At 40.9% G+C, this 54624-nt stretch carries 65 protein-coding genes and 1 tRNA gene (1 of these 66 only partly in view); 33 read left to right on the top strand and 33 right to left on the bottom strand.

Translation table 11 applies throughout. From position 1 onward, the window contains the following. On the bottom strand, window positions 1-908 hold the 5' portion of the coding sequence (locus V7P40_RS05730) for a peptidylprolyl isomerase (RefSeq protein WP_333785016.1). 418 nt of this gene lie to the left of the window's left edge; the window shows 908 of its 1326 coding nt (coding positions 1-908); the start codon lies at window positions 906-908; its stop codon lies beyond the left edge, outside the window. A gap of 90 nt (window positions 909-998) precedes the next feature. On the opposite strand from V7P40_RS05730, the gene V7P40_RS05725 reads away from it, so the two are divergent. Both V7P40_RS05725 and V7P40_RS05720 read left to right on the top strand, forming a co-directional pair. Continuing rightward, window positions 999-1745 carry a MotA/TolQ/ExbB proton channel family protein gene (locus tag V7P40_RS05725; protein WP_333785015.1) on the top strand — a complete coding sequence of 249 codons (747 nt, stop codon included), beginning with the start codon at window positions 999-1001 and terminating at the stop codon, window positions 1743-1745. Next, window positions 1745-2485, top strand: a complete 741-nt coding sequence (locus V7P40_RS05720) for an OmpA family protein (RefSeq protein ID WP_333785014.1) — start codon at window positions 1745-1747, stop codon at window positions 2483-2485. Before V7P40_RS05725 ends, V7P40_RS05720 begins: the two co-directional genes overlap by 1 nt. Here V7P40_RS05720 and V7P40_RS05715 read toward each other — a convergent pair. The 6 genes from V7P40_RS05715 to prfB are packed head-to-tail and all read right to left on the bottom strand — an operon-like array spanning window position 2460 to window position 7389. Further along, complete coding sequence (locus V7P40_RS05715; protein ID WP_333785013.1) at window positions 2460-3503, bottom strand: DegT/DnrJ/EryC1/StrS family aminotransferase; 1044 nt, start codon at window positions 3501-3503, stop codon at window positions 2460-2462. The two genes, V7P40_RS05720 and V7P40_RS05715, sit on opposite strands and share 26 nt — an antisense overlap. A gap of 9 nt (window positions 3504-3512) precedes the next feature. Next, on the bottom strand, window positions 3513-4406 hold the full coding sequence (fmt, locus tag V7P40_RS05710) for a methionyl-tRNA formyltransferase (RefSeq protein WP_333785012.1): 894 nt from the start codon (window positions 4404-4406) through the stop codon (window positions 3513-3515). Further along, complete coding sequence (ribD, locus tag V7P40_RS05705) at window positions 4403-5479, bottom strand: bifunctional diaminohydroxyphosphoribosylaminopyrimidine deaminase/5-amino-6-(5-phosphoribosylamino)uracil reductase RibD (protein ID WP_333785011.1); 1077 nt, start codon at window positions 5477-5479, stop codon at window positions 4403-4405. The genes fmt and ribD overlap by 4 nt, the downstream gene beginning before the upstream one ends. Next, entirely contained in the window at window positions 5479-5859 is a 381-nt protein-coding gene (locus tag V7P40_RS05700; protein WP_333785010.1) for a DUF302 domain-containing protein, read from the bottom strand. The genes ribD and V7P40_RS05700 overlap by 1 nt, the downstream gene beginning before the upstream one ends. Continuing rightward, window positions 5843-6271: a hypothetical protein gene (locus V7P40_RS05695; protein WP_333785009.1), complete on the bottom strand. Its 429-nt coding sequence runs from the start codon at window positions 6269-6271 to the stop codon at window positions 5843-5845. Before V7P40_RS05695 ends, V7P40_RS05700 begins: the two co-directional genes overlap by 17 nt. A 2-nt stretch (window positions 6272-6273) precedes the next feature. Beyond that, the gene (prfB, locus tag V7P40_RS05690) at window positions 6274-7389 is read right to left on the bottom strand and encodes a peptide chain release factor 2 (RefSeq protein ID WP_333785008.1); all 1116 of its coding nucleotides are present in this window, start codon (window positions 7387-7389) and stop codon (window positions 6274-6276) included. A gap of 55 nt (window positions 7390-7444) precedes the next feature. Between prfB and purS the strand changes: the two genes are divergently transcribed. Together purS and purQ are read left to right on the top strand one after the other, a co-directional pair. Next, on the top strand, window positions 7445-7657 hold the full coding sequence (gene purS, locus V7P40_RS05685; protein ID WP_333785007.1) for a phosphoribosylformylglycinamidine synthase subunit PurS: 213 nt from the start codon (window positions 7445-7447) through the stop codon (window positions 7655-7657). Next, entirely contained in the window at window positions 7654-8337 is a 684-nt protein-coding gene (purQ, locus tag V7P40_RS05680; RefSeq protein WP_333785006.1) for a phosphoribosylformylglycinamidine synthase I, read from the top strand. Before purS ends, purQ begins: the two co-directional genes overlap by 4 nt. On the opposite strand, the gene purH is transcribed toward purQ, so the two are convergent. Then, a complete protein-coding gene (gene purH / locus V7P40_RS05675) occupies window positions 8327-9844 on the bottom strand; it encodes a bifunctional phosphoribosylaminoimidazolecarboxamide formyltransferase/IMP cyclohydrolase (protein ID WP_333785005.1) in 1518 nt (505 codons plus the stop codon). The genes purQ and purH overlap by 11 nt on opposite strands. Before the next feature lie 428 nt (window positions 9845-10272). Between purH and V7P40_RS05670 the strand changes: the two genes are divergently transcribed. Continuing rightward, window positions 10273-11106, top strand: coding sequence for an MqnA/MqnD/SBP family protein (locus V7P40_RS05670; RefSeq protein ID WP_333785004.1), 834 nt, complete (start codon window positions 10273-10275; stop codon window positions 11104-11106). Window positions 11107-11464: 358 nt separating this feature from the next. Here V7P40_RS05670 and ccsA read toward each other — a convergent pair whose 3' ends face one another. Together ccsA and dxs are read right to left on the bottom strand one after the other, a co-directional pair. Next, window positions 11465-12220 carry a cytochrome c biogenesis protein CcsA gene (ccsA, locus tag V7P40_RS05665; protein WP_333785003.1) on the bottom strand — a complete coding sequence of 252 codons (756 nt, stop codon included), beginning with the start codon at window positions 12218-12220 and terminating at the stop codon, window positions 11465-11467. Between the two features lie 10 nt (window positions 12221-12230). Further along, entirely contained in the window at window positions 12231-14093 is a 1863-nt protein-coding gene (dxs, locus tag V7P40_RS05660; protein ID WP_333785002.1) for a 1-deoxy-D-xylulose-5-phosphate synthase, read from the bottom strand. Window positions 14094-14281: 188 nt separating this feature from the next. Between dxs and ilvE the strand changes: the two genes are divergently transcribed. Together ilvE and V7P40_RS05650 are read left to right on the top strand one after the other, a co-directional pair. Next, window positions 14282-15199: a branched-chain-amino-acid transaminase gene (gene ilvE / locus V7P40_RS05655; RefSeq protein ID WP_333785027.1), complete on the top strand. Its 918-nt coding sequence runs from the start codon at window positions 14282-14284 to the stop codon at window positions 15197-15199. Continuing rightward, window positions 15189-16262 carry a M28 family peptidase gene (locus V7P40_RS05650; protein ID WP_333785001.1) on the top strand — a complete coding sequence of 358 codons (1074 nt, stop codon included), beginning with the start codon at window positions 15189-15191 and terminating at the stop codon, window positions 16260-16262. Before ilvE ends, V7P40_RS05650 begins: the two co-directional genes overlap by 11 nt. A gap of 164 nt (window positions 16263-16426) precedes the next feature. Here the strand turns inward: V7P40_RS05650 and V7P40_RS05645 are convergent, their stop codons facing one another. The 3 genes from V7P40_RS05645 to V7P40_RS05635 all read right to left on the bottom strand — a co-directional run bounded on the left by V7P40_RS05645 (window position 16427) and on the right by V7P40_RS05635 (window position 18429). Then, window positions 16427-16621 carry a hypothetical protein gene (locus tag V7P40_RS05645; protein ID WP_333785000.1) on the bottom strand — a complete coding sequence of 65 codons (195 nt, stop codon included), beginning with the start codon at window positions 16619-16621 and terminating at the stop codon, window positions 16427-16429. A 219-nt stretch (window positions 16622-16840) separates the two neighbouring features. Continuing rightward, window positions 16841-17182, bottom strand: coding sequence for a holo-ACP synthase (gene acpS, locus V7P40_RS05640; RefSeq protein WP_333785026.1), 342 nt, complete (start codon window positions 17180-17182; stop codon window positions 16841-16843). Between the two features lie 5 nt (window positions 17183-17187). Then, the gene (locus tag V7P40_RS05635) at window positions 17188-18429 is read right to left on the bottom strand and encodes a nicotinate phosphoribosyltransferase (RefSeq protein WP_333784999.1); all 1242 of its coding nucleotides are present in this window, start codon (window positions 18427-18429) and stop codon (window positions 17188-17190) included. A 29-nt stretch (window positions 18430-18458) separates the two neighbouring features. On the opposite strand from V7P40_RS05635, the gene leuS reads away from it, so the two are divergent. The 7 genes from leuS (at window position 18459) to aroE (ending at window position 23372) form a co-directional block, all read left to right on the top strand. Next, window positions 18459-20267, top strand: coding sequence for a leucine--tRNA ligase (gene leuS, locus V7P40_RS05630; protein WP_333784998.1), 1809 nt, complete (start codon window positions 18459-18461; stop codon window positions 20265-20267). Between the two features lie 70 nt (window positions 20268-20337). Next, window positions 20338-20799, top strand: coding sequence for an iron-sulfur cluster assembly scaffold protein (locus V7P40_RS05625; RefSeq protein WP_333784997.1), 462 nt, complete (start codon window positions 20338-20340; stop codon window positions 20797-20799). Then, window positions 20796-21842, top strand: a complete 1047-nt coding sequence (locus tag V7P40_RS05620) for an asparagine synthase-related protein (protein ID WP_333784996.1) — start codon at window positions 20796-20798, stop codon at window positions 21840-21842. The genes V7P40_RS05625 and V7P40_RS05620 overlap by 4 nt, the downstream gene beginning before the upstream one ends. Beyond that, window positions 21829-22080, top strand: a complete 252-nt coding sequence (locus tag V7P40_RS05615; protein ID WP_333784995.1) for a sulfurtransferase TusA family protein — start codon at window positions 21829-21831, stop codon at window positions 22078-22080. Before V7P40_RS05620 ends, V7P40_RS05615 begins: the two co-directional genes overlap by 14 nt. Continuing rightward, entirely contained in the window at window positions 22077-22313 is a 237-nt protein-coding gene (locus V7P40_RS05610; protein WP_333784994.1) for a DUF1858 domain-containing protein, read from the top strand. The genes V7P40_RS05615 and V7P40_RS05610 overlap by 4 nt, the downstream gene beginning before the upstream one ends. 1 nt (window position 22314) lies before the next feature. Continuing rightward, the gene (locus tag V7P40_RS05605; RefSeq protein ID WP_333784993.1) at window positions 22315-22566 is read left to right on the top strand and encodes a NifU family protein; all 252 of its coding nucleotides are present in this window, start codon (window positions 22315-22317) and stop codon (window positions 22564-22566) included. Then, on the top strand, window positions 22563-23372 hold the full coding sequence (aroE, locus tag V7P40_RS05600) for a shikimate dehydrogenase (protein WP_333784992.1): 810 nt from the start codon (window positions 22563-22565) through the stop codon (window positions 23370-23372). The genes V7P40_RS05605 and aroE overlap by 4 nt, the downstream gene beginning before the upstream one ends. Here aroE and hemH read toward each other — a convergent pair. From hemH to murB, 9 genes are read right to left on the bottom strand one after another with little or no spacing between them, the layout of a single operon-like run. Then, window positions 23302-24288: a ferrochelatase gene (gene hemH / locus V7P40_RS05595; protein ID WP_333784991.1), complete on the bottom strand. Its 987-nt coding sequence runs from the start codon at window positions 24286-24288 to the stop codon at window positions 23302-23304. The genes aroE and hemH overlap by 71 nt on opposite strands. Before the next feature lie 5 nt (window positions 24289-24293). After that, window positions 24294-24998, bottom strand: coding sequence for a 1-(5-phosphoribosyl)-5-[(5-phosphoribosylamino)methylideneamino]imidazole-4-carboxamide isomerase (gene hisA / locus V7P40_RS05590; RefSeq protein WP_333784990.1), 705 nt, complete (start codon window positions 24996-24998; stop codon window positions 24294-24296). Continuing rightward, window positions 24995-26206 (bottom strand): EAL domain-containing protein, encoded by a 1212-nt coding sequence (locus tag V7P40_RS05585; RefSeq protein WP_333784989.1) that lies wholly within the window; start codon window positions 26204-26206, stop codon window positions 24995-24997. The genes hisA and V7P40_RS05585 overlap by 4 nt, the downstream gene beginning before the upstream one ends. 41 nt (window positions 26207-26247) lie before the next feature. Then, the gene (locus V7P40_RS05580) at window positions 26248-26508 is read right to left on the bottom strand and encodes a hypothetical protein (protein ID WP_333784988.1); all 261 of its coding nucleotides are present in this window, start codon (window positions 26506-26508) and stop codon (window positions 26248-26250) included. Further along, the gene (gene ftsZ, locus V7P40_RS05575) at window positions 26505-27584 is read right to left on the bottom strand and encodes a cell division protein FtsZ (protein WP_333785025.1); all 1080 of its coding nucleotides are present in this window, start codon (window positions 27582-27584) and stop codon (window positions 26505-26507) included. The genes V7P40_RS05580 and ftsZ overlap by 4 nt, the downstream gene beginning before the upstream one ends. Then, window positions 27584-28834, bottom strand: coding sequence for a cell division protein FtsA (ftsA, locus tag V7P40_RS05570; protein WP_333784987.1), 1251 nt, complete (start codon window positions 28832-28834; stop codon window positions 27584-27586). Before ftsA ends, ftsZ begins: the two co-directional genes overlap by 1 nt. 4 nt (window positions 28835-28838) lie before the next feature. Then, window positions 28839-29564: a hypothetical protein gene (locus tag V7P40_RS05565; RefSeq protein ID WP_333784986.1), complete on the bottom strand. Its 726-nt coding sequence runs from the start codon at window positions 29562-29564 to the stop codon at window positions 28839-28841. Window positions 29565-29573: 9 nt separating this feature from the next. After that, on the bottom strand, window positions 29574-30440 hold the full coding sequence (locus V7P40_RS05560; RefSeq protein WP_333784985.1) for a D-alanine--D-alanine ligase: 867 nt from the start codon (window positions 30438-30440) through the stop codon (window positions 29574-29576). Next, complete coding sequence (gene murB / locus V7P40_RS05555) at window positions 30397-31290, bottom strand: UDP-N-acetylmuramate dehydrogenase (RefSeq protein ID WP_333784984.1); 894 nt, start codon at window positions 31288-31290, stop codon at window positions 30397-30399. The genes V7P40_RS05560 and murB overlap by 44 nt, the downstream gene beginning before the upstream one ends. Window positions 31291-31307: 17 nt before the next feature. Here murB and alr point away from each other — a divergent pair, with 17 nt between their 5' ends. The 4 genes from alr to purF are packed head-to-tail and all read left to right on the top strand — an operon-like array spanning window position 31308 to window position 35688. Next, the gene (gene alr, locus V7P40_RS05550) at window positions 31308-32330 is read left to right on the top strand and encodes an alanine racemase (RefSeq protein WP_333784983.1); all 1023 of its coding nucleotides are present in this window, start codon (window positions 31308-31310) and stop codon (window positions 32328-32330) included. 8 nt (window positions 32331-32338) lie between these two features. Next, on the top strand, window positions 32339-32833 hold the full coding sequence (locus V7P40_RS05545) for a hypothetical protein (RefSeq protein ID WP_333784982.1): 495 nt from the start codon (window positions 32339-32341) through the stop codon (window positions 32831-32833). A 3-nt stretch (window positions 32834-32836) separates the two neighbouring features. Then, window positions 32837-34291: a menaquinone biosynthesis decarboxylase gene (locus tag V7P40_RS05540; protein ID WP_333784981.1), complete on the top strand. Its 1455-nt coding sequence runs from the start codon at window positions 32837-32839 to the stop codon at window positions 34289-34291. Window positions 34292-34296: 5 nt separating this feature from the next. Next, entirely contained in the window at window positions 34297-35688 is a 1392-nt protein-coding gene (gene purF, locus V7P40_RS05535) for an amidophosphoribosyltransferase (RefSeq protein WP_333784980.1), read from the top strand. On the opposite strand, the gene kdsA is transcribed toward purF, so the two are convergent. Both kdsA and V7P40_RS05525 read right to left on the bottom strand, forming a co-directional pair. Further along, entirely contained in the window at window positions 35636-36451 is an 816-nt protein-coding gene (gene kdsA / locus V7P40_RS05530; RefSeq protein ID WP_333785024.1) for a 3-deoxy-8-phosphooctulonate synthase, read from the bottom strand. The genes purF and kdsA overlap by 53 nt on opposite strands. Before the next feature lie 5 nt (window positions 36452-36456). Further along, complete coding sequence (locus V7P40_RS05525) at window positions 36457-36747, bottom strand: OsmC family protein (RefSeq protein WP_333784979.1); 291 nt, start codon at window positions 36745-36747, stop codon at window positions 36457-36459. A 20-nt stretch (window positions 36748-36767) separates the two neighbouring features. Here V7P40_RS05525 and V7P40_RS05520 point away from each other — a divergent pair, with 20 nt between their 5' ends. Then, window positions 36768-37628: an ATP-dependent Clp protease proteolytic subunit gene (locus tag V7P40_RS05520; protein WP_333784978.1), complete on the top strand. Its 861-nt coding sequence runs from the start codon at window positions 36768-36770 to the stop codon at window positions 37626-37628. Between the two features lie 9 nt (window positions 37629-37637). Here the strand turns inward: V7P40_RS05520 and V7P40_RS05515 are convergent, their stop codons facing one another. Next, window positions 37638-38615, bottom strand: coding sequence for a biotin/lipoate A/B protein ligase family protein (locus V7P40_RS05515; protein ID WP_333784977.1), 978 nt, complete (start codon window positions 38613-38615; stop codon window positions 37638-37640). A gap of 25 nt (window positions 38616-38640) precedes the next feature. Here V7P40_RS05515 and V7P40_RS05510 point away from each other — a divergent pair, with 25 nt between their 5' ends. Further along, window positions 38641-39705 carry an AI-2E family transporter gene (locus tag V7P40_RS05510; RefSeq protein ID WP_333784976.1) on the top strand — a complete coding sequence of 355 codons (1065 nt, stop codon included), beginning with the start codon at window positions 38641-38643 and terminating at the stop codon, window positions 39703-39705. Between the two features lie 3 nt (window positions 39706-39708). Here the strand turns inward: V7P40_RS05510 and V7P40_RS05505 are convergent, their stop codons facing one another. Continuing rightward, on the bottom strand, window positions 39709-39906 hold the full coding sequence (locus V7P40_RS05505) for a hypothetical protein (protein WP_333784975.1): 198 nt from the start codon (window positions 39904-39906) through the stop codon (window positions 39709-39711). Further along, window positions 39903-40490 carry a methyltransferase domain-containing protein gene (locus tag V7P40_RS05500; protein ID WP_333784974.1) on the bottom strand — a complete coding sequence of 196 codons (588 nt, stop codon included), beginning with the start codon at window positions 40488-40490 and terminating at the stop codon, window positions 39903-39905. Before V7P40_RS05500 ends, V7P40_RS05505 begins: the two co-directional genes overlap by 4 nt. A gap of 20 nt (window positions 40491-40510) precedes the next feature. On the opposite strand from V7P40_RS05500, the gene rimI reads away from it, so the two are divergent. Together rimI and V7P40_RS05490 are read left to right on the top strand one after the other, a co-directional pair. After that, on the top strand, window positions 40511-40957 hold the full coding sequence (gene rimI, locus V7P40_RS05495; RefSeq protein ID WP_333784973.1) for a ribosomal protein S18-alanine N-acetyltransferase: 447 nt from the start codon (window positions 40511-40513) through the stop codon (window positions 40955-40957). Further along, window positions 40911-41630: a ChaN family lipoprotein gene (locus tag V7P40_RS05490; protein WP_333784972.1), complete on the top strand. Its 720-nt coding sequence runs from the start codon at window positions 40911-40913 to the stop codon at window positions 41628-41630. The genes rimI and V7P40_RS05490 overlap by 47 nt, the downstream gene beginning before the upstream one ends. Here V7P40_RS05490 and recR read toward each other — a convergent pair. Further along, window positions 41617-42231 (bottom strand): recombination mediator RecR, encoded by a 615-nt coding sequence (gene recR / locus V7P40_RS05485; protein ID WP_333784971.1) that lies wholly within the window; start codon window positions 42229-42231, stop codon window positions 41617-41619. The two genes, V7P40_RS05490 and recR, sit on opposite strands and share 14 nt — an antisense overlap. A 160-nt stretch (window positions 42232-42391) precedes the next feature. Between recR and nrdD the strand changes: the two genes are divergently transcribed. The 3 genes from nrdD (at window position 42392) to V7P40_RS05470 (ending at window position 43947) form a co-directional block, all read left to right on the top strand. Next, window positions 42392-43267 (top strand): anaerobic ribonucleoside-triphosphate reductase, encoded by an 876-nt coding sequence (gene nrdD / locus V7P40_RS05480; protein ID WP_333784970.1) that lies wholly within the window; start codon window positions 42392-42394, stop codon window positions 43265-43267. 160 nt (window positions 43268-43427) lie between these two features. After that, on the top strand, window positions 43428-43739 hold the full coding sequence (locus V7P40_RS05475; RefSeq protein WP_333784969.1) for a hypothetical protein: 312 nt from the start codon (window positions 43428-43430) through the stop codon (window positions 43737-43739). Continuing rightward, entirely contained in the window at window positions 43729-43947 is a 219-nt protein-coding gene (locus V7P40_RS05470) for a hypothetical protein (protein ID WP_333784968.1), read from the top strand. Before V7P40_RS05475 ends, V7P40_RS05470 begins: the two co-directional genes overlap by 11 nt. 166 nt (window positions 43948-44113) lie before the next feature. Here the strand turns inward: V7P40_RS05470 and V7P40_RS05465 are convergent, their stop codons facing one another. Next, complete coding sequence (locus tag V7P40_RS05465; RefSeq protein WP_333784967.1) at window positions 44114-44446, bottom strand: hypothetical protein; 333 nt, start codon at window positions 44444-44446, stop codon at window positions 44114-44116. 184 nt (window positions 44447-44630) lie between these two features. On the opposite strand from V7P40_RS05465, the gene V7P40_RS05460 reads away from it, so the two are divergent. Then, entirely contained in the window at window positions 44631-45713 is a 1083-nt protein-coding gene (locus V7P40_RS05460) for a hypothetical protein (protein WP_333784966.1), read from the top strand. A gap of 25 nt (window positions 45714-45738) precedes the next feature. Here the strand turns inward: V7P40_RS05460 and tpx are convergent, their stop codons facing one another. Further along, the gene (gene tpx / locus V7P40_RS05455) at window positions 45739-46248 is read right to left on the bottom strand and encodes a thiol peroxidase (protein WP_333784965.1); all 510 of its coding nucleotides are present in this window, start codon (window positions 46246-46248) and stop codon (window positions 45739-45741) included. Between the two features lie 69 nt (window positions 46249-46317). Next, complete coding sequence (locus V7P40_RS05450) at window positions 46318-47499, bottom strand: pyridoxal phosphate-dependent aminotransferase (protein ID WP_333785023.1); 1182 nt, start codon at window positions 47497-47499, stop codon at window positions 46318-46320. A 49-nt stretch (window positions 47500-47548) separates the two neighbouring features. Between V7P40_RS05450 and V7P40_RS05445 the strand changes: the two genes are divergently transcribed. The 6 genes from V7P40_RS05445 (at window position 47549) to V7P40_RS05420 (ending at window position 53521) form a co-directional block, all read left to right on the top strand. After that, complete coding sequence (locus tag V7P40_RS05445) at window positions 47549-49129, top strand: S1 RNA-binding domain-containing protein (protein ID WP_333784964.1); 1581 nt, start codon at window positions 47549-47551, stop codon at window positions 49127-49129. A gap of 2 nt (window positions 49130-49131) precedes the next feature. Further along, the gene (locus V7P40_RS05440; RefSeq protein ID WP_333784963.1) at window positions 49132-49401 is read left to right on the top strand and encodes an HU family DNA-binding protein; all 270 of its coding nucleotides are present in this window, start codon (window positions 49132-49134) and stop codon (window positions 49399-49401) included. Then, window positions 49402-49474 (top strand) — tRNA-Pro (locus V7P40_RS05435). A gap of 18 nt (window positions 49475-49492) precedes the next feature. Further along, a complete protein-coding gene (locus tag V7P40_RS05430; RefSeq protein WP_333784962.1) occupies window positions 49493-50125 on the top strand; it encodes a bacterio-opsin activator in 633 nt (210 codons plus the stop codon). Next, window positions 50122-51093: a hypothetical protein gene (locus tag V7P40_RS05425; protein WP_333784961.1), complete on the top strand. Its 972-nt coding sequence runs from the start codon at window positions 50122-50124 to the stop codon at window positions 51091-51093. Before V7P40_RS05430 ends, V7P40_RS05425 begins: the two co-directional genes overlap by 4 nt. After that, window positions 51029-53521 (top strand): translocation/assembly module TamB domain-containing protein, encoded by a 2493-nt coding sequence (locus tag V7P40_RS05420; protein ID WP_333784960.1) that lies wholly within the window; start codon window positions 51029-51031, stop codon window positions 53519-53521. Before V7P40_RS05425 ends, V7P40_RS05420 begins: the two co-directional genes overlap by 65 nt. Here the strand turns inward: V7P40_RS05420 and V7P40_RS05415 are convergent. Further along, a complete protein-coding gene (locus V7P40_RS05415) occupies window positions 53492-54007 on the bottom strand; it encodes a CDP-alcohol phosphatidyltransferase family protein (RefSeq protein ID WP_333784959.1) in 516 nt (171 codons plus the stop codon). The genes V7P40_RS05420 and V7P40_RS05415 overlap by 30 nt on opposite strands. A gap of 43 nt (window positions 54008-54050) precedes the next feature. Here V7P40_RS05415 and V7P40_RS05410 point away from each other — a divergent pair, with 43 nt between their 5' ends. Continuing rightward, the gene (locus tag V7P40_RS05410; protein WP_333784958.1) at window positions 54051-54329 is read left to right on the top strand and encodes a MoaD/ThiS family protein; all 279 of its coding nucleotides are present in this window, start codon (window positions 54051-54053) and stop codon (window positions 54327-54329) included. Here the strand turns inward: V7P40_RS05410 and V7P40_RS05405 are convergent. Further along, window positions 54326-54529, bottom strand: a complete 204-nt coding sequence (locus V7P40_RS05405; RefSeq protein WP_333784957.1) for a MoaD/ThiS family protein — start codon at window positions 54527-54529, stop codon at window positions 54326-54328. The two genes, V7P40_RS05410 and V7P40_RS05405, sit on opposite strands and share 4 nt — an antisense overlap. Window positions 54530-54624: the final 95 nt, after the last annotated feature.

Genomic DNA, 54624 nt, shown 5'->3' with positions numbered 1-54624 from the left:
TCTAAACTCTTGTATTGTCCGCGTTCTTCTTTGGCAAGAAAGATCACCACGTAATCGTTTCCAACCTTTGTTATGCCAAGTCTGTTATTCTGGCTAAGTTTATCTATTTCCTCCCTAAGCTCTGCGGGCAGCTCTTCCCTTTTTTGAGGAAGGACAATCTCTTGGAAGTTTCCCACTTCTTTCCCATCCTTTAAGGCTTGGTAAATCTCGCTTGCCTTTTGTTTTTCCTTCTCCTTCCAAATTCTTATAACCTTACTTGGTTCCTTTTTAAACATTTCCTTATTTTTTGCATAAAAATCAAGGATTTCTTCTTGCTTAATCTCTACCTGAAGTCTGTCTGGGGTTACAAGGTAGAGCTTACCGCTTATGTTGATGCTTTGGGGCAAAAGATTTATGTCCTCTTCCTTAGGGGTTAGGTATGCACCGTTTCCTACCAAAGTTAAAAGTTTTTGTATGCTAAGCAGTTTCCTTATGTATTCTTCGTATTCCACAGGCTCTAAGCCAAGTCTGGAGAGGCTTGCCTTGTATTTTGAAGTACTAAAGACGCCATTTTCCTGAAAGCTTGGGTCAGACTTTATGACTTCTACAACCTCTTGATCGCTTGCCACAAAACCTAACTCTTTAGCCTTCTTGTAAAGAATCTCCTGAACTATCAAGCTTTCTAACACTTGGTCCTTTATGATCTTTTCCATATCCTTGTTTTGCAGAAAATCACCGTATCTTAAAAGCTCTCTTCTGTAATCCCTTAGGGTAATACAAGAACCATCTACCTCAGCCACACATCTATGACCAATTCTGAAAATGTTAGCTACGTCTCCTGTCAAGAATAACCATAACAGAAAGGCTATGGAAACTAAACCGATTACACTTGCCACAAACTTTTTGTTTTTATGGATGTAAGAATACATCTTTAAAAAGTTTAACAGAAATCAGCCTAGAATGAGTTTTTTAGTTTACTAAAAAAAGTTTGCATATTAGACGATATACTATTCTTAGTTATGGACTTACTTACTGTAGTAGGAATAGTAGGTGGTTTGGTAGCCCTTCTAACAGGTGCAGTTCTTAAGGGTGCAAGCATACTGTTTCTTATACAACCTGCTGCCTTTGTGATAGTTGTGCTAACTACCCTTTTTGCCAGTCTGGTAACAGTACCTATTTCTAAATTTTCTCTGATAATACAAGGGCTAAAGATGGCTTTTAAAGGTGGTGGTAATGAGCTTTTAGAAACTAAAAATCAACTGGTAGAGCTTGCCAATCTTGTAAGGAAGGAAGGAATGCTATCTTTAGAAACAAAAGCAGAAGAGATAACAGACCCTTTCTTAAAAAGGGCCATAGACTTGATGGTATTGGGTGTGGAAGAGGGCGTTCTTGTTGAAAGTCTGGAAGCGGAAATAGCTAAAAAAGAAGAGGATTACGAAATAGCGGTTGAGTATTGGAAAAATTCTGCAGAAAGCGCGCCTACCTTTGGCCTTGTGGGGGCAGTCTTTGGTCTTATGAAAGCTTTAAAGAGCTTAGATAACGCACAGGAGTTAGCCGTCGGTATATCTGCAGCCTTTATAGCCACTGTCTACGGTATAACTTTCTCCTATTTGATCTTTGGCCCAATCTCCAAAAAAATAAAGATCAAATCAAAAGAAGAACTAATGAGAATGTACATGATCGTTAATGCATGTAGAATGATGCTTAAAGGAGAAAACCCAAGGCTTATAGAAGAAAAGCTTAACTCCTTTGTGGAGGTTAAGTAGTGGCAAGGAAGAAAAAGTGTCCTGAAGAAGTTTCTGAAAGGTGGGCTATTCCTTACGCTGATTTTCTTACCCTTCTTTTATCTCTGTTCATAGCCTTATTTGCAGCGGCTCAAGCTGGGAAGCAAGCGGCACTAGAATATGCACAGGCTTTTGCAAGGGTCTTTGGTATGCGATTGGTCCCTTTTCAAGAAACTTTACCCAAGCAGATACTTCCCCAACCCGTGGTGCCCAGAAGCGAACCAACCGAAAAAGGTAAAAAGATACAGAGACAGATAAGAGAACTTGAGGAAATGTTAAAACGCATGGGTTTGGGGGGTAAGCTTAAGGTAGCTTACGAGGTAATAGGAATAAGGCTGATACTACAGGAGAAGATACTATTTGATTCTGGGAGTGCAGATCTAAGGCCAGAGATGTATCCCGTGCTGGATAAAATCTACGAAATAATAAAAGACCTACCAAATCCAGTGGAGGTTGAAGGTCACACAGATAGCATACATATATCTACAGAAAGATTTCCGTCCAACTGGGAGTTATCGGTTTCAAGGGCTTCTTCTATAGTTAGATACTTTATAGCCAAGGGTACAGCCCCGGAAAGGTTGAAGGCTTCTGGTTATGCGGACACAAGACCTATAGCATCAAACACCACACCGGAGGGTAGAGCTCAAAACAGGAGAGTGGAGATAGTAATTCTTAACATAAAAGGTGCGGAGCTTACTAAACAAGCACCTCAACAGCCTTAAGGCTATGGATTATTTTCTCTACCTCTTCTTCTGTTAAGTATGGATGGACTGGTATGGAAAAGACTTCTTTTTTAAACCGCTCTGCATTGGTAAGTGGAAGATGCTCCGCACCTCTTAACTCATTGAGAAGATAGCTATAATACACCCTTGCGTCTATCCCGTTTTCTTTAAGCAAAGATATTATCCTGTTTCTCTCTTTGTGCCTTAGAGTATAAAGGTGATATACATGATAGGCACCTTCCCTTTCCGATGGATGTATAAAGTTTGAGTTTATACTTTCTGAATACCTTTTGGCTATCTCCCTTCTTCTTCTGTTTCTTTCGTCTAAGTACTTGAGTTGTATGGCACCGATGGCAGCTTGAAATTCTGTTATTCTGACGTTGAAAGCGGGATGCTCGCCAAAATCTATCCACTTCTTTACTTCCTTAGCGATCTTATCATCGTCTGTTGCTATAACTCCTCCCTCTCCCATAGGGACGTTTTTTGAAGCATAGAAACTAAAGGCAGATAAATGTCCTAAGCTTCCGGTCTTTTTTCCAAAAAATTCTGCCCCATGGGCTTGAGCAGCGTCTTCAAGGACAATAAAACCATACTTTTCAGAAAGATAGTTTATGGCGTGCATGTCCGCGGGCTGGCCGTAAAGATGGACAGGTATAACTACCTTTGGGTTGTATTTTTTTGCTGCGTCCTCTAACTGATTTGGGTCCATTGTGTAATACTCGTCCACATCCACCACTACGGGAATACCGCCTGCCAAATAAACCGCGTCTATGGTCGCCATAAAGCTCATGGCTGGAACTATTACCCTTTCCCCTTCCACTTTTAAGGCTTTTAGAGCTATGAATAGAGCCACTGTGCCAGAGCAAACCGTGAAGGCATGTTTAACACCCAAATACTTGGCAAAGGACTCTTCAAAAAACTTTGTCCATTCACCTCTTGTTATCTTGTGGCTTTCAAGTATGTGGATGATTGCCTGCTTTTCTTCTTCAAAAAACCTCGGCTCTATTATGTTTATCATTAGGTTAAATTATAAGAGAAAACCCTCCCTGTAACCTCTTATAAATTCTTCTCCAGAAACCCTTTTACCTTTTTGATTTATGAGATCTAAGATTTCCACCGCACCCTCTCCACAGGCGACCACGAGTCTTTTTTTGTCTATTATTTCTCCTGCCTCTCCCACACCCTCCGCAAGTTTGGCTCTTAGGATCTTTAACCTCTCCCCCTTTGGAGTTAAACAGTAAGCTTCTGGAAAGAATGCCCTTACCCTGTTTATCACACTTTGGGCTTGTGCCTTCCAGCAAATTCTTAGCTCTTCTTTTGTTATGGGTGGTGCGTAAGTAGGATTGCCTTTCTGAGGCTTTGGCTTGATTTCTCCTTTAAACCAAAGCTTTAGAGTTTCGACTAGCAAAAAGGCTCCCATCTTAGAAAGTTTTTCCGAAAGGGTTTGATAGTTGTCCTCTTGGTTTATCTTTACTATCTGCCTTGAGAGTATGGGTCCTGTGTCCATCCCTTCGTCCATGAGCATTACAGAGTTCCCAGTAAATCTATCCCCAGCCAAAAGGCTTCTTTGGATAGGAGAGGCTCCCCTATACTTTGGAAGTAAAGACGCATGAAGGTTTATGCATCCAAACTTTGGGATGCTTAGCATATCTTTTGTTAGTATTTTTCCATAAGCTACAACTACTACGCAATCGGGCTTTAGACTTTCTAAGGTCTTATAAAGCTCCGCTTTACTTTGAGGCTGTAAGCACTCTATACCATTTTCAATGGCAAAGAGCTTTACGGGTGGTGGTGTGAGCTTTTGGCCTCTGCCAGCTGGTCTGTCTGGCTGAGTTATGATGGCTTTTACACCAAAATTTTTGATAACTTCTCTCAGGCTCGGCAGGGCAAAGGAAGGTGTGCCCATAAAGACTAAGTTCATTCTTTAACAAACTCCAAAAATAGGTCTTGTTGAAAGGTCTTTAGTTCTCTTAGCCTCAGCCTTATGCCATCCTCTACCTTTCTTATACCAAGGTCCCCTATTCTTACTCCCTCCCCAAGGATCACGGGTCCCACAAAGACGCACAACCTGTCAAAGAGTCTTTCCTTTAAAAAGCTGGTAAGCGTCTTTGCTCCCCCCTCCACCAGCAGATGCATTACTTCCTTAAAGTAAAGTTCTCTGAGAAGCTCTTTTAGGTTTAGCATACCGTTTTCGTAATCTGCCAGCAAGACCTCCACTCCTTCCTCTTCCAAGGTTTGGATCTTTTCTTTGTCTTCCACAGCAGTTATAATGATTGTCTTTGCTTCTTTGTCCTTTACAAGGTGGCAATCCATTGGGATCTTTAATTTTGGATCCAGCACTATCCTTATTGGGTTTTTCTCCCACTGGAAGGCTCTGACTGTAAGCTTTGGATTGTCCCTAAGGACTGTGTTTATACCAACAAGCACCGCCGAGGCTTCTGCTCGTAGTTTGTGGGCGTATTTCCTACTTTCTTCTGAGCTTATCCACTTGCTCTGGTAGTCCTTTGTGGCTAAGGAGCCATCCAAGCTTTGTGCAAACTTCAAAGTTATGTAAGGTCTTCTTTGGGTGATGTAGGTAAAAAAGTCTTCGTTTATCCTTTTGGCTTGTTCTTCCAAGACACCTACCTTAACCTCTATGCCCGCCTGCCTTAAGCGTTCCACTCCTTTTCCAGAAACCAGTGGGTTTGGGTCTAAGGTAGCAATGACTACTCTTTTTACTCCAGCTTTTATGATGGCCTCAGTGCAGGGGGGGGTGCGTCCGTAATGGACGCAAGGCTCTAAGGTAACATAAAGAGTAGAGCCTTTTGCAGAATCTCCTGCAATCGCAAGAGCCTTAGCCTCAGCATGGGGCATTCCAGCCTTTTCATGATTAGCTTTGGCTACTACTTGTCCATCCTTGACTATTACGCATCCAACAGTAGGGTTTGGATGAGTTAGCCCCTTTCTCTCCTGAGCCAGCCTCAGGGCCAGCTCCATAAAGTGCTTATCGTTCATTAGAGGGACTCTTCCATTATCTCCTTCATCAACCTCTCCACTTCCTCCGCCATGGGTTTTAGGTCAGGCTCTTGGAACATCTCCAGCATTTGGGTTGGTGCCATGGTGCTAACCACCGTTTTGCCTTCCTTTTGAAAGATAGCAATTCTACAGGGCATGGCGGTGGATATGAAGGCGTTCTTTGACAGCACTTGGCTTGCGTGCTTTGGAGAGCAAACCTCCACTATTACGCATTCGTAGTCTATAGGCACGCCTTTGTTTTTTAGAATGTTAGAAACTTCATGCACAGACATAACGCCAAAGCCCTTTGCCTTGGCTTTTTCTTCTAAGGCCTGTCTTACCTCTTGCACACTTTTCCCTGTTTCAAAATTTATCAGCATGCTTATACCTCCTCATAAGGTCTTCTAAAAGCTTAGGATAAATTATATTTAAAGCGTCGTCTATTGCAAAGCGCCTGCCCCGATCACCCTCCGCACCAGAGGGAAGAGAATGAGAAACTCTTAAACTGTAGTTCTTCTCTTCGTCTTTAAACCTTAGGTTGAAGGAAAGACCTAATTCATAAATGTTCGCCCTTTGGAAAGGAGAAAACCCCACTGGATTTTCCTTTAGCTCTAAAACATCCACCTCCACCTTTTGAGCGTCCTCTTTACAGCTCAGTTTGACTCCCGCCTGCAAAAAGACCCTTTCTATAGTATTTCTCAATGCGTAAGTCAAGTATGGTTCCGGAAAGGGGTTTTTTAAGCTTATGCAAACATCTGTGCCAAAACTAAAGCTTACAAGTAAAAGCTTCAATATTATTGCTTGATGGATGCGGATTGTTTTGCCCTCCACCTTAGGTATTCTTCTATGAACGGGTCTATGTCCCCGTCCATTACCCTTTGAACGTCGCCTACTTCTAAGCCCGTCCTCAGATCCTTTACCATCTGGTAAGGTTGGAACACGTAGGACCTTATCTGGTATCCCCAACCTATTTCTGTTTTTTCACCTTCCAAAGCTTTCTTCTTTTCCTCCAACTTTTGAAGTTCCAACTGATAGAGTTTAGCCTTCAAAAGCTCCAAGGCCTTCATTCTGTTTTGATACTGAGATCTTTCCTGTTGGCAGGAAACCACAATACCAGTGGGTTTGTGCCTTATTCTAACTGCTGTATCCGTCTTATTTACGTACTGGCCACCTGCTCCACTAGCTCTGAAAGTTTCCATCTCCAGATCCTCTTCCCTTATCTCTATGTTTATAGACTCATCTATCTGAGGGACTACGGACACTGAAGCAAAGGATGTGTGCCTTCTGGCGTTGGCGTCAAAGGGAGAAATGCGCACAAGTCTGTGAACTCCACTTTCTCCCTTCAAGTATCCATAAGCGTAAGGCCCCTTTATAAGCATGGTGGCACTCTTTATTCCAGCCACATCGTCAGGCTGATAGTCTATGATCTCTATATCGTATCCTTTTTTCTCTGCCCATCTTCTATACATCCTAAAGAGCATCTCTGCCCAATCGCACGCTTCCGTTCCTCCTGCACCAGCTTGCACGGTAAGGTAGGCGTTCTTTTCGTCCATCTCCCCAGAAAGGAAGACCTTAATCTCCATAGCCTCAATTAGTTTCTCCAGAGTTTGTAGCTCTTCCTTTATAACCTGCAAGCTGTCAAGCTCTTCCTCCGAAGTTATCTCTATAAACTCTTCAACGTCCCTAAGAGTTTTTTCTGTTTCCTTGAGGGTGCTTATGTTTTCTTCTAACCATTTTCTCCTTTGTGTTAGATTTTTTGCCCTTTCCGGATCACTCCAAAAGTCCGCAGAAGCCATAGCTTTGTCAATTTCTTCCAGCTCCCTTTCAAGCGTGCCTGGGTCCAAACTAAGCTTTACGTCCTCAAACCTGTGTTTTAATTCATACAGCTTTTCTTTTAACTCTAAGAGCATAAGAAATAAATATAATTCGCCCATCTCGCTTTTGTGGAGCTTATAATATCAGACTATGAGAGTTAGGGTTTTGATCGTTCCAAAGGAAGGGCTCTTGGACCCAGAAGGTAGAGCTGTAAAAGAGGTGTTGGAAGACAACGGCTATAGTGTAAAGAACGTTAGGGTTGGTAAGATAATTGAGATGGATGTGGAAGATGCTTCCCAGGTTAAAGAGATTGTGGAGAAGTTTCTCTATAATCCCCTCATAGAGGAGTACGTTATAGAATGAAGTTTGGAGTTTGTGTGTTTCCCGGTTCTAACTGCGACTACGACACCTATTACGTGCTTAGGGACGTGGTGGGGGTTGAGGTAAGATTTTTGGACTACAGAGAAACAAGAATAGAAAACTTGGATTGTGTGATTCTGCCCGGTGGCTTTTCCTTTGGCGACTACCTAAGAGCTGGTGCGCTGGCTAGCAAGACCCCTTTGGCAAAGGCTATTGTGGATTTTGCTCAAAAAGGTGGGTTCGTGGTTGGGATTTGTAATGGTTTTCAGATTTTAACCGAGCTTCATCTTTTGCCGGGAGCTCTTCTAAAAAACGAAAATTTAAGATTCGTTTGCAAAGACGTGTTTTTAAGAGTGGAAAATAATTCTACACCTTTTACTAAAAAGCTGGAAAAAGGAGAAATCATAAAACTTCCAATAGCTCACGCAGAAGGCAGGTATTACCTTCCAGAAGAAGAGCTAAGGGAAGTGGAAAAGAAAGGTCAGGTGCTCTTTAGATACTGCCAAGAAGATGGCACAGTAAGTCAAGAGGCCAATCCCAACGGTTCTGTAGGAAACATAGCAGGGGTCTGCAACAGAGAGTTTAACGTCTTTGGACTTATGCCCCATCCAGAGAGAGCCTGCGAGGATATCTTAGGATATCACGATGGGCTCTTGCTTTGGTATTCCTTGGTTAGTGCCTAAAGTGTCTTGTTCCAGTAAAAATAAGAGCTATTCCATGTCTATCACAAGCCTGTATTACTTCTTTGTCCCTTATAGAACCACCAGGTTGTATTATGGCGGATATGCCTACCTCTGCGCAGAGCTCCACGCTGTCGCTAAAAGGCAAAAAAGCTTCCGAAGCCATCACCGCACCTTTAAGGTCAAAGCCAAACCTCTTAGCCTTTTGAATGGCACACCTTAAGCTATCAACCCTTGAAGTGTTTCCCGTGCCAATGCCCAGAGTCCTGCCATCTTTTGCTATAACTATGGCGTTGGACTTTGCGTATTTACAAACCTTAAAAGCAAAAAGCATATCTTCCATTTCCTCCTGCGTTGGCTTTCTTTGACTTACCACTTCAAGCTTTTGATAATCTACGGTGTCTTCTTCCTGAAGTAAATACCCACCGCTGACCTTTTTAATATCCCAGTAGTTAGACAGGCCAAAAAATTGAATGATCCTTAGATTTTTCTTGGTTTTTAGAACTTCCAGCGCTTTTTCCTCATAATCAGTTGCAAGGACTACCTCAAGGAAAAGCTCCTTTAGCAGCTCTGCAGTTTCTAAATCTACAGGCTGGTTAAAAGCCACTATACCACCAAAGGCTGATTCTGGGTCAGTTTCTTTGGCTTTCAGAAAGGCTTCCGCTGGACTTTTGCCAAGGGCTACTCCGCAAGGATTGTTGTGCTTTACAATAACGCACGCTCGCTCCTGAAACTGGGACACGAGCTTAAGAGCGGAGTCCGCATCTAAATAGTTGTTATAGGACATCTCCTTTCCGTGAAGGATCTTGACCTTAGTTATGCCCAAACCTTCTAAGGGATTCTCCAAAAGCCAAGCCCTTTGGTGTGGATTTTCTCCATATCTTAACTCTCCAAGGGATTTAACTGGAATGGCGAACTTTGGAAATATTCTATCCACTTCAAAAAGGTCAGAGAGAGCCCTTGAGATTAAACTGTCGTAGTATGCAGTCAAAGAAAAGGCCTTTACCGCAAGGTATTTTCTATCTTCCAGAGTAAGGCTGCCTTCTTTCAACTTTTGGGCAACCCATCCGTAATCCTTCGGATCACATACCACCAAAACCCTGTAAAAATTCTTGGCAGAAGCCCTAAGAAGGGCTGGACCACCAATATCTATAAACTCCATAAGTTCCTTCTCTTCCAACCCCTCGGAAAGTTTTTCCTCAAGGGGATATAGATTTACCACTACCACATCTATAGGCTCTATTCCAAACCTTTTGGCTTCTTCTAAATCCTTTTCTACCCAATTCCTCATGAGTATGCCGCCGTGTATGGCAGGATGTAGCGTTTTTACTCTACCGTCAAAGATTTCCGGAAACTTTGTGATGTTTTCCACCTCTACAACTTCTAATCCCTTTTTTCTTAAGTAATTAGAAGTGCCTCCGGAAGATATAAGCTCATATCCAGCTTCTTTCAAGGCATAGGCTAACTCCTCTACTCCTTCTTTGTAATACACGGAAATAATAGCCTTCATAAGTAGTTATTATAAGGGTTTGCGTAATCGCCTGTATTTTCCCAACGTTTCTAAGGGCAATGCCAACCTTTGAAAGACAGGTCCATGGTTTTACAGAGGGGATCACCAAGCTTATGAGGGAAAGGCTTTCTCCTTAGGATATGGCATGGATAAATTTGGCCATACAAGCTACAAGCTCTATCTTAGTTTCCCTATCTTGGTATCTATCCAACTACACTTATCTTTTTTACTCTGGCATTGTTCAGTTTTTATCCGTGGGTGTGCTTTCTTATGGTGTCTATGATACGCTAAACCAAAGGAGGGGTCCATTAAAAGGGCTTGATGTGTCGGTTAAGTTTCTTATTTTGGGGTTGTTTTTGTGCTGGTTTTATCTTTTAATTTTGGATTGTTCATGCTTCGCTTAGAGCCAGTTAGTTTATTATATTTCCATGCTGATAAGGATAGCTCACAGTCCAGACGCAGACGATGCTTTTATGTTCTATCCATTAACCGCTGGTATTATAGACACAGAAGGTTTGCAGATAGAACACGTGCTGGCGGATATTCAGACCTTAAACGAGCATGCAATGAAAGGAACTTATGAAGTTTCTGCAGTTTCTTTCCACGTCTATCCATACATCTCCGATAAATACTTAGTCCTTCCAAGTGGAGGAAGTGTGGGAGACGGCTATGGACCTTTGGTTGTCGCAAAGGAAAAGCTACAGAGCCTGAAGGGAGAAAAAGTAGCCGTTCCTGGACTTTTAACTACAGCTTACTTAGTCTTAAAGCTTTACGAGCCAGAGATTGAACCGGTAGTCTATCCTTTTGACCAAATCCTTGATGCGGTTTTATCTGAACAAGTTAAAGCAGGGCTGGTAATACACGAAGGACAGTTAGGATACCAAGAAAGAGGACTTTTAAAAGTAGTAGATTTAGGGGAATGGTGGAAATCCCAAACTGGCCTTCCACTACCCTTGGGTTGCAATGTGGTAAGGAGAGATTTAGGGAAGGAAATTATAAGGAAGATAGAAAGACTTATGAAAAAAAGCATTGAATATGCACTCTCCCACAGAGAAGAAGCCCTCAGCTTTGCCATAAAATACGCAAGGGAAATAAAGGAAGACAAAGCAAAAGTGGATAGATTCGTAAGTATGTATGTAAATCAAAGAACTCTGGACTATGGAGAGGATGGCAGAAAGGCAGTAAGGCTACTTTTGGAGCTTGGATACAAACAAGGTATAATAAAAGTTCCACCACCTGACGTTGTATTTTCAGATAGTTGAAAATTCTCAGATATTACATTCACAATAAATCCAGATGGAATTGTAAGATAAATAAACCAAACTTTTACCAAGCTTCAATACATTAAGTTATTCAGGATGTCAACTTTTAGCGGTTATAAGCTGAACTGATCAAAACACTAAAAGCAATAGAGGAAATCCTTAACAGAGTTTTTAAGTGGCAAAGATTACAAGGTAAGCATAAAGAGAATGGTTCCATGCTGTAGGAAGAGCGCTTCAAGTGATATATACGTTTGCTTTTTGGGTTTATGTAAGAGCTATTATCTGTGGCTTGCGGTGGATGAAGAAGGCAGAATAGACTCATGGACCGCTGGTATGTAAGTGCTGTAAGCAACCTTATTTATATGCTATGCCTAACAAAAAGGAGACTAATAATAGATAAAAGAGTTCCTATCATAACCCCTTCTGAAAACCTTTTTGGCTTGATCTTTTTGAGTAAGTTCAAGTGAGAAAGTATAGCATAGTAAATCCAAAGAAGAAGGGTTATTACAAGTTTTGGGTCGTCTATCCAGTGCTTTCCAAATTGGGAGCGTGTCCAAAAACTGCCAAACACTAAGGTTATAGTAAAACCTAAAAAAGCTAAGCTTGTAAATAATCTCTCTGCTGTTATCAAGCTGTTTAAAGGAACGTAAGCTTGAAAAAGGGTATGTGTCTTTAATCCTCTCTCTATTAGCAGCTTAAGAGAAGAGGACATGCCACCCAGAAAAGCAAACAAATAGCTTAGTGATGCAGATATAAGGTGTAAACCGTAAAGAGTGCTTTTGTATGGAGAAGGAGAAGAGGGCAAAGCAAAGAGCGTGGAAAGAAACCCTATAAAAGCGGCCATATAGCTAAAGTAAAGCAGCCTGCTGTATTTGTATGATAGGAGAATAAAAGCTAAGACTAAAAGGTTGCCAAGCAGGGAAAAAAAGCCATAGATATCACCAAAGGGAAAGGTATTTTGATCTAAGTATCTAAGGGCAAAGTATATAAAATAACAAATTAAGGCTAAGCCCATAAACCCATTGGCTAAAAATCTGTGAGACTTTGAGGTTAGAAGATTGTAAATACCAAAAAAGGAGGAAACAAGGTAAAGGAATAAAGCTAAAAAGAGCATAATTAAAAGTTTAAAACACCTTCTTCAAAGCTTGCCTTATACTTCTTGCTATACCTTCCGCATCTATTCCTACTAAATTCCGGAGGAGATTCTGATTTCCGTGCTCTACAAACCTATCCGGGACTCCAAGCATGATTACTTTTTTAACGATCCCCTTTCTGGAAAGAAATTCCAAAACTCCAGAACCAAACCCCCCCACTATGGTGTTGTCCTCTACGGTTATAAACAGATCATACCTTGAGCAAAGGTCCAAAAGCATAGACTCATCCATGGGCTTTACAAACCTTGCATTTACCACTCCCATTTTTATACCTTCCTTTCTGAGTTCTTCTGCTGCTCTTAGTGCCTGATATACAGGATAGCCCACCGCAAGGATTACACCATCTTCTCCGTCTAAAAGCTCCTCCCAAGAGCCTATGGGTACGTTTTTCGGTTCTTCTACTGGCACGCCGTAAGCTGGACCTCTCGGATATCTAAGGGCAAAGGGAAGGGTTTGGTTTAGTCCAGTGTACAGCAAATCAACCAGTTCTTGCTCATCCTTTGGCGCGCAAACTATCATGTTTGGCACTATCCTAAGATAGGATAGGTCAAAAACTCCGTGATGGGTTGGCCCGTCCTCCCCCACAAGTCCCCCTCTGTCTATGGCAAAAACCACGTGTAGCTTCTGAAGGGCTATGTCGTGTATGACCTGGTCGTAGGCTCTCTGTAAGAATGTAGAGTAGTAACAGGCCACTGGCTTTAGGCCCTCCGCTGCTAGTCCTCCTGCAAAGGTGCATGCGTGCTGTTCCGCAATGCCCACGTCAAAAAACCTTTCTGGAAACCTCTTGGCAAACTCCACAAGACCTGAACCTTCCTTCATAGCCGGTGTTATAACCACTATCTTTTCATCCTTTTCTGCCATCTCCACGATAGCTTTTCCAAAAACTGAAGTCCAAGTGGGAGGAGAGGGCTTTTTTATAAACTCTCCAGATTCTCTCTTGTAGGGAGCTACCCCGTGCCAAGTAACCGGGTCGTTTTCCGCTGGCTTGTATCCTTTACCCTTTTTAGTGTATATGTGGAGAAGAACTGGACCTTCTATGTCCTTTATATTTTTCAGGGTTGTTTCTAAAGCTGGTAGGTCGTGTCCATTCACCGGACCTATGTAGTTAAAGCCCAGTTCTTCAAATATTATCCCAGGGGAGATAATACCCTTTAAGAACTCTTCTGTAAGCTTTACTAATCTTTTGGCAGGGCTTCCAAGATGTTCTGCTATACGTTTTACCTTTTGACGGGTTTCTTGCACAAAGTGCCCGCTTATGATCTTACTAAGATAGGTTGATATGGCTCCAACATTTGGAGATATGGACATCTCATTGTCATTCAGTATGACTATAAACTTGCTCGGTCTTAAATGACCTGCGTTGTTTAGGGCTTCAAAAGCCATACCGGCAGTCATGGCACCATCACCTATAACCACAACCACGTATCCATCTCTCTTGAGAAGATCCTTACCAACCCTGAAACCTAAACCCGCAGATATGGATGTGGAGCTGTGCCCTGCACCAAAGGCGTCGTAGGGACTTTCTTCCCTTCTGAGAAACCCAGATATGCCTTCATACTGCCTTAATGTAAGAAATTGATCCTTTCTATCTGTGAGGATCTTCCAAGGATAAGCCTGGTGTCCAATATCCCAAACTATAACATCCTTTGGAGGATCAAAAACCCTAAGTAAGGCTATGGTTAGCTCAACCACTCCAAGACCCGGAGCCACATGCCCACCATTTTTGGCAGTTACATCTATTATGTAGTCTCTTACCTCTTGGGCGAGTTGCTCGAGTTCTTTGTAATCCATATACCGTAAGTCTATAGGTCCCTTGTAGCCTTCCAAAAGCATAATATTTAATATATGCGATATTATAGCAAGTGCTCTGTTAGCTATGTTCTTTAAATACCATCTTTTTCCCTTTGGTTACCTTTAGAACTTGCCAAGCACTTTGAAACACCTGAGTTGGCTTCCCTACATGGACTTGGCTCACTCTCAAGATATATCAGAAACATGGATTGATGTATAATACATTACCTATGGAATATGCCTTCTTTGAGGACTGTGTGGTTCCAGTTGAAGAAGCAAAGATCAGTATAAAGACAAATTCTTTTCACTACGGCACAGCCATTTTTGAGGGTATAAGAGCCTATTGGAATGAGGAAGAAGAGCAGCTTTACATACTCTTTGCCAAAGAGCACTACCAGAGGCTCATAAACAACTGTAAGGCTATGTTCATGGAGCTTAAGTACTCTGTGGAAGACCTTGTGAATATTACCAAGGAGATTCTAATAAAAAGCCAAATAAAGGAAGATGTTTATATAAGACCTATAGCTTACTTTAAGGACCTTGCATTAACTCCAAAGCTTATTGGTTTTACTCCAACCGTGGCTATATACATTTACAAATTTGGAAGGTATTTAGACACTTCAAGGGGGGTTAGGGTTAAAGTATCGTCTTGGATTAGGAATGATGACAACTCTATCCCTTCCAGGTGGAAGGTATCGGGTGCTTATGTAAATAGTGCTTTGGCAAAGACCGAAGCTCTCCTTGCTGGATACGATGAGGCTATAATGCTCAATCAAAATGGTTTTGTAGCTGAGGGCTCTGGGGAAAATATATTTATAGTAAGAGGTAGAAAGCTTATAACTCCATCATATTCAGAGCACATACTGGAAGGTATAACCAGATCTGCTGTTATAAAGCTTGCGAAGAATGAACTCGTGCTTGAGGTTGAGGAAAGGCCAGTGGCAAGAAGCGAGCTTTATGTGGCTGACGAGGTCTTTCTGACAGGAACAGCGGCGGAGATAACTCCCGTGATAGAGATAGATAACAGAAAGATAAACGGGGGAAAGGTAGGAATTATCACTAAGGAACTTCAGGAATTGTACTTTAAAGCTGTTAGTGGTAGGATAGATAGATACAAAGTCTGGCTCACACCTGTTTATGAAAAGTGAAACATACGAAGAGCTAAGAGAAAGATCCTACGAGTACCTGACATTAAACAGATTTCCTGGCACCAAGGAGCACAAAGAGGCAAAAAGCATTATAAAAAATCTTCTTAGGGAAAAGGGGATTCCTTTTGTGGAAGAGAATTTTTTAGTAAAAAAGCGTGTGCCAATTGGAGCCTATCTGAAGGTAAACGAGCATTATATTAGAGCTTTCCCTTTTGTTGGAAGCTTAAGCGGGACTTTTGAGGGATACGTAAAGGAAAACTTTGTAGAAGGAGACATAGCCCTTCAAGAAGCAAAGAGCATAAACTTTGAACTAATAAAAAGCAAGAATGTAAAAGCGGTAGTATGCTATCTTAATAGCTTGGACCATATATTCTACGGTGGGGTACAAGAAGACCTGGCTATAGTCTCTATTAAAAAAAGCGACCTTCCAAAGGTGAAGGATTTTTACGCTAAACTTTACGTGAAAAGTAAGGAAGAAGTTATCAGGTGTAGCAACATACTGCTTGAGCTGGGGAAAGGTCCTGTAGTCTATCTGGTGGCTCACATGGACACAAAGCCAGAAACCTATGGAGCGGTGGACAATGGGCTGGCATCCTTCATACTACCTTACATCTACCAAGAGCTAAGGGAAGATTTTAGGATTCCCTTTAGGATCAGAGTTCTTATAACTGACTGCGAGGAAGTAGGTTTGGAAGGTGCCAAACATCACCTAAGCAAGGTAATAAAACACGCATACTACTGCCTAAACTTAGATGGTATAGGATGGAGCAGTCCAGCGATTATATACAGGGACAGCGATGGATACAACGATTACGAACTATCTGAAAAGTTTTATAGAATAGCAAAGCAGGTAGGATTGGAAGCTCAGCTAAAGGCAGTTCCGTCTGCAAAAAGCGACCACATACCGTTCAAAAAGTTAGGGCTAAAAACTCTGTTTTTAAGCTCTCATCCACTTCCTATCAGACATACGATCTGCGACAATTACGACGCCATAGATTGGCAAATAGCAAGGCTTTGGTTTGTGGCTATTTTGCACTTTTTGAAAAACTTAGGAAGAACCTAAAACACAAAAGCTAAAACTGTCATATCCCCTAAGGCATAAAACCCGTGAGGCTCCTCCCTTTCGTAAAGAACATAATCCCCAGCTGTCTTCATTTAGAAGCATCTTCTTCGTGGGCATAAGCTGGGAAAACTCCCTTTCAGAAGTAGAGATCACCTTTGCCATGGCTAACCTCCAAACCTAAGTTTTATTGCAAAGAATACTATCAACAGAGACAAAAAAAGGTTTAAAAATCCCAACAGCCTTGCAATATAGAGGTTTATTCTTCTTTCGTATGCCCTTTTGCCAAAATAAAGGTCGTGGCTTAAGGATAAGATGACTACTCCACCAAAGGCAAGGAGTTTGTGCAAAAGTGTCCTCACGTAAGGATTTGAGAAGTCAATAAGCTGTGAAAAACCAATAATGTAATGTATATTTATCAAGCCTGTTATGAAGAGACCTGTCAAGGATAGGAATGTGCCATAAAAACTAAGCCTCTACAAGAACAAGGGCCAACATCCCACCTACCCAGACGCAGGCAAAGAGCACATGCAAAAAAAGGGCAAGCTCTTTTAAAGTAATCATTTACATACATTATAGGCCTACCTTATTATAAAGGCAACCGCTACCGAATACTCTTTTTCGTGCGATAGGGAGATCAAAAGGTTAAGATCTTCTAACCCTTCTCTTAAGAGTTTAACCTTTGCAGGTTTGCCAAAGTCCCCGAGTATTTCTATCTCAGAAAACTTTAAAAGGATGCCAGTATGCTGATATACAGCCTTTAAAACTGCCTCCTTCCCAGCCCATCTGGCAGATAAGCAGGCTATGAAGTCCGCCCGAGCTTTACAGTATTCAATCTCAACAGGCGTGTATATGCGTTTTAGAAACCTCTCTCCAAATCTATCCACTACCTCTTTTATCCTCCTGTTGGAAACTATATCCACACCTATCAATACTCTACCTCTACCTTGTATTCGACCTTTTGCAGTCTTTTGAGCTCATCTGGTAGCTGGTTTAATTGCTCCAAGAGCTTCTCTCTGATTTCCTTTAATGTTGGTAGTGGAAATGTTAGCCTTTTTACAAGCCCACCTTCTTTGTATCTAATCACTCTGTCGTAGTAAAATTTCCCATCCTTGAAGTGTCTTAATACCTGTCTTTTGTAAGGAAAGGTCTTTTTCCCGGGGCTTTCCTTGAACTTAGGTTTCCCTTCATATTCCACCAGTTTATAGGCTATGTCCAAGTATGGTGCGTCTGAGGAAGTTAGGACCTTTGTCCCTACGCCAAAGGCATCTATAGGCACCCCTTCCGAAAGCCACTGCTCTATGTCATACTCGTCCACCCCACCACTGACCAAAATTTTCACCTCCTTAAAACCTTCTTCGTCAAAAAGTTTTCTAACTTCTCTGCAAAGCTGGGGAATATCTCCGCTGTCTATTCTCACACCCAAGACTTTGATTCCATCCCTCATAAGTTTTAAAGCCTTGCGGGCCCCTTCAACCGTATTGTAGGTATCTATCAAAAGAAAGACCCTGTCTGGAAAGCTCTTTGCAAAAGCTCTAAAAGCTTCCTCCTCTTCATCAAAGATCATGACGTAAGAATGAGCCATGGTGCCAAATACTGGTATTCCATACTGCATACCAGCTTGAAGGTTTGATGTTCCGTTGAAACCTGCTACATAACAAGCCCTTGCCCCTAAAAGCCCAGACATAGGAGAATGGGCCCTCCTTAAACCAAAATCCACCAAGGCCCTACCCTTAGCTGCAAGGTAGCTTCTAACAGCCTTTGAGGCTATAACAGTTTCAAAGTGTATGGTATTTATAACAAGCGTTTCTATCAGCTGGGCTTTTGGAAGCGAACCCTCTACCTGAAGGATAGGCTCATTTTGAAAGAATATGGTTCCCTCTTCCATAACGTAAAAGTCAAGGTCAAGCTCTAACTCCCTCAAATAGTCCAAAAACCAATCTTTGAATATGCCTAAGCCTTTCAGATACTGTAATTCCTTATCTCCAAACCTGTAGTTTTCTAAGAGCTTTATCAGAGTCTCAAGACCAGCAGCCACTAAGAAATTCCTTTCCTTTGGAAGCCTTCTGACAAACAGACTAAAAACAGCCTTTCCTGTTTTTCCGTGCTCTAAGTAGCTCTGTGCCATTGTAAGTTCGTAAAGGTCAGTCATCAAAGCAGTGCTTTCCATGGCTTGAGAATTATAATAAATACCTTGGCATGGAGAAGCAGTATAATCCAAATGAAATAGAAAAAAAGTGGCAGGAGATTTGGGAAAGAGAAAAGGTGTATTCTACCAAAGAGTCTGGTGATAAGTGTTATGTTCTTGAGATGTTTCCCTACCCTTCTGGTAGGATTCATATGGGGCACGTTAGAAACTACACCATCGGGGATGCTTTAGCTCGCTTTTTGAGGATGAAGGGTAAAAACGTTCTTCACCCGATGGGGTGGGATGCCTTTGGCCTTCCTGCGGAAAACGCTGCCATAAAGCACGGAGTGCATCCGGCTAAATGGACCAAAGAAAACATAGCCTACATGAAAAAACAGCTTCAAAGCTTAGGACTTTCTTACGACTGGGACAGAGAAATAGCCACATGCGACCCTGAATATTACAAGTGGAACCAGTGGATATTCATAAAGCTCTACGAAAGGGGGCTGGTTTACAGAAAGGAGGCGGAGGTAAATTGGTGTCCGAACGACGAGACAGTTTTGGCAAACGAGCAGGTGATAGATGGAAGATGCTGGAGATGTTCCACACCAGTAATCAGAAAGGAGGTTCCCTCTTGGTATATAAAGATCACTGACTATGCAGAGAGACTTTTGGAAGACCTAAAACTCTTGGAGGGTAAGTGGCCTGAGAGGGTTATCATTCAGCAAAAAAACTGGATAGGAAGGTCCGAAGGAGCCATTCTTAAGTTCTTTGTGGGAGATACTCCTATAGAGGTTTTTACCACAAGACCGGACACGGTCTTTGGGGCTACCTTCGTAGTGCTTGCACCGGAGCATCCACTTACCTTAAGCCTTGCCAAGGAAGGTGGGAGGTTAGAAGAAGCGGAAGCTTTTGTTAAAAAAATGAAGAGCATGTCTTCCAGAGAAAGGGGAATACAGGAAGAGAAAGAGGGAGTGTTTTTAGGAGTTTATGCGGTAAATCCCGCCAATGGAGAAAAGATTCCAGTATGGACCGCAAACTACGTGCTCTACGAATACGGAACTGGTGCCATAATGTGCGTGCCTGCCCACGACCAAAGGGATTACGAGTTTGCCATAAAGTATGGACTTCCCATAAAACCTGTTATAAAACCTCTTGAAGGGGAACTACCAAAGGATAAAGCATACGAAGGACCAGGCGTGCTGATAAACTCCGGACAGTTTGACCGCATGGACTCTCAGAGTGCAAAAAAGGCAATAACCCAGTGGCTAAAGGAAAGAGGTTTGGGAGAATTTAAAATAACTTACAAACTCAGAGACTGGAACATATCCCGTCAAAGATACTGGGGAACGCCTATACCCATAATCTACTGTGATAGATGCGGAACACTTACCGTGCCAGAGGACCAACTGCCCGTACTGCTTCCAGAAAACGTTAGCATATCCGGACACGGTAATCCCTTAGCCCAGGTGGAAGAATGGGTAAATACCACTTGTCCAAAGTGTGGAGGACCTGCCAGAAGAGAAACAGATACAATGGATACCTTCTTTGATTCCTCTTGGTATTTTCTAAGGTTCTGCGACCCAAAGAACGACAAAGAGATCTTTGACAAGGAGAAGGTAGATCGTTGGATGCCTGTGGATTATTACATAGGTGGGATAGAGCATGCGGTCTTGCATCTCCTTTATGCCCGCTTTTTCCAAAAGTTCCTTTATGATCTTGGGCTTGTCAAAGACGTCGAACCTTTCCAAAGGCTGATCACTCAGGGAATGGTTTTAAAAAGGTGGGTAAGTGTGGAAAGATTTTTGGAGTTTTTGGGATTGAGTATAGAAGATTCTATAGAGGAGCTTAAAGCTAAAATCTATGAGCTTAATAGTTGATAATAATCATTGAAAGCTTCCCAGCAAGTCCTAAACTATAAGCTCATCTTACTTGTAGGAGGTGTTAAACATGTTTGAATACAGCGAAAAGGTGCTTGACCACTTTTTGAACCCAAGGAACGTGGGCGTTTTGGAGGACGCAAACGGAATAGGTCAGTGTGGAAATCCTGCCTGTGGAGACGCCATGCTGTTTACCATAAAGGTAAATCCAGAGACGGACGTTATAGAGGATGTTAGGTTTAAAACCTTCGGGTGTGGTTCTGCTATAGCAGTTTCCTCTCAGCTTACTGAGATGATAAAGGGCAAGACTATAGACTATGCACTCAACCTTACTTACAAAGACATCTTTGACGAACTTGGGGGTCTTCCACCGCAAAAGATCCACTGCACAAACCTTGGCTTGGAAACTCTACACGTGGCCATAAAGGATTACCTTATCAAACAGGGAAGGTTGGAAGAAGCGGAGCAAATTCCAGGTTGTTATGAAGAAGAAGAGGAAGAAAAGAGCGAATTTGAATTTTTGTCCCTATGAGTGACGTAAAAGCCCTTGCCCTCCTTTCTGGAGGGCTTGACAGTAGCTTGGCCATAAAGCTTATACAGGAGCAAGGTATTCAGGTTCATGCCTTCCATTTTTATACAGGCTTTTGCATAACCGAGCATAAAAGAAGGCTTGGCATAAAGAAAAAGGATGGCTCTCATTACACAAACCCAGCCCTTAAAGCTGCGGTTCAACTAAACGTGCCTTTAGAAATAGTAGACATATCGGAAGAATACTTTGATGTGGTGTTAAATCCAAAGTATGGATACGGTGCTAATGTAAATCCGTGCATAGATTGTAGGATAATGATGCTCAGAAAAGCTAAGGAGATAATGCAGGAAAGAGGTTATCACTTTGTTATAACAGGAGAGGTCTTAGGACAAAGGCCTATGAGTCAAAGGATGAACACGCTCAGACTCATAGAAAAAGAATCTGGTTTGGAAGGCTACATCCTAAGACCGCTCTCTGCAAAACTTCTGCCACCTACCATCCCGGAAAAGCTCGGATGGATAGATAGAGAAAAGCTCCTTGGGATCAGGGGTAGAGGAAGGAAAGTGCAAATAGAGCTTGCTAAAAAATACGGCCTTGACTACGAACAGCCAGCTGGTGGATGCTGTTATCTGACCGATCCAAACTATGCCCTAAAGTTTAGAGAAACGTTAAATGTAGAGGGGAGGATAACTAAGGAGGATTTGTTAATTCTGTCTGTGGGTAGACATCTCCGTTTGCCTTCTGGAGCAAAGCTTATTGTGGCAAGGAACGAAGGGGAGCTAAACTTTTTAAAAGGTTTTACAAACCGATACGGTTATGCCAGAAGAGAAGACCAAAAGGGTACCTTGGTGCTTATAAAAGGCATGCCAACAGAAGAAGAGTATCCCATCATAGCAGGCATAGTGTGCAGATACTCCAAAAAAGAACCCGCAACGGTGCTTATAAAGATTGGAGATAAAGAAACCCGCCTTTGGGCAGAACCGGCAACTGAAGAAACCATAGAAAGTCTTAAAATAATTAAGGAGAAGGTCCATGGAGTTGAATGATATAAAGCCAGACGTGATTCATGATGTGGTAGGGACGTTCTGCCCAGTGCCCATATCAGAAACCGCAAAGATGATAAGGCAAATGAAAATAGGCCAGATTTTGGAATTGATAGCAGATGACCCAGGTGTGGTAGAGGATATACCAGCTTGGTGCAAGACCACTGGACAGGAATTTTTAGGTCTTTATGAGGAAGATGGCGAATACCATCTTTTTGTCAAGAAGGTAAAGGAGCTATGAAAGAAAGGCTGAACTTGGATACAAACCTGAAGGAGCTTTTAGAGAGATATCCAGATGCTAAAAAAATACTGTGGGAATATGGATTAAATAGGCTTGAGGAAGAGGACTTGGTTGATGTGGTGTCAGATAAGCTAACAATAAAAGGCTTTTTTAGACTTATGGATTTGGATGAGGATGCTCAGGGAAAAATCTGGTTAGAGATACAAAATTTAATAAGAGAATCGGAGGAATGAGATGGAAAAGGAAAGATTGAAAGAAGTAGAAAATGTGTTGGATAAGATAAGACCAGCCCTAAAAGAGCATCATGGGGATCTAAGGGTGGTGGATATAAAGGATGATGCGGTATACCTTCAGTTTGAAGGTGGATGCACCGAATGTCCCATTGTGGACGCTTCCTTAAAGGATGTTGTGGACATTGCTCTTAAAGGCAATTTAAACTGGGTGAAGAAGGTAGAAATATCCGTTCCAAAACACAGTATTTTATGAACATCTCCGGTAATACTTTCCTTTATGGAGTGGTGGGATATCCTGTAAAGCACTCCCTTTCTCCCCTGTTTCAAAATAGGCTCTTTGAGTATGTAGGTTTAAATGCGGTTTATGTTCCCTTTGAGGTAAAGCGGGAGGAGTTGAAAACCGCCTTTGAAGGTTTAAAAGCTTTGAATGTAAAAGGTATAAACCTAACCATTCCGCACAAAGAGGCAATCGTTGATATGTTGGACTTTGTTCATCCGGATGCAGAAAAAATAGGAGCGGTAAATACTGTTAAGTTTGGAGAAAGGACTGAGGGCTATAACACAGATTGGATAGGTTTTTTAAACAGCTTAAAGGAGACTGTTGGAGAGTTAAAGGGAAAAACAGTTTTGGTTTTGGGTGCAGGTGGTTCTGCACGTGCGGTTTTGTATGCACTGGAAAAGGAGAATGCTAAGGTCTATCTTTGGAACAGAACCAAAGAAAAGGCAAAGAATCTTTCGGAAATTTTTAAATCCGAAACTGTTTCCTCACCTGAAGAGGTTTTAGACTCTGCACACATAATCGTAAATACCACCTCTGTAGGTCTAACAGAAGATTATTTGCTTTTTGACTATTCTCTTTTGAAGGAAGGTCAAGTGGTATTTGAGCTGATTTACGGAAAAAACACCCTTCTGAAGGAGTGGTCTCAAAAAAGGGGCGCAGTATATTTGGATGGTCTTAAAATGCTGGTTTATCAGGGATTAGAAAGTTTCAGGATTTGGACTGGGTGTAAGCCAAATCCGAAAGTTGCCTTTCAAGCTCTTGAAAAGCACTTAAAGTGAGCTCTTTCAGAAGTTCTATATAAGTTGGATGGTCTTTCAAAGTAGGCACCCTTATAAACTCTTCCACTCCAAGCTCCCTTGCCATGTTGTGGTATAGATGGTCCAGCTCGTATAGCGTTTCGGAATGCTCACAGGTAAAGGAAACTGGTATAAGTACTATCCTTTTTCTTCCAGAATTTATAAGCTCTTTCAAAAGCTCTTCCGTTTCTGGTTTAAGCCACTTTGTTGGACCTACTTTGCTCTGATAGCCCAAGGCATACTCTACCTTAGGGAAATGCTCCATTATTAGCCTTACTGTTTCTTCCGTCTGATCTTTGTATGGATCTCCCCTCTCTATGACTTTAACCGGCAGACTGTGAGCTGTAAATAGAAAGAAGTACTCCTCTGGCCTTTTCACACTGGAAAGTATGTTTTCTACCATGGCCTTTATGTAGAGGGGATGGTTGTGATAGGATTTTATTTTGACTACTGGAAGGTTAAGTCCGAGTCTTTTGTATACTCTGTCAAATTCGTTGAAAGAGGAGCCAGTGGTTGTTTTGCTGTATTGAGGATACATAGGAAGGAGTATAAAGCCCTTTGCACCCTCCTGCAGAGCTTCCTTTACTGCTTCCTCTATAAAGGGTTTCCAATACCTCATAGCCACCTTGACAGTAAAGTTCTCTGGTAAAAGTTTTTGAAGTGCCTTGGCTTGTATTTCCGTTTGTTCCCTTTGGGGAGACTTCCCTCCCATCAGCTCATAGTAATGCCTTGTTTTCTTTGCCCTGAACTTAGAGATAAAGAAGGCAATAGGCTTTTGAATTGGCCTTGGAATCTCTATTATGTCATGGTCTGAAAAAAGGTTGAATAAGAAAGGCTCAACCGCATCCAGAGAGTCAGGACCGCCCATATTGAGCAAAAGCACCGCAAATCTTTCCATAGTCATTATTCTAATTCTTCCAGCTTTATCTTACCTTCGTATATTGCCTTTCCAACCACCACTCCTTCCACTAAACCTTTCAATTTTTTAAGATCCTCTATGCTTGCTACGCCACCGCTTGCGAGAACGGGCTTTTTGACAACCTTTTTAAGCTTGACGTAAGGCTCCACGTCTATCCCTTCCAAAGTGCCATCCTTCTCCACCACAGTGTAAAGATAGCCCCATATAGGTTTTTCATCGTAAAGCTTGGCAAGCTCATCTGGAGTGTATGGACTGCCTTCTTTCCACCCTGCTACGGAAACCACACCACCCTTACTATCCACCGACAGAACTACCCTTCCTGGAAAGGAATCTAACATCTCTTGAAAAACTTCCGGGCTTTTTACCGCTACAGTGCCCACCACAAAAAGATCTATGCCAATCTCATCAAAAATTTTTAAAGTCTGCAAATCTCTCAGACCTCCACCAACCTGCACAACACCAGAAAAAACCTTTCTGATGTTTTTTATAACTTCCAGATTTTTAAGAGTGTTACCAAAGGCACCGTCCAGATCCACTACATGAATACGCTTAAATCCAAAATCTTCAAATAGCTTGGCAATTTCCTCTGGATTGTTTGAATAAACCTTAACTTTTTCCTCCTCCCCCTTGTATAATCTGACCACCTTTCCATCCCTTAAGTCTATGGCTGGGATCAAAAAGTCCTTCAAAGTATTACCTCAGGCTTACCTATGTAAAAACCTTGGGCGTAATCCGCACCATACTTAATTGCAAGCTCTAAGTCCTCATTACTCTCTATGTGTTCTATAACCACCCTATAGCCTAACCTTTTTAGTCCCGCTATTATCCATCTTAGCATATTTCTTCCTTCCTTTAGAAAAAAGCCATCCACTTTAACCATGTCTGGTTTTGTCTTCAACAACCTTTCTACAGAGGAGTTTTCAACTCCAAAATCATCAACGGCCACCTTGAAACCCAAAGATTTTATATTGTTAACTACCTCAATTAATTCATCTGTTGTAGCTGTTATTTTACTTTCTGGTATTTCAATGACTACATTTTCAGGTCCTATACCTGCATTTAGTAATTCCTCCTTAAAATCTCTTAGCTTAGCTTTGCCTTTCGCTAAATAGTTAACAAAATTAGAGGGCATATTAAAAAACAATTTACCTTTTATCTTACCACTTTTCCATATTTTGATTGCCTTATCAAAAACAATTTCCTCAAAAACCGTTAGAAAAGATAGCTCTGAAACTTGATCTATAAAAGCTGACGCGGGAAGATACTCATCTCCAACTTTCAGACGCATGAGCACTTCGTAACCTTCGATTGATTTGTCTCTAAGATTCAATATGGGTTGGAATGCAGGAACTACCCTGTTTTCTTCTATTGCTGAAATTATATTATCTAAGCCTATATACTGTCTTACCGATCTCTTAGTATAAACTATGGCTTCTTTCTTTCTCTTGGCTTCGGCAACTTTTTCTTCTAAAAACTCCATTAAATCATCAGGACTTTCTCCATCTTCCGGATAGGTGCAAATACCAAACGTAATTTTGACAGGCATACCGTCAACTTCCAGATTTGACATTTTACTCTCTAATCTACTTACTACCATTTGAGCACCATCTTTGTCTGTCTCTAGTAGTATTATTAGAAAACTACCACTTTTGTACTTTCCAGCTATATCGTTTCTTCTAACGCTTTCGCCGATTATGTTTGCCACAGTTACAAGTATTTGATTGCCTACAGAATAACCCTTCTGTTTGTTTATACCTCTCAAATTATCTATGTCAACAAGCACAAGGGAAAACTTCCTGCATTTTCTTTCGTGAAAGTAAAATACCTTTTTTAGTATATCCATAAGACAAACTGTGTTGGGAATCATAGTTTCCCTATATAGGTCAAGCAAGGTCATATGTTTACGCTTCATTCAAGGTAGTTATTAATTATAAAAATTTACTTGTACAAAAATATTATTAACTTCCGTTCTTCTTTGCACTCCCTTATTGCACAGATGTGAGTAAATTCGGATGGTTTTAATTTCCCTGCGTATCCCGTCTTCCTGTTGAGAAAATATACTCTATCCTCCAAATGCTCTTCTTCATTGTATCGGAAAATATCTTTCCTTTTTACCTCAACTAAGACTCCCCTGTAGCCGTATATAATACCCAACAAAAAAGCTAAAACCTTATCAGCTCTAGTATCTATTTTTCTCAAATTTTTCTCTTTCTGCGTAGGTATGCAGGTAGTTCCTCTATATCGGGCTGAACGGGTTCTACCACAGATTCCGGCACCACTTTTGGTAGTTGTTTTTGTTCCTTCTTTAGAACACGAAACTGTGTTTGCTGATTTACATTTTCAAAATCTGTAGCCACCACTGCAACACGCATAAAGTTCTCTTTGTTCTGCTCTAGTATTGCTCCAAATATAATCAGAGCATCTTCGTGTGCTTCTTCTCTAATTCTACTTATGGTCCCCTCTACATCTCTGAAGGATACATCTTCGCTCACCCAAAGGGTAATCAGTAGTCTTCTTGCTCCAGAGACTGTATTCCCTTCCAATAGAGGGCTTGCTATGGCTTGATCTACTGCAAAGTCTCTTTTGTTATCACCCTTACCCTCACCTATACCTATAAGCGCTAGCCCACCCTTTTCCATAACTGTGCGCACATCCGCGAAATCCACATTTATAAGAGCGGGAGTTACAACTATGCTCGTTATACCTCTTACAGCCTTTGACAAAATATCATCCACCATCTTGAACGCATCCTTTATGCTAAAGTTTTTCTCCGAAATCTCCACTAACTTTTGGTTATTTATCACTATATAAGTATCAACCACATTCTTTAATCTTTCCAATCCTTCTAATGCGACTTGCATTCTTTTTTGACCCTCAAAGTTGAAAGGTTTTGTAACCACTGCAACAGTAAGAATGCCCATATCTTTTGCCGCTTCTGCAATCACAGGCGCTGCGCCAGTTCCCGTTCCTCCCCCCAGTCCTACAGCTAAAAATAGCATATCTGTGTTTCTGAGGACATCCTTTATTTTGTCTATATCCTCCAGTGCCGCTTGTTCTCCAATCTCTGGCCTTGCTCCCGCACCTAACCCTCTTGTGACCTTTTCTCCTATCTGTATTTTGTTAGGTACAGAAAGGGAGGTAAGATGTTGTACGTCGGTATTTATAGCAAAAAGCTCCACACCTTCAATCATATCAAGATACATTCTGTTGACCGCGTTAGACCCACCTCCTCCAATTCCAAATACCTTTATTCTCGTTGGGTTTACTATATTCATCATAGCACCTCCTTGAAGAAGGATTTTAATTTGTCTAACCAACCATTAAGTTTTATCTTGTCCTCGCTCGCCACATTTTGAGGGTTTTGATAATTAACTGGATAACCATGCACAGATCTTGATTTCAATCTAAGTAAACCCACTGCTGTGGAATAAGCTGGATCTTGTATCCTTTCTTTTAATCCTATAACCCCCATAGGATAGCCTATCCTAGCAGGTAAATCCATATACCTTTCAAAAAATTCTTTTATACCACCAAGCTTTGAAGAGCCCCCGGTTAGTATAATGCCCGCATTTATAGTGGAAATGTTTATTCCTTGAGAATTTATGTATTCCAAAACACGGTCAGCAATCTCCTCCAATCTTATCTGTATAACTTCAGCTAAGCTTTTTTTACTAACCATAGCCTCTTTATCCTCACCCCTAGGTTTAATCTTAATCCTCTCTGAGTCATTCACTAAATCGGATAGGGCAAAACCATGCTCCAGTTTTATCCTTTCTGCCTGTTCTATGTTTACCTTCATAAAATGGGCAATGTCCTTTGTTATGCTATTGCCTCCCATAGGTATAGTTCCAGTCAGTATGGGAGAGCCTTCCGTAAAAAGGATAAAATCCGTAAGACTTGCACCAATGTCTAAAAGTAAAGCCCCTTCTTCTTTTTCTTCTTGCGTTAGCACTGCTTCCGCGCTTGCTATTATAGAAGGGTATTTATCAGCTATATTCAAACCGCTTGATTTCACAGCTTTTTCAACATTTCTAAGAAGTGTGGTCCCTACTTTAACTATATGCACCTCCGCAGCTAATTTAGACCCAAGAAGCCCCACCGGATAAAGAACTCCTTCCTGTTCGTCCAAGATAAACTTTCTTGGGATTGCGCTTATTATCTCATAGCCTTCCTCCCTTGCCCTGGTTGTCGCCCTCTCTATAATTCTGTCTATTTGGGCCTCATCTATTTCAACAGGTTGAGGAGAAATGTTTATAGTATCCCTTTCATTTTGACTTTTTAAAAGTGGGGAAGAAATTCCAAGATTCACGGAATTGAGTTTAACACCGGCCATTTCTTGAGCTTCTTTTATAGCACGTAGTATTGAGCCTACAGCCAAATCCAGTCTTTTTATTTGTCCTTTCTCTATTCCTTTACTTGGTACTTCACCTATACCTATAACATGCATGTCCCCGTAGCTATCAATTTCAGCTACCAGAGCTACAATTTTGCTCGTGCCTAAGTCCAGAGAAGCCACAGTCTTCATGCCTTCAATCGTCTTCCTTTATAATAGCCATGCTCCCCGAAATTATAATAAGGCTCGTAGAATTCATCTCAAGTTTATTATAAACTTTTTCGATTCTATCAAACATATAAGAGTCTAATCTGCTAATTGGGGGCAAAACTATCTTATTACTGGATACGTATACAATCGTACTTCTATCAGTTACATAAATCTCTTTTATTTTCAGGTCCATTTCTTTTACGAAATCTATAAAGGCCTTTAGATTAGGGAAGTGTTTTTTTATGTAATCAAAGGAAAAAGTATATACAACTGGCAATATGCCTTCCATCGCTGGGTTATAAAAAAATTCACCTTTATGATCAATCAGCAAAATATTAGTATCGTGGACTACAGAAGCTATAGCCCTCCTTTCCTGAACCTCAACGTTAATCTTAGCACCATCCCAGGTTATTTCTCTTTTTATCCTTACTTGCTCTATAGAGTTCTTTGTAAGTTTATTTGCCTCAGCTAAGAGTCTATCAGAGCTCAAAAATAGCCAATTGCCCTTTGAAGCTTGATAACAAGCTGAAGAGATAATGTTCGGCGATACTGTTTGTGTTCCAGAAACCTGAATTACCCTTATCTTAAATAAGGGTATGGTATCTAAAAAACCTGGTAAAAAGAATCCACCCAAAGCCATAGCGATGAGCCATACTATGGCTAAGGAATACTCAAGCCAGGTTTTCCAACTTGTTTTCCCTTCCTCTTTCATAACTAGGCTTTAGCATATTAACATAGATATCATCAGCTTAAAGTCAATACCTTTTTTTCTACAAGCCATAGGGAACAAGCTCAATTCCGTCATTCCAGGTATGGTGTTAATTTCAAGAACAAAGGGTCTTCCACTTTTATCCACCCTAAAATCTACTCTGGACATGTCCTTCAATTCAAGGGCATTGTGGGCTTTTAGAGCTAGATCCTCCAGCTCCTTTGCCAATCCTTCTTCTTCCAAAAACTCATACTCGCTCATACCTTTTGTGTATTTGCTTTCGTAGTCGTATATACCCTTTTTTGGTTTTATCTCTATAGGTGGGAGTGTCTGCTGTTTTAGTATTCCTACTGTTATATCTCTGCCTTCTATGAACTCTTCCACGATAGCTTTTTTGGTAATCTTCCACAATTCTTCCAGAGCTCTTTCTAACTCTTCTTGGTTATTTACCACAAAGAGTCCAACGCTTGATCCTTGATCGGAAGGTTTTACTACTGCGGGAAACTTATTCCATTCGGGTTTTTCTCCATACTTTACCGCTGTCCAATCCGGTGTGGGTATGTTATGAAATCTTAAAATCTTCTTTGTGGTATCTTTATCCATAGCTATGGCACTACCGAGAACGCCTGAACCTACGTATGGAATGCCAAGAATGTCCAAAAGTCCCTGAATCCTTCCGTCTTCTCCGTAGGGACCATGCAAAGCTATAAACACTTTATCCGGCTTTATCTGTCTTAGCTTTTCACATATTGAATCCTCTAAGTCTAAGGCTATAGCTTCGTGTCCAAGTTCCTGCAAAGCCTTTAAAACTGCTTGACCTGTCCTTAGCGAGATCTCACGCTCCGCAGACCTTCCACCCATAAGGACTACTACTTTCAATTAACCTTACCTCCTCCTCAAGCTCAACACCAAACTCTTCTAAAACTCTTCTTTTTGCTACATCAATAATTTTAATAACCTCTTCAAAGCTCGCCTTTCCTAAATTCACAAGAAAGTTGGCGTGTTTTTCGGAAAAGGCTATGTTTCCCAACTTGTAGCCCTTCATACCAACTTCCTCTAAGAGCCTCCCTGCGCTGTGGGAAGGTGGATTTTTAAAGGTAGAGCCGGCGGTTGGCATCTGAACAGGCTGGGTTTTTTTTCTTTTTAGCCTTATGCTTTCGTATTCCTGATAGATTGGATAGTCTACCTTTGGAAAAAAGAAAACCGCTTCTAAAACTATTCCCTTTTCAGGAAAAGGGGACCTTCTGTAGGAAAATTCTAAGTTTTCCCTGTGTTCTTGCACAACTTCTCCGTTGTAAAGCATAAACTTTACGGACTTTAAATGGTTTGAAATTTCGTAGCCAAAGGCACCCGCATTCATGGCTATTGCTCCACCTACTGTGGCAGGAAAGCCAGCGAGTTTGTATATACCCTCAAGGTTTTCTCTAAGTCCAAGCTCAACGAGTGTATTTAGGGACACACCAGCCTGTGCGGTTACTTCCAAACCATAACCAAGATCTTTTACTTTTACGTCATCCAAAAGTTTTGTGTTTATAACCATTCCGCGAAAATCTCCGAATATGGTATTTGCTCCTCTGCCAAGCACGAATAGGGGCATGTCCTCCCATTGGGAAATTCTTATACATTCTTTTACGTCCTCAAAGTCTTTTGGATAGGCTATAAAATCTGCAACCCCCCCCACTCTTATAGTGGTGTATTTGCTCAAAGAGACCTTCCTTTCAAGCTTCATATTAAAATTAAACCACAATGTCGCGGAGCATCTTAAGCATAGACAGCAAGGCTATTGAGTTCAACGTAAAAAGTCTTTCACAATTCTCCCAAAAGCCCATCATCGCGGTTGTAAAGTCCGATGCCTATGGAGTAGGAGTAAGACATATAGCAAAGATATTAGAAGGCATTAAAGAAGTGGAGTTTTTTGCGGTTGCCTGCGTGGAAGAGGGCGTGGAGCTCAGAAAGCTTGGTATAAAAAAACCTATACTTGTCCTTGGTGGTGTGCTAAAAGGAGAGGAAAAGGCTATTGAGGAATACTTTCTTAGACCTGTAGTTTCACATTTTGAACATCTAAAGGCTTTGGAGGGAGTAAATGTTCCCATTCATGTAAAATACGACACGGGTATGGGAAGGTTGGGTTTTTTGGAAGAGATCATAGAGGATCCAAGGGTGGAGGGAGTTTTGTCCCACCTTTCTTCACCTGCGGAGGAAGAGTTTTCCAAAAAGCAGATAGAAAGATTTGAAAAAATCGTTAGATATTATAGATATAGAAACATAAAGTACATCCACCTTGAAAGCTCTGCAGGTGTTATCTACAAAGTACCGTACACCACTCACATAAGGGTAGGACTTGCAATATACGGAGAGAAACCCCTTGCTAACTATCCCATCCAGCTGGCACAAGCTCTTAGCCTAAAAGCTCGGCTGACGTCTGTTAAAAAGCTCCCAAGAGGATACCCTATTTCATACTCAAGGACTTATACGCTTGAAAGGGATGCTTTGGTAGGAGTGGTAGCCTTTGGCTACGCAGATGGGCTAATGAAAAGTCTTTCCAACAAGGGCAAGCTATACTACAAAGGAAAACCACTGAATATTATAGGGAACATAACCATGGATATGACTATGGTAGATCTAACTGGGACCGATGCAAAGGTTGGGGACTGGGTAGAGATAGTTGGGGAAAACCAAAGCTTTACAGACCTTGCCAAAACGGCTGGGACTATACCCTACGAAATAATGTGCAATCTGTCAAAGAGAATAAAAAGGGAAGTTTTATAATTAAGCCTATGGCTGGTGTATGGGAAGAGGCGCTTGTAGAAGAAGCAATATACTTGATAGCTCATTTAGCTCAAGCTGAACAGCATCTTATGGAGATAGAGGGAGAGACTAAGGTAGAAGACCTAATACCTATGATAGACGAGCTAAGGAACAAAAGAAAGATGGTAGGAGATATTCTCTTTTCTGCGTTGAAAATAGAAGGAACGGCAGAGAAAGAAGAGTTCAGAAGCAAGCTTGAGAGCCTTTGGTGTTCTCTGAAACACTTAGCTATGGCTTTGGTGCATTGCGATGAAACCACGGAGAAGTTAATAAGAAGGTTAGAATGTCATTTGCAAAGTGGGGAAGGCCAAAAGGCTCAGGAGCTTTCTAAAAGGATAAAAGAGCTATACGAAGTAAGACAGTCCATAAGAAATTTTATAAAAATGCTTCTTTTTGATGTTTCCAAAAAGCTAACTTCTGCACCGCAAGTAAGGTGCAGAGAAGACCTGTGTATTATGGAGTAGCTTATGCCTTATAAGGATCTGAGGGAATTTTTAAAAAGGCTTGAAAGGGAAGGAGAACTGGCAAGGATAAAGATTGAGGTTTCTCCCATACTTGAGATTACAGAAATAACGGATAGAGTTTGCAAGATGCCAAAAGGAGGGAAAGCTCTTCTTTTTGAGAAAGTCAAGGACTACTCTATTCCAGTGCTTACCAACATGCTCGGCTCTGAAAAAAGAATAAAGCTTGCCCTTGGTTATGAAAGGCTGGAAGACATAGGTTGGAAGCTATACAAACTCTTAAGGCCAGAAATTCCCCACACTTTTTTAGAAAAACTAAAACGCTTGCCTGAGCTTAAAAAGTTAAACGACGCTTTGCCCAAAACTGTAAAAGACGGTCCGGTCAGGGAGGTGATAAAAAAGGATAATATAGACATCTTAGAGTTTCCTATTCTTCAATGCTGGCCAGAAGACGGGGGAAGGTACATCACCTTTGGGCAGGTTATCACCAAGGACCCAGAAAGCGGCATAAGAAACGTAGGGCTTTACAGAGTGCAGGTCTTGTCTCCTACAGAGCTTGCTCTTCATTGGCAGATCCACAAGGATGGAAATCACCACTACTGGAAGGCAAAGAGATTGGGTAAGCGTCTTGAGGTAGCTATAGCCATAGGTGGAGATCCAGTGCTATCTTACGTGTCCTCTGCCCCACTTCCGCCAGAGGTGGATGAATACCTGTTTGCTGGTCTTATAAGAGAGGAAGGAGTGGAGCTCGTAAAGGGCTTAACCGTAGATTTAGAGTATCCAGCCCATGCGGAGATAGTCATTGAAGGATATGTAGATCCACAAGAACCCTTAGTAGATGAAGGTCCCTTTGGGGATCACACTGGCTTTTACACACCTGTGGATAAATACCCAAAAATGCACATAACCGCCATACTCCACAGAAAGGACCCAATATACCTGGCAACCATTGTGGGGAAACCACCCCAAGAGGACAAGTACATAGGCTGGGCCACAGAGAGAATATTCTTGCCTCTCATAAAGTTTAACCTGCCTGAGGTGGTAGATTATCATCTTCCAGCGGAAGGCTGTTTTCATAACTTCTGCTTTGTGTCCATAAAGAAGCGGTATCCTGGACATGCCTTCAAGGTAGCATACGCTCTACTTGGTTTGGGCTTGATGTCTTTAACCAAACACGTAGTTGTCTTTGACGAGCACATAGACGTTCATGACTTTGCGCAGGTCCTTTGGGCTTGGGGCAACAACGTAGACCCAATTAGAGACGTGCAGATCCTAAAGGGTCCCATAGATGTTTTAGATCACAGCACCAATGAGGTAGGCTTTGGTGGAAAGATGATCATAGATGCTACATCAAAGTGGTCAAGTGAAGGCTACACAAGAGTTTGGCCAAAAGAGATAGAGATGTCTGAAGAAGTAAAGAAAAAAATAGACGAGCTTTGGAATAAGCTTGGATTAAATTAATTGCCATGTGCGGTATCTTTGGCATTTTTGGCGCGCAGAACGCTGAAAAATACGCCTTTTATGGCATATACGCTCTTCAACACAGAGGCCAGGAAAGCGTAGGTATAGCAGTTTCGGACTTTGAAAATATAAAACTCGTAAAAAAGGCAGGTTTAGTGCTGTCTGCCATAAAGGGAGAGGACCTTGAAGGTATGAGTGGTTCTATAGCCATAGCCCACGTGAGATACGCAACCGCCGGCAGGTCTGGAGATTTTAACGCCCAACCTATTTTAAAAAAAACGCTCATAGGAGAGGTGGCAGTTGCTCACAACGGAAACCTAACTAACTTCAAAAGTTTAAAGCAAGAGCTTTTGCAAATTGGAGAGAGTTTTGAATACGATTCGGACACTGAGCTTTTTCTTTCTTTGATAGGAAAGGGAAAGGATGCACCAGAGGGAATAACGCTTCACCCGGAAGATAGGGAAATACTGCCTTACATATTCTATACCTTGAATAAGGTTAATGGTGCTTACAGCGCTCTTTTTCTACTAAAAGATAAGCTCATTGCGGTTAGGGATCCCCTTGGTTTTAGACCGCTTCTTATGGGAAGGCTAAAAAACGCCGTGCTGTTTGCGTCTGAAAGCTGTGCCTTTGACATACTTGGTGCGGATCTTTGGAGGGAAGTAAAGCCTGGAGAGTTAATAGTGGTAGATAAAAAGGGTATAAGAAGCTATATTTTTTCACAGTCCAAGAAAAGGGCTATGTGTATCTTTGAATTCGTCTACTTTTCAAAGCCAGAGAGCTTTATCTTCAACGATTGGGTTTATCAAATAAGAAAGAAGATGGGGGAAAGGCTGGCTCTGGAAGAGGAAATTGAGGCAGACGTGGTGGTGCCCGTCCCAGACTCTGGTGTGGTGCCCGCAATAGGCTTTTCCCAAAAAAGCGGCATTCCCTTAGAGCTTGGGCTTATAAGAAATCACTACGTAGGAAGGAGCTTTATAGAGCCTACGCAGGAACTCAGAGACATAAAAGTGCTCATGAAGTTAAATTCCAATCCTTCGGTTCTGAAAGACAAGAGGGTGATAGTAATAGACGACTCCTTGGTCAGGGGCACCACTTCTAAGAAGATAGTTAGCATGCTTAGAAGGGCTGGTGCAAAGGAAGTTCATATGCGCATAGCATCGCCGCCAGTTATAGGTCCATGCTATTACGGTATAGACACACCAACAAAAGAGGAGCTGATAGCCACCAGATTTAGCGTGGAAGAAATAGCTAAGTTTATAGGTGCAGACTCTCTAAGATATCTCTCTCTTGAAGGTTTAAGAAGCTGTGTTGAAGATTACAGAAACTTTTGCGATGCTTGTTTTAGTGGTGTTTATCCAATAGAGGTTGAGCCTGAGGTTGAAAGGATAAGGTAGAGAGGGCATTCTTTATGGTCCTTATGGTCTCAAGCACATGCCTTAAGCTGGACAGTGGTAGCATGTTTGGTCCGTCGGAAAGGGCTTTGTCTGGATCGGGATGCACCTCCATAAAAATACCATCGCAACCAACCGCCACCGCCGCTTTTATGAGTGGAATAACGAACTCCCTCTGACCGGAGGACCTATCACCAGCACCGCCCGGCAGCTGAACGCTGTGTGTAGCATCAAATATAACCTTTGTGAATTGAGACATGATCACTAAGCTCCTAAAATCCACCACCAAGTTGTTGTATCCAAAGGAAACACCCCTTTCGGTGATGTAAAAATCTACCGCTCCACCAACTTTGAGTTTTTCCACAATGTTCTTTGCATCCCAAGGTGCCATAAACTGACCCTTCTTCACATTAACGGGCTTACCACTTCTTGCACACTCCAAGATTAAGTCCGTTTGCCTGCTTAAAAAGGCAGGCACCTGAATAAGATCTACTACTTCTGCGGTAGGTTTTACTTGCCAGGTTTCGTGCACGTCCGTGGTGACTTTCAATCCAAACTCTTCTTTAACTCTTTGTAATATTCTTAGTCCTTCCTCCAGCCCAGGACCTCTGAAGGACTTTACAGAAGACCTGTTGGCTTTGTCAAAGGATGACTTAAAGTAAAAGCCAAACTCTGGAAAATCTTCGGAGAGTCTTTTTATGTGCTCTGCAGTCTCAAACACCACCCTTTCGTTTTCTATCACACAGGGACCAGCTATTATAAGCATGGGTCCTAAGAGTTTGAGTTCAAAACTTTCCATTGAACTTCTATATTAACATAGTTTTTTAGCATAGCATTAACACTACAATATTTCTCAAGGGAAAGTTTCACAGCATCTTCTACCGCCTTTGGACTTATGTCCTTTCCTACAACTTCAACATCTATCTTTATGTTCGTATAAACTCTTGGGTGCTCATCCCTTCTGAAACCCACCTCTCCCACCAAAAGCTCCCCGTAGCTGGTTTGAGCTACGTAGGTGTGCTCTCTGTCGGATAGCCTAAAAGAAACTCTCTTTTCTTCCATCGAGATTATAATAACACCGCATGGAACCAAGTGTATTAAATCCAGCTTATTCAATCATCAACCTTTTACTTTGGTTTATTTTTCTGTTTTTCTTTTTGATACCTATATTACGTAGGTATGCTTTAAACAAAGCGAGGGAAGCGCTTATAAGAGCGCTAGAAGAAAGAATGCAGAGCAGAGTAATAACTCTCATACACAGACAGGAGAGTGTAGGATTTTTTGGCATCCCCTTGATAAGGTATATAAGCATTGAGGATTCTGAACAAGTTTTGAGAGCCATCAGACTTACACCACCCGAAATGCCCATAGCCCTTATAATACACACACCAGGGGGTTTGGCTCTTGCCTCCACACAGATAGCCAATGCCTTAGTAAAACACAAAGGACCTGTTAGGGTAATAATCCCGCACTATGCTATGTCTGGTGGAACTCTCATAGCTCTTGCAGCCGATGAGATAGTGATGGATCCAAACGCAGTTTTAGGTCCAGTAGATCCCCAATTGCAAGGCATTCCGGCTGCGTCTGTAATCAAGGTCTTAGAGAAAAAGGAATTGAAAGACATAGACGATCAAACAATAATAATGGCGGATATAGCAGAAAAGGCTATAAAGCAGATGGTTAGCTATGTAAAGTGGCTTCTTACAGAAAACGGTATGGACGAAGAAAAGGCAGAAAGAATTGCTCTGGAGCTTGCTACGGGCAAATACACTCATGACTTTCCCTTGGGAGTGGAAAAGCTCAGAGAGCTTGGTTTGAACATTTCCACAGAGGTGCCAGAAGAGGTGTATCAGCTGATGGATCTATATCCTCAACCTATTGGTGCGCAGGTGCCCTCTGTTCAGTATATACCCATTCCTTACAGAACAAGAGGAAACACTTAAAGTCTTTATCTAATCCCAAAAAAGGGGCAAAAGAAAGCCAGCATTGAACCTCTCAAGAACAACTTTTATAGACTCTTGGTCATAATTAAGACCCACAACTTCTTTTTCAAGGTTTTCAAACTCCAATCCATTTAGCTTACAAAACCTTATCGCCTGACCTTCCACTATCATACTAATGCTAAGCTCTCTCCCATTAACTTTCATACGTTTGTTTCTTAAGAAAACCCCCTCTCTTATCTTTATCAGCCTATGCTTTCTTCCTGTTTCCTCAAACAAAAGCTCTTCTGAAGTAAGCTCCTCTTTTAACTTTTCTGCCAGTTTTAGAGCTTCCTCTGGAATTTCCTGACAGGTTTCCAAAGGCAAAAGTTTTTTAAACTCAAATTCAAGAATGTCTGCCACCTCCCAAAAATCCGGTGCTTTTCCTTTCTCCCTTTCCACCCAAGTTAAGTTCTCATCCAATACTTTTTTAACAAAATCCTTGTTTGGCACTTTTAAAACTTCTGCCATAAGCTCTGTATTGAACCTTAGGAGAATGTTTCCAACAAAGACAAAAGCCTTGTGTATGTCTCCCGCACCTTGCCCACTTATCTTTCTTTGGTTACTTTTTACTACTATGTCGTTGATAGGCTTGTATTCTACCTCCAAGCCTAACTTTCTGTAAGTCTCCAGGACCGGCTTAGAAAAATGTCTGTAAGCTTCTTCTACCTTAAAAGGTGCCAGACCTTTGGGAATTACAAGCTGATAAAAGACTTGGCCGGGGGCCAAAAGCACGGTCCCGCCCCCTATTTCCCTTCTTATTACGGGAATGCCCAAAGATTTTATCCTTTCTAAGTCCAAAATTTCTTGAATGTTGTCAAAATAACCAAGGCTAACGTAGGTGTCCTCTGGTTCTACCAAAATTAGTCCAAACATATCAAGCCTTGCACATGCATGAAACAAAGAAGTGGATAATAAATTTCCAACTTTCCCCAACTTGTATGCCTTCATCTTTGCATATAATTTACCTGAAACGATGGAAAAAGAGAAGTTCTTTAAATACTTTCTGCTGGCAAGCACTTTTGGACTTTTGCTGGTGGTCTTTTACATGCTTTTACCTTTTCTTACGCCAATCCTATGGGCTTTAATCTTTTCATTCGCCCTTTATCCTATAAACTTAAAACTTAAAAATTATGTCAGATGGAAAACGGTTTCAGCCCTGATCCTAACTATTTTTGTGCTTTTGGTCATAGTGATCCCTTTTGGTATTTTAGGTGCGATAGTGTTAAATCAGGCGATAGAACTGTTGAGTAGGCTTTTGAACATAATTCAAAACCACAGCTATCAAGAGTATTTTCAAGAGTTGGTAAATAGACTGAGGTTGGAAGAGTTTGTAGAACAAGAAGATCTTAGAAGAATTTTGGAATATATAGAATTAGAAGAATTTAAATCCATTGTTGGTAATCTGATAAGAGATCTAACTCAGAGATTGCTTCAATTTTCTACAGGCATGCTCACTTCCGTTGGTTCTTTTCTTTTTAAAAGCTTTGTCTTTTTAATTACTCTCTTTTTCATTCTCAGAGACGGAGAAAAATTTGCCAAGTTTATTGAAAGGTTTATTCCCATGCATAGGGAAGATGTGTATGAAGTGTTCAACACAGTTTATAAAACTGTTCTGGCTACAGCTTATGGAGCGGTGGCAGTGGGTATTGTACAGGGCATACTCTCTGCCATAGGTTATGCGATAGCAGGTATTAAGTATTATCCTTTGCTGGGTCTTTTGACCTTTTTTGCTTCCTTCGTTCCTCCTTTTGGTGCTGCAGCAGTTTGGGTGCCATCTACGATTTATCTTTTTATAACCCAAAGCTTTAAGGGCGGGATCTTTCTTTTACTCTGGGGGGCTCTGGTGGTTTCCTCAGTGGACAATCTAATCCGCCCTCTTGTAATGAAGATAGGAATAGATATGCCTTATATTGTTCTGTTTTTTGCCATAGTTGGCGGTCTTATATCCTTTGGTTTTGTAGGTATATTCTTGGGACCTATAATCTTCACTGCAGTTTTCAGTCTATTTTTGATATACGAAAAAAGAATACTAATATAATGCCTAAACTATGTAAAGACGCTCTATAAAAGAGAGAATATCCTCAAACAGCCGTTCTGCTGTTTGTTTATCATCCATCCTTATTATCAATCTTTCCACGCTATTAGTTTGAATGATAACAAGGTTGTCCGAAAGGTCAATGCAGGCTATGTGGGCGTAAGGGATGGCAGTATGCCAAAGCTTTTGTATTTCTCTCCTCATAATAAATTTTGTTTTAAAAACACAGCATAGAAACCATAGGCATACTTTCCTATTTCCACCACTCTACCTACCCTTAATCCAGCTTCTTCTAAAATCATACCCACCTCCCATTCAGAATAGACTTCTTCGGGTGGAGGTCCCTTATCTCTCTCTTCTTTTTTCCAGTCTATTAGCGCTAAATATCCCGTAGGCTTACTCACACGCTCAAGCTCTTTTAAGAATCTCACAGGATCTTCAAGCTCATGGAATACAAAAGCCATGTAAACAAAATCTACCGTATTGTCCGGAAGAGGTATGTGATTTTCTTCGGATTTTAGGATCTCTACGTTTTTTAGTCCGAGCTCTTTAACCTTGTTTTTTGTATAATCTACCGCCTCTTGGCTAATGTCTATTGCGTATACTTTGCCTTGGTCTTGGACTAACTTTGAAATATAAGGAAGGTAAAAGCCCGCGCCCGTTCCCACATCAAGTACCACCATGCCTGGCTTAAGGCCAAACTCTTTTAGCACTCTCTCTGGATCAAAGAGCTTAAGCCTTTCGGGATCATCAAGCTTTTTTAGTTTTTCTGGATCAAACTTATGCATGTGTAAAATTATATCTTCTGATGCTGTTGGAAGTTAGAGAAATGAAAGAAGAAGATTTGCCAGAAGTTTTTAGGATAAACAAAGAAAACTTTACCACAGATGCGTGGAGTAAGGAAGGGTTTGAAAGGGAGTTTAAACTTCCTTATTCCAGAAAATTTGTAGCGGAAATAGATGGGAAAATCGTAGCTTACTCAATCTTTTGGATCATAGAAGAAGAAGCACATCTAATGACTTTTAGCGTGGATAAAGATTATTGGGGTAGAGGAATAGGCAAGAAGTTTCTTAGGGAGATGCTGGACAGGTTAAAAGCGGAGGTTAAAAGGGTATTTCTGGACGTTAGAAAATCAAACATAAGAGCTATAAGACTTTATCAATCATTAAATTTTCGCATAATAGGTGAGAGGAAATATTATTATTCAGATGGAGAAAATGCTATTCAGATGGAGTTTAGTTTTGATGATTCTTAGCCTGACTCTTTTTAAGATATCTTCATCCAATTCATACAGAGATGCGAGCGTGATATATCTACCAGAAGAACACGACAGTATTCAGGATCACAAATTCCAGGAGGAAGTTATAAGAAAGCTACATCGGGAAGGCTACAGAATAGTGATAGCCATGGAAATGTTTCAACAACCCTTTCAGAAATATTTGGACGAATATATCTCTGGAAAAATCTCGGAGGAGGAGATGTTGGAAAAAACAGAATACAGAAAAAGATGGGGCTTTAATCAAGAATATTACGCACCAATATGGCGATTTGCTAAAGAAAGGGGAATAAAAATATACGCAATAAACATATCCACGGAGCTTGTAAGAAGAATAGGAGCAGAGGGCTTAGAAAAGGTAAAAGATCCGATGCTTCCAGAAAGGATCTATGAGCACACTCCACAAGAGAAGGAAAGGCTAAAGTCCGTTTTAAAGAATCATCCACCTGTAGAAGAAAAAAGATTTTACGATGTGCAGTTAGCATGGGATAACGCAATGGCTTTGAAAATAGTGAGAATTTTAGAACAAGAGAAGGATAGCAAGGTTGTTGTTTTGCTGGGCAAAGGACATGCTTTTGATTTAAATTCAGGCGTGCCCAGGATAGTAGGGTTGCTAAGAGAAGGAACCAAGCAGGTTATCATGGAAAGATAGTCCTTTTTTCTATGGATTTTTCCAAAGAAAGATCATCTGCCAGCTCTATAAGACTTCCAAACTGCAATCCGTGGGATATTCTGCTGACCTTCAACCTGTTAAACCTTCTTTTTAAAAGCTTTATAAGATAGTTGGCTGTTGCCTCGCCCTCTAAGTTTGGATTGGTAGCTATTATAACTTCTCTAACGTTATAAGTTTCTACTCTTTCTATAAGCTTGTCTATGTTCAGATCCTGCGGGGATATACCTTCCAAGGGTGCGATCCTGCCACCAAGCACGTGATAAACTCCTGTGTATCTTTCCAGTCTTTCTATAGCGTATGCATCTTGCGACTCTTCCACCACGCATATGAATTTCTTGCTTCTTTTAGGGTCTGAGCATATTCTGCAAGGGTCCATATCCGAGATTAATCCGCATTCAGAGCAAGTTTTTATTTCTTCACTCAAAGAAATCAAATTGCTTAAAATCTTTTCCCTCTCCTCTTTTTGTAACTTAAGGAAGTTATAAACAAACCTTGAGGACGTTCTTTCCCCGTAAGTTGGAATCTTTGTTAGCCCTTCTAAAGCTTCCTTTATTACTTTAGGAAAGTAATCTTCAAACATTAGGTTTATTTTAAAAAATCTACACGGAGGCCTGAAAAAAAGCCCCTGCGCTACTTAAAGATCCTGTGGTAAAACCTTAAAAACGTCGGAAATCCTATGACTTACAGTTTGTGCCGAAATTCATTGAGCTATCAAGCTTACCCAGCACAACGCCAATCTTGTGTATTCTATACCTGCGCTTTCAAACATCCTTGCCGGCGAAGCCTTTAAAAACTTTATGCTCAAGGAAATCCTTACGGAGGAAGAGGCAAGGATGCACGAGGAAGGATGGTGGTATCAGCACCAGCTGGCATTGCTTGGTCCATACTGCATAGGGTTTTCTGCAAGGGACATAGCTATGAACGGGCTTGGTTCCACTTCAGCAGTAGCTCCAAGGTCAAGACTGCCAAAAAGGCTTAGAACACTTTTGGATCAATGCGCCAACTTTATCTATTTAATATCGCAGGAGGTAGCGGGTGCGGTGGCTTTGAACGACCTTGTAACTATAGCAGCATCTTACGTGTGGTTTGAAGAAAAAATAAAAGGAAGGTCATACTCGCAGGAGGATATATACCAAGCCTTTCAGAGCTTTCTTTATAACGTAAACCTTCCCTTCAGAGGGGGAAATAGTCCATTTACCAACGTTACTTTAGAGTTTGGAAAACCAGCGCCTTCTTTGAAGGAGGAGTTTGTAGTTATAGATGGGCAGCCCTTTCCTTACAAATACGGAGATATACCTTCGGACTACTATCACAGAACCGCATTAGGCTTTTTGCAAGCCATGTGGGAAGGGGATGCGGATGGAAGACCATGGACTTTTCCCCTGATAACCGTTCAGATCACTGATGACTTTGATTTTGAGGATTCGGTCTTTAAGCAGTTTCTGGAAAACTTAGACAAGCACGGAGGAGCATACTTTGAAAACTTTATGAGCAAACCTTTCGTAGAAAGAGGGATAGAGCCAAGGGATCCTTCTATGCAGAGAAGCTTTTGCTGTAGGTTTCAGGTGGATATAAAGGAGGTTTTAAGGGTTGCCAATGTAGGCTCCATATGGTAAGGCGTCGGGAGTGGCTCTATAGGTGTTATATACATAAACTTTAACAGACTTGGGTATTTACATAGGGGTAATAGGTAAAGCCTATTAGTGTACTAAACAAGAAGCGGGAGTTTATAGAAAAGAACAAAAATCTTTATCACTTCAAGGGGAGCACGAGGGGTTGATAAACTTTGGCTATGCGGTTTATGACAAACATGGCAAGCTGTTGGAAGAGGAGTCTGGAATCTTCCATAAGGATGGTATTGCCTTGGCTAAGGAAGTGGCGGACTTTATCCTCAAAACCTTGGACGAATTCATGGCTGAAGATGGAGTGCCTTGGAACTTTGAATACGCACCGGGAGAGACTGCAGGACCAACCTTAGCATACAAGGACCTTAAGTTCTATAAGGCTCTATACTCGGGAGATTATTCTTCCTTTAAGCTATACAGAATATTACAAGATCAACGAAAAGCCGATCTACGTGGGTGGTAGCTTAGAAGGTTCGGGAGTATTCTTAACCGCTGGGTTCCAACCACCCTATGAAGGGCAGTCCTTGGCAAAGCAAATAGAAGTATCCTCCCAAACGCAAAGGTTCGCAACCGGTGGAAGCATACAGCATATCTTTTTGAACGAAAAAGCAGGTGCAGAGGTCTTGGCAAAGTTTGTTAGGAGCTGTTCTAAAAATCCTGCACTTTATTAAAAACCACCATAAAAGTAAAGAATAAAGCCAGAGGGCTATCATGTGGAAATTCCACCAAATAGCACACGCTAAAGCCATTTTCATAGCCATACACTCTCAAGTCTCTTTAACACCTATAGCAGGCTCACAGCCAAGCTCTTGAACCCTTTGGATAATCTCTACTGCATCATATCCTTATATCCGCTATAAATGGCACATTGGAAAAAAGAGCTAACCATCTTAATTTCTGTTCCTCTACGCCTTCTTCAACAATTCTTTCTAAGAGTTTTTCATCCAATGTGTTAACTCTGTAGTAGTAATCACAAAGGGATGGGTAGGGACTCCTTGTTTTTTTGCTATCTCTAAGACTTCTCTGAAGGACAGATTGATTTGTTTCTGATAAACAAACAGGGTTATGATGACAGCATCTGAGTATATTTTTGGTCTTGCGCGAATCTGTTGATTGGTCTATGTCTGGATTTGTGAAAGAAAGTAGCTTACAAATTTGTATCGGACTCACAAGAGGATAGTTTTTTAGAACAGCCCCCAGAAAAATATTGACAGAAGCCCTTCATCGGCTTATATTTTAGACTCCAACCATGAGAATAATAGAGGGGGTTAATAAGCAAGTGCTTAATTTAGAAAACCAAAGCGCTAATCATCTCTTTCCTAATCATTGTTTGTGCTTTGAGCATATTCTAAACATGATCTTAAGTGGTGAAGTGTCTAACCCTAAAACTGATGACTTAGTCTTTGATAAGCCAGAAGAGGATTTACTGAAGGAAGGAGGCGCACTTAAAAGGGAACGTTCTCTTAAGGACAGGTTTCTTGAAAATGCCCAAGCATTTACATACGTAGTTCAGATTTTGGATACGAGTAGGGAAAACGCTTTTCAACCCAATGAAAATAGCAAAGCTATACACTCTGAAGAAAATATACATCCCCATACAAACTTAACTAAAATAGGTTTAAAGCAAAACATAGCTAACCTAGTAAATTCTTTTCAGGTTCATTTAAAGAATAAAGAAGCTTTGAAGTTTAGCCATTATATGCCTCTGCACCTTCTTGTTGATACCGAACATGAAGCATGGGGAAGCACACAACCTGAGCTGGACTATTCAAAACTAACCGAAACTTTAGATCCAACCAATGAACACAATAAAGAAAATGTTATACACAGAACTCTTGACCCTGAAAAGCTTAGCAACATCCTAGATATAGAAAATCCTGCCCAAGCGAAGGTTCCCTTCGAAGATAAACATACAACACCTGTAAATCTTAAAAACAGCGGTTTTCAAATTAAAACTGAGAGTGTTATAAAACACAGTCCTGACGTTGATAAGCCTGATATCTCCTACTCTGAAAAGGGTAAGGAAAAGATAAGGGAATCCCCAGATATCTATGGCTCAAAATTCTCAAGTTTAAAGTTTGAGGAAGAGCTAAAAGCAACTCAAGAGGTTAGAAACAGTAAGCATTACAGCACACAGGAACACAAAGTTTTTCACGTAAAGTTAGAAGATGGAGACCTAAGGATAAGGTTAGTTAAAGATAGGCTGAACATAAGTCTGAATCTCAAAGAAGATATTAGATTACCCACACCTCACGAAAGTTACAGGCTTTTAGAAAGCCTATCACAAATGGGTTTAAGGGTAGAGTTCTTTGGCATAAACGGGAAAACCCTTCAATGGGAGTTTAGACAAGGGCAAGAGGGAAAAAGAGAAAGTAAATTTAAAGATGTTAGCTTAAATTCAAAAGATGATAATAAGGTCTTCAGCCTATATCTATAAAAAACCCCCAGGAGGGGGAAAGAGTTTATAGGAGTTCTTTTACTTTTTGCACAACTTCTTCGTAGTTGGGTTCTTGGGTTATCTCTGGAACAAGCTGGACGTATCTTATTATTCCTTCCTTGTCTATAACAAAAATTGCCCTGGCCAGAATACCTTTTAGCACACCTTCAGATATCAAAACTCCATACTTTTCCATATCCCTGTAACGAAAGTCAGAAGCCACTGTGACATTGCCTATGTTGAAACTCTCGCAGAACCTCTTCTGAGCAAAGGGCAGATCCATAGATACTACCGTTACATCCACACCAGACATGCCAGCCATCAGCTCGTTGAACTTTTTAGTTTCAGTCTCGCATACAGGTGTATCTAAAGAGGGTACTGTAACTATAACCTGGACTATGCTCTTTGCACCCCCTATTGCCTTCTCTTGAAGGTCTTTTGTTACTACGACTGCTTCTGGAGCTCTTTGCCCCACTTCTAAAGTTGGACCAGATAGAGCAACTGGACTGCCCTTTAAATTAACAGTCTGAGCCATGATTTGAACCTCCTTTTTAGTTTTGCAAATATTTTAAATAAACTTCCGGATTCTAAACTATGACCAATCTCAGTTTTCTAATAGCTCCAGGGTTTTTGCTATTCTGAGTATTCCTTGCCTGAGGACATCATCCGAAACGCAGTAGGAAATTCTTATGTAGCCATCCCTTCCAAAGGCAGATCCCGGAACTGCAGCCACGTTGCCCTTTTCTAACAGAAATTCTGCCAGCACAAGATCAGAGCCTAATTTAGCAGAGTAGTAGCTGAGATTTGGGAATATGTAAAAAGCGCCTTTTGGCTTTACCACGCTGACATTTGGGATATGGTTTAACAATTCGTATGCCAGATCTCTCCTTTTTTGAAAAGTGTCCCGCATAGCTTGGATAAATTTCTTACCTTCCGGATTTCTCAGTGCTTCAAGGGCGCCATACTGCGCAAAAGTTGTTGCATTGGAAATAGTTTGGCTATTAAGGTCTGCAATAACTTTAGCGAAGCTCTCAGGACAGGCTACATAACCTACCCTCCACCCTGTCATAGAATAGGTCTTTGAAAACGCATTTACAGTAAAAGTTATCTCCCTGATTTCCTTGGAGAAGCTTGCAGGGCTGACAAATCTCTCATCGTCATAAACGAAGGCTTCATAACATTCATCTGAGATTATGAATATGTTATGTCTTAAACATAGGTCTGCTATCTTCCTCATCTCCTCTTCTGGAATCACAGCTCCGGTAGGATTGGATGGGGAGTTCAAAACTAAAGCCTTAGTCTTTTTTGTTATGTGTGGTAGTAAATCGCCTACAGTCAATACAAATTGCCTTTCTTCGCTGAGCACGATCTCTTTAGGTTTTGCACCGCATAGGAGTATCTGCTCTGGATAGGTTACCCAGTATGGGGTAGGCAGTAAAACTTCATCTCCTTCTTCAAGTATAGCGGTAAAAACCAAATACAGCGCCATCTTAGCGCCTGCAGTTATAACTATTTCTGATGGCTTGTAATCTACACCATTTTCTTTTAAAAGTTTTTCTGATAGGGCTTCCCTTAGAGGAAGGATTCCGGCAGGGGGACTATATTTTGTTTTTCCCTCTTTCAAAGCTTTTATACACGCTTCTTTGACAAACTCTGGAGTATCAAAGTCTGGTTCCCCCGCACCAAAACCTATCACATCTACCCCCTGATTCTTCAGTTGATTTACCTTAGCGGTAAGGGCCAAGGTGGGGGCAGGCTTTATGTGAGATACTCTCTTGGAAAGCATAATTTTTTTATTATACATCCAAAAAAACATGCTTTATAATAATCTTCCCATGAATGAATTAGAGAAGTTCGAAAACCTTTTGGAAACAAAGCTTGGTATAAACAAAACCTTGAAAAAGGGAGAAGTGGTAAGAGGGAGAATAGTGAAAATAGATGAGAGAACAGTGTACATTGATATTGGTTATAAAGTGGAAGCCATAATGCCCAGAGAGGAGCTTCCTGAAGAGGTAAAGGAGAATGACGAAATAAAGGGCATACTTGTAAAATTCTCAAAGGGTGTACCGGTATTATCTTTCCAAAGGTACTTAAGCGAAAGGTTGTATGGATTTCTTAAGTCGGCTTATGAGAAGGGTAAATTCGTAGAAGGCAGGGTAGAAGAAGTGCTGGAGAACGAATACAAAGTGAATGTTAGCGGGCTTAAAGCAACTTTACCTAAATCGGAAGCCAGACAGGGCCTGAGGAAGAATTCAAGGGTAGTAGCAAAAATTAAGGAACTTTCAGTATCAAGCAGTGGTGTTAATATTGTTTTGACTGAGAAAGATTTCATAGAACAGATTAGAAAAAGGAGGAAGGAGCGATTACTCGCTAAATTAAAAGTTGGGGATGTAATAGATGGAAAGGTTATAAAAATAGATCCAGAAAAAGGTATAACACTTTTAGTAAAGAACACACTAAGAGCATTCTTGCCAAAGGAAGAACTATCTTGGGGCAGGGACAAAAACCCTTATAACTATACTGAAGTAGGAGAAAGACTAAAGGTAAAAGTAAAGAGAATTCCAAAAGACGGAGAATTTATCTTTGTAAGCCTTAGGGAATTGAAAGGTAATCCATGGGACAAGGCTAAGGAACTCATAAGCAAGGGGCAGATCCTTACTGGCAAAGTAACAGATATAACAGACAAAGGAGTATTAGTGGAGGTTTTAGAAGGAGTAGAGGGCTTTGTTCCAAAGGATGAGGTGTCGTACGATAACAAAATGCCGAAGAAGTGGGACACGGTCAATGTTAAGGTTTTGGAGTTTGAGCCGAAACACAGAAAGCTTATTCTCAGCATAAAAAGAACCCTCCCAAAACCTTGGGAGGAATATATACAAAAACATCCGGTGGGAAGTAAGGTAAAAGGCAAAGTTGAGAAGTTTGAGAGTGCATCTGCAATAGTGGATTTGGAAGGAGTGAAGGGTATAATTCACAGAAGTGATCTTTCTTGGGTGAAGCCAGGCAGGGTGGAAGAAGTGCTCAAAATCGGTGAAGAGAGGGAGTTTGCGGTTTTAGGGCTTGAAGGTAAATACGTAAAACTCGGAATAAAACAGCTACAGGATAACCCTTGGGATATTTTTGTTAAAAAGTATAAGGTTGGGGATAGGGTTAAATTGAAGGTAACTTCCATACATCCCTTTGGAGCCTTCTTGGAGTTTCCAGAAGGATTGGAGGGATTGCTCCCTCTGTCGGAGATTGATAATATAAAAGATATAAAGGTTGGGGACGAGCTAGAAGTGCGTATAATTGACATAACCCCCAATTCAAAGATAACCTTAAGTACAAAGGAGGAAAAGAAAACGGAAGAAATTATCAACGAGGGCTCTGAAAGCGGGTTTACCTTAGGGGAGCTTTTAAAGAAAAAGATGAAGTTATGAACATGACAAAAAAGGATATAATACATAGATGTCATGAAAAAATGCCTGTTTTCTCTAAATCGTTGATTGAAAAAGCTTTAAACCTTCTGCTTAAAGAAGTAAGCCTAAGCTTAAATAGGGGTGAAGATGTTAAAATAACTGGCTTTGGCACTTGGAAGAGGGTAAAAGTAAAAAGAAAAAACAAAAAAGGTTTCAGTGTTAAGCTCAAACCTAGTAGGAAATTGCTAACGTACTTGAATACTTCAGAGGTGGGTACTAAAATAAGAAAGTAACGGGGTGTGGCGCAGGTGGAAGCGCGCTGGCATGGGGGGCCAGAGGTCACGGGTTCAAGTCCCGTCACCCCGATTATTAAAAGAGTAGATCATGAACTTACATTTCAAACCGTCGGAAGATAATACAGAGGTATTGGTCCTAAGGGTATTTCTAAAAAGCGTGGAAATACTGGGTGGTTTGCAGAATCTGGTAAAGCACAAAATTGCAAATTGGCTTCCATCACTCCTCATAGCTTGCTATACTGTGGTTTTGAAAGAAGAGTATATGAAGACAGAACAAGAAATAGCTCAGCAGTTGAATATTACCCTTCAAACGGTAAAGAACATTTTAAGAGCTGAACCTTCAAAGGACACCATGGGAGTGATTGAGGGAGTTTCAGAAAAGGAAGGAAAGGATATGAACGTGCAGACCGCAGGAAGCGTAGCAAAAATAGCCTACAGACAAATAAAAAATGGTTTAGACGACGTTAGACTATCACTAGAACTCTCTAAAAGTCTTGTGAAAGCCTTGGATATAACCTGGGCATACTTAATTCTGAAAAAGTTAAAATGGAATGACTTTCCTATAGAGTCTCCTCAGGATGTAAAGGAAAAAGTTAAAAAAGTTTACATAAAGGGAAGGTTGGCGGAAGAGATTCTAGAGGAACTTGATTATCCCATAAACACTCCTATGGAGTTAATAAAACTCATAAAAGAAAACTTAAAAATGTACGGACTTGAATGAAGTACATCGGATATGCACTTTTATTTATTCTTTTTATCTATTTTGTGTTCGTAAAGCCCTATATAATACTTTACAAAGTTGAACTAAAACTTGAGGGACCTGAAATAAACCTGAAGGAAAGAAGCCTTGGATTAAAAGAGCTACTATTCTTTGTTCCCAATTTAGGAAATAAAACCTACTTTTTGAGATTGAAGGATCTGATTCTCTATGAGAACCAGTTGAAAGTAAAGGAGGTTTCCATCATCATGGTTTCCTTGAAGACCACTGAAGAGCCCTTTGATTATGATTTTACAAATTTAACCAAACTTCTGAATAGATTAAACATAAGTTTAGACAAAGCTTACATTTCTGTAAATTCACCACTCGATTCTAAAAGTATAACAGTGTTCGTAGGCAATACTCATTTGAACAACAGGAAATTATTCTCCGAGAATAGGGCAGTCGCCTATTACATAAGAGGAAGTAAATCAGATAAAGTTGAAGTGCTGGTCAAAGAAGCTTATTTGAATGGGCCGATCTTTAATTTGGTATCTGCGGAGGTCATAAGTGAGAAGTACTTTTTTAACCTAAGCGGGAGTTGGAGAGGAAGAAAAGGGAACTTTGTCGCCACAGGTTTTATAAAGGGGTTCTCCGGTGGAGCTTATAGCCTTGATCCTATCAACACTAAAGCGAAAGGGTATATAGATTACACTAGAATAGAAGCAGACTTAGAACTTCAGACTAACAACCTTAAAATAAAAGACAAGTTCTACACAGATCTGAAAGGAAGTGGAAAGTATACCTACGTATTGGGGAAAAAGAACCAGATCTTACTTAGCCTTGACGGCAATGGTATAAGAGGAAATTTGGAGTACGACTTTGACAATGGAACGGTTAAGTTAGTGCTGGATAGATTAGCTATTGATGAGAGTTTATTTTCTGTTGAGAGGAAAGTTTCAGGTTTTTTTTTCTGGAAGTGTTTTTGCTAATCTCATAGAAAAAAACATAAGATTGGATGGAAACGTCCAAAATTTGGCGGTAGATAACATAAACCTTAAAACAGCAAGGGTAAAGTTGGAAACCCGCTATGGTCAGGGAGAGGGGGGTGAAGTAGAGTTCACCTCTGAAATGTTTTATATCAAGGGTAAGTTTTATGGAAGGGATTTTATAGGGAAGCTAAGCGTAAAAGGCTTTCCGTATTGGGACGATAGGCTGAGTGCAACGATTTTTTATGAAGGGGATCTATCCTACCTAAAGGGTGATCTACAGACCAAAGGGATTGGTTCTGCTTTGAATGTTTCTGCATACGGTAGAAAGATAGGAAATTTAACATTCAACTTAAGCTTTAAAAATTCCAGCTATCAGATTGTAGGAAAGGGTAATGGCTTTCAAGTAAGCGGTGAGGGAACCATCACGGAAAAGGTTTTTAGAGGTAAAGTGGATTTGGAGGAATTTAGCTGGAAGGAGAAGGATTTAGAAATCTCAGATGTAATAGGTCAGATATTTATTCAGGTTGATGAAAAAAAAGTCAATTTAAACGGTAAAGTTGAAGGAAAAGTAAAAAGCGAGGGTTTAGAACTGCTGACTCTATCAGAGTTTTACCTTAAGAGTCTGGACGGGAAACTTGGGGGAGAATTTGTTAGCGAGTTGAAAAGCGTAAAGTATAGAGATTTTGAATTAAAGAACGGTTTGTTGAGGGGAACGATCAAAGACGGGGACGTAACCTTTAGCTATACAATAGAAGAAAAACTAAAGGGTTCAGGGAAGGTCTCTCTTAGAGACTTTAGCTTTAGCACTCAGGGAAAGTGGCAAGGGGAAATAAAAGGAAGCTTATTAAGACTGTCTTATGCGCTACAAGGAGCTGCTAAGAAGTTCATTAAAGGAAGCATCAAAGGAGAGGGTAAAATCAGAGGTTTCTTAGTCCCTGTAGATGCTAGCTTAGAAATTAGAGAAGACAAGCTAAACGCATCTTTTAGGGGATTCAGAACTCAAAAGGGAATGCTAACTTTGGATTTTGGAAGAGTGGATTTAGAAAATGGAAGGCTAAGCTTTGGAGGAGCAAGCGTTAAACTTAACTCTGAAGAGATAATCAGGTTCTCTCCTGCAGAGGGTTCCTTTGACTTCAAGGCGAGGAAGGCTGAAATACCCGCAATCAACATACAAGGCTATGCTTATGGACAAGCCAGAATTCTTTACAGTTCAACTTCTGGTTTTAATTTGGTTTCCGAAGGTAGCATTGATCTTGGAAAGTCTTCTAAACTAATTCGAAGCAAGACTCAAACTACAGTGATAGGCAATCTCTACTACTACATAAACACGGACGGAACAAAGCTGAACATCGCCTTTCTGTCAAAAGAACCAATTGAGTTTAGATCTAGGTACTTAGGTACACCGCTCGTAGGAAATGCTTACTTTTTTGGAGACGGGAGCATATTCAAGGGATCTGTGAACTTTACAGGGAATGGATCTTCTTTCAAAATAGAAGCACAGGGAACAGAGAGAAAACTAACGGCAGATTTTAGCTTGGAAAGGATTCCCATAATATACAACGACGCTAACCTCAGAGGAAATGTGCTCTTAAGAGGTAGGGGATATTTGGAAACAGATTATCAGAACTTTAGGTTAACTTCGGAACTTAGCTTGGGGGGCATAGTATTCGTGCAAAGTTTTCCAAAGCAAAAAAAAGATAGGAAAGAAGAATTTCGCGAAAGGATAACCCTTGACCTAAAAATTTCTTCCTATGAGTCTCTCAGAGTATACCTGCCGGAAGGATACATTTACGGCTTCTTAGATGGGTATGTAAAAGGTAAATTAAATGACCCTGATTACAAAATTAAATTTTCCCTCTCTGGTGGAGAGCTGAGGTATTTCAATAGAAAATTCCACGTCAAATCAGGCAGTTACGAATTTGGTAAAAAAGAAGATGAGATAAACCTTACTATAGCCTCTTCATTACCTGAATATGTAGTCCTAATAGACCTAAAAGGCAACCCAGATTATCCTAAGGTTTTGCTGAGGTCTGAGCCTCCAAAGGAACCAAGACAGATACTAGCCGATTTGATATCGGGCGGGGGGAGGGCAGAGGGCTTAATCTCTCTCGGAGATGTACTGGCTTCCCAGATACCCCAAATGGGAGCCCTTGCAAAGGGTTTGGAAAGAACCTTAGGTACTGAAGTAAGCATTTCCGTATCTCCTCAAATTGGTAGCTCTGGAGAATTAGGCGTTTCTACTAAAATATCAAAGGATATAACAGACAAGCTTTCGATAGAATACCAGCAAAGCAGCTTAAAGGACCCAAGAAAAAGCTACGTGGGCGGTGAAGCAAAGATATCAAGTGGCACTTCAATAGGTGGGCGTATTAATTCCGATAGGTCCAAGGAGGTTAAGTTAAGGATTAGGGGTAAATTCGGCTTTTGAATTTATAACCCTCACATAGACCATTAGGTAATCAAGGAAGGACAGAAGTATAAAAGAGTAACCAATGTAGAGCATTGTTTCTACCTTGAACAATACTACAAGAGGAATTGCTACACATATGTAGGCGGTAGTTAGCTTACCTAAGGGCCTGGACTTTGGTATGATCCTCTTAGTCAAAAACATGTGAATACCGCCAAGTAATATAAGCCCATCTCTCAGGAGCAAAAAGAATAACAGACTGGAAGGCACGATATGAAACTTGTAAGTAAACACATATAGGGCTGTAAGTAGGAGTATTTTGTCTGCAATAGGGTCCAGAACTATACCCAAATTGGTTTCTTGTTTAAACTTTCTTGCAATGTAACCATCTATAGCATCTGTTATCGAAAGGAAAATAAACAGGGTAATGGCTTCATAAAACTCAAGAAATAACATCAAAGGACTTAACAAGAGGCGAGTCAAAGAGAGTATATTGGGCAAATTCATAAATGTTATAATAATAAACTATAACCTTTTATTGGAGGATAACATGGCTGTAGTGGTTAGAGTACCTACACCTCTTAGAAGATTAACAAATGGACAAGGCGAGGTTCAAGTAGAAGCTAGCACGATCAGAGAAGCCATAGAAAGATTAGAAGAGTTGTATCCGGGTTTTAAAGACCGTCTGCTTGATGAGAACGGTGAACTTAGAAGATTTGTTAACCTATACCTTAACGACGAGGACATAAGGTTTTTAAAGGGTGTGGATTCAGAGTTGAAAGATGGAGATATAATCTCTGTAGTACCAGCTATTGCTGGTGGCTTTTAACCTCCCGAAATTGCATTAATTACCTTTATGTCATCCTGTGCTGAAACCACTTGATGCTCTTCCGCTATCTCTCCATTTACTATAACAAAGGCGTAGTCTCTTGACAGATTGAGTTTATTAAGTATGTCCCTAACTGTAATCTCTTCTTTATCGATATCCAGATGTATTAGTTTTCCCCTGTAATGCAGATTTAACCTCATTCGGGTTTATCATAATAATTATAATAGGGATATATACGTTGGGTGAGAAATTAACCAAGCACATGACTTTTCCTGAAAAAGCTATAACCAATAGC

It is taken from the genome of Thermocrinis sp., from assembly GCF_036781485.1.
Lineage (GTDB): Bacteria > Aquificota > Aquificia > Aquificales > Aquificaceae > Thermocrinis.
This window is presented reverse-complemented; position numbering and strand designations above follow the sequence as displayed.

Bases quoted from the DNA above. Each gene is read 5' to 3' on its own strand.
- V7P40_RS05540 (WP_333784981.1), top strand. From the start codon at position 32,837: ATGCCTTATAAGGATCTGAGGGAATTTTTAAAAAGGCTTGAAAGGGAA.
- V7P40_RS05520 (WP_333784978.1), top strand. From the start codon at position 36,768: ATGGAACCAAGTGTATTAAATCCAGCTTATTCAATCATCAACCTTTTA.
- V7P40_RS05525 (WP_333784979.1), bottom strand. From the start codon at position 36,747: ATGGAAGAAAAGAGAGTTTCTTTTAGGCTATCCGACAGAGAGCACACC.
- purS (WP_333785007.1), top strand. From the start codon at position 7,445: ATGAGAGTTAGGGTTTTGATCGTTCCAAAGGAAGGGCTCTTGGACCCA.
- purH (WP_333785005.1), bottom strand. From the start codon at position 9,844: ATGAAGGCTATTATTTCCGTGTATTACAAAGAAGGAGTAGAGGAGTTA.
- V7P40_RS05510 (WP_333784976.1), top strand. From the start codon at position 38,641: ATGGAAAAAGAGAAGTTCTTTAAATACTTTCTGCTGGCAAGCACTTTT.
- V7P40_RS05420 (WP_333784960.1), top strand. From the start codon at position 51,029: ATGAGAGTTTATTTTCTGTTGAGAGGAAAGTTTCAGGTTTTTTTTTCT.
- V7P40_RS05625 (WP_333784997.1), top strand. From the start codon at position 20,338: ATGTTTGAATACAGCGAAAAGGTGCTTGACCACTTTTTGAACCCAAGG.
- V7P40_RS05425 (WP_333784961.1), top strand. From the start codon at position 50,122: ATGAAGTACATCGGATATGCACTTTTATTTATTCTTTTTATCTATTTT.
- V7P40_RS05700 (WP_333785010.1), bottom strand. From the start codon at position 5,859: ATGCTGATAAATTTTGAAACAGGGAAAAGTGTGCAAGAGGTAAGACAG.
- V7P40_RS05670 (WP_333785004.1), top strand. From the start codon at position 10,273: ATGCTGATAAGGATAGCTCACAGTCCAGACGCAGACGATGCTTTTATG.
- rimI (WP_333784973.1), top strand. From the start codon at position 40,511: ATGCTGTTGGAAGTTAGAGAAATGAAAGAAGAAGATTTGCCAGAAGTT.
- V7P40_RS05620 (WP_333784996.1), top strand. From the start codon at position 20,796: ATGAGTGACGTAAAAGCCCTTGCCCTCCTTTCTGGAGGGCTTGACAGT.
- recR (WP_333784971.1), bottom strand. From the start codon at position 42,231: ATGTTTGAAGATTACTTTCCTAAAGTAATAAAGGAAGCTTTAGAAGGG.
- V7P40_RS05415 (WP_333784959.1), bottom strand. From the start codon at position 54,007: ATGAATTTGCCCAATATACTCTCTTTGACTCGCCTCTTGTTAAGTCCT.
- aroE (WP_333784992.1), top strand. From the start codon at position 22,563: ATGAACATCTCCGGTAATACTTTCCTTTATGGAGTGGTGGGATATCCT.
- fmt (WP_333785012.1), bottom strand. From the start codon at position 4,406: ATGAACTTAGTCTTTATGGGCACACCTTCCTTTGCCCTGCCGAGCCTG.
- purF (WP_333784980.1), top strand. From the start codon at position 34,297: ATGTGCGGTATCTTTGGCATTTTTGGCGCGCAGAACGCTGAAAAATAC.
- V7P40_RS05635 (WP_333784999.1), bottom strand. From the start codon at position 18,429: ATGGAAAGCACTGCTTTGATGACTGACCTTTACGAACTTACAATGGCA.
- V7P40_RS05445 (WP_333784964.1), top strand. From the start codon at position 47,549: ATGAATGAATTAGAGAAGTTCGAAAACCTTTTGGAAACAAAGCTTGGT.
- prfB (WP_333785008.1), bottom strand. From the start codon at position 7,389: ATGCTCTTAGAGTTAAAAGAAAAGCTGTATGAATTAAAACACAGGTTT.
- ccsA (WP_333785003.1), bottom strand. From the start codon at position 12,220: ATGCTCTTTTTAGCTTTATTCCTTTACCTTGTTTCCTCCTTTTTTGGT.
- V7P40_RS05715 (WP_333785013.1), bottom strand. From the start codon at position 3,503: ATGATAAACATAATAGAGCCGAGGTTTTTTGAAGAAGAAAAGCAGGCA.
- V7P40_RS05605 (WP_333784993.1), top strand. From the start codon at position 22,315: ATGGAAAAGGAAAGATTGAAAGAAGTAGAAAATGTGTTGGATAAGATA.
- dxs (WP_333785002.1), bottom strand. From the start codon at position 14,093: ATGCTTTTGGAAGGCTACAAGGGACCTATAGACTTACGGTATATGGAT.
- alr (WP_333784983.1), top strand. From the start codon at position 31,308: ATGTCGCGGAGCATCTTAAGCATAGACAGCAAGGCTATTGAGTTCAAC.
- ilvE (WP_333785027.1), top strand. From the start codon at position 14,282: ATGGAATATGCCTTCTTTGAGGACTGTGTGGTTCCAGTTGAAGAAGCA.
- V7P40_RS05585 (WP_333784989.1), bottom strand. From the start codon at position 26,206: ATGACCTTGCTTGACCTATATAGGGAAACTATGATTCCCAACACAGTT.
- V7P40_RS05615 (WP_333784995.1), top strand. From the start codon at position 21,829: ATGGAGTTGAATGATATAAAGCCAGACGTGATTCATGATGTGGTAGGG.
- V7P40_RS05505 (WP_333784975.1), bottom strand. From the start codon at position 39,906: ATGAGGAGAGAAATACAAAAGCTTTGGCATACTGCCATCCCTTACGCC.
- ftsA (WP_333784987.1), bottom strand. From the start codon at position 28,834: ATGAAGACTGTGGCTTCTCTGGACTTAGGCACGAGCAAAATTGTAGCT.
- V7P40_RS05450 (WP_333785023.1), bottom strand. From the start codon at position 47,499: ATGCTTTCCAAGAGAGTATCTCACATAAAGCCTGCCCCCACCTTGGCC.
- ribD (WP_333785011.1), bottom strand. From the start codon at position 5,479: ATGAACGATAAGCACTTTATGGAGCTGGCCCTGAGGCTGGCTCAGGAG.
- V7P40_RS05515 (WP_333784977.1), bottom strand. From the start codon at position 38,615: ATGAAGGCATACAAGTTGGGGAAAGTTGGAAATTTATTATCCACTTCT.
- V7P40_RS05545 (WP_333784982.1), top strand. From the start codon at position 32,339: ATGGCTGGTGTATGGGAAGAGGCGCTTGTAGAAGAAGCAATATACTTG.
- purQ (WP_333785006.1), top strand. From the start codon at position 7,654: ATGAAGTTTGGAGTTTGTGTGTTTCCCGGTTCTAACTGCGACTACGAC.
- V7P40_RS05410 (WP_333784958.1), top strand. From the start codon at position 54,051: ATGGCTGTAGTGGTTAGAGTACCTACACCTCTTAGAAGATTAACAAAT.
- hemH (WP_333784991.1), bottom strand. From the start codon at position 24,288: ATGGAAAGATTTGCGGTGCTTTTGCTCAATATGGGCGGTCCTGACTCT.
- tpx (WP_333784965.1), bottom strand. From the start codon at position 46,248: ATGGCTCAGACTGTTAATTTAAAGGGCAGTCCAGTTGCTCTATCTGGT.
- leuS (WP_333784998.1), top strand. From the start codon at position 18,459: ATGGAGAAGCAGTATAATCCAAATGAAATAGAAAAAAAGTGGCAGGAG.
- V7P40_RS05725 (WP_333785015.1), top strand. From the start codon at position 999: ATGGACTTACTTACTGTAGTAGGAATAGTAGGTGGTTTGGTAGCCCTT.
- V7P40_RS05460 (WP_333784966.1), top strand. From the start codon at position 44,631: ATGATCTTAAGTGGTGAAGTGTCTAACCCTAAAACTGATGACTTAGTC.
- V7P40_RS05610 (WP_333784994.1), top strand. From the start codon at position 22,077: ATGAAAGAAAGGCTGAACTTGGATACAAACCTGAAGGAGCTTTTAGAG.
- V7P40_RS05440 (WP_333784963.1), top strand. From the start codon at position 49,132: ATGACAAAAAAGGATATAATACATAGATGTCATGAAAAAATGCCTGTT.
- murB (WP_333784984.1), bottom strand. From the start codon at position 31,290: ATGAAGCTTGAAAGGAAGGTCTCTTTGAGCAAATACACCACTATAAGA.
- kdsA (WP_333785024.1), bottom strand. From the start codon at position 36,451: ATGCTTATAATAGCTGGTCCCTGTGTGATAGAAAACGAAAGGGTGGTG.
- V7P40_RS05650 (WP_333785001.1), top strand. From the start codon at position 15,189: ATGAAAAGTGAAACATACGAAGAGCTAAGAGAAAGATCCTACGAGTAC.
- V7P40_RS05405 (WP_333784957.1), bottom strand. From the start codon at position 54,529: ATGAGGTTAAATCTGCATTACAGGGGAAAACTAATACATCTGGATATC.
- V7P40_RS05500 (WP_333784974.1), bottom strand. From the start codon at position 40,490: ATGCATAAGTTTGATCCAGAAAAACTAAAAAAGCTTGATGATCCCGAA.
- V7P40_RS05490 (WP_333784972.1), top strand. From the start codon at position 40,911: ATGGAGAAAATGCTATTCAGATGGAGTTTAGTTTTGATGATTCTTAGC.
- V7P40_RS05565 (WP_333784986.1), bottom strand. From the start codon at position 29,564: ATGAAAGAGGAAGGGAAAACAAGTTGGAAAACCTGGCTTGAGTATTCC.
- ftsZ (WP_333785025.1), bottom strand. From the start codon at position 27,584: ATGAATATAGTAAACCCAACGAGAATAAAGGTATTTGGAATTGGAGGA.
- V7P40_RS05430 (WP_333784962.1), top strand. From the start codon at position 49,493: ATGAACTTACATTTCAAACCGTCGGAAGATAATACAGAGGTATTGGTC.